The sequence below is a fragment of the Methylobacterium sp. Leaf456 genome, assembly GCF_001425465.1.
GTDB lineage: Bacteria > Pseudomonadota > Alphaproteobacteria > Rhizobiales > Beijerinckiaceae > Methylobacterium.
In genome coordinates this window covers 166774-221653 of sequence record NZ_LMQV01000041.1, presented here as the reverse complement: position 1 = coordinate 221653, position 54880 = coordinate 166774, and the positions used below count along the sequence as shown (strand labels likewise).

Annotated in this window: 56 protein-coding genes and 2 tRNA genes (2 of these 58 running past the window's edge); 35 read left to right on the top strand and 23 right to left on the bottom strand. The window is 69.9% G+C overall.

The genetic code is table 11. The features are described from left to right. Positions 1-287: the 3' portion of an SDR family oxidoreductase gene (locus ASG52_RS19670; protein ID WP_056247086.1), read on the top strand. Its footprint begins 553 nt before the window's first position; only the last 287 of its 840 coding nucleotides appear in the window; the start codon falls outside the window, past its left edge; the stop codon is at positions 285-287. Positions 288-401: 114 nt separating this feature from the next. Here ASG52_RS19670 and thiL read toward each other — a convergent pair whose 3' ends face one another. From thiL to ribH, 3 genes are read right to left on the bottom strand one after another with little or no spacing between them, the layout of a single operon-like run. Next, complete coding sequence (thiL, locus tag ASG52_RS19665; protein WP_056246929.1) at positions 402-1400, bottom strand: thiamine-phosphate kinase; 999 nt, start codon at positions 1398-1400, stop codon at positions 402-404. A 6-nt stretch (positions 1401-1406) separates the two neighbouring features. After that, a complete protein-coding gene (gene nusB, locus ASG52_RS19660) occupies positions 1407-1940 on the bottom strand; it encodes a transcription antitermination factor NusB (protein ID WP_082552653.1) in 534 nt (177 codons plus the stop codon). Further along, complete coding sequence (gene ribH, locus ASG52_RS19655; protein WP_056246927.1) at positions 1937-2446, bottom strand: 6,7-dimethyl-8-ribityllumazine synthase; 510 nt, start codon at positions 2444-2446, stop codon at positions 1937-1939. Before ribH ends, nusB begins: the two co-directional genes overlap by 4 nt. 163 nt (positions 2447-2609) lie before the next feature. On the opposite strand from ribH, the gene ASG52_RS19650 reads away from it, so the two are divergent. The 3 genes from ASG52_RS19650 to ASG52_RS19640 all read left to right on the top strand — a co-directional run bounded on the left by ASG52_RS19650 (position 2610) and on the right by ASG52_RS19640 (position 5210). Next, the gene (locus tag ASG52_RS19650) at positions 2610-2903 is read left to right on the top strand and encodes a hypothetical protein (protein ID WP_056246926.1); all 294 of its coding nucleotides are present in this window, start codon (positions 2610-2612) and stop codon (positions 2901-2903) included. 376 nt (positions 2904-3279) lie between these two features. Further along, entirely contained in the window at positions 3280-4788 is a 1509-nt protein-coding gene (locus ASG52_RS19645) for a UbiA family prenyltransferase (protein WP_056246924.1), read from the top strand. Continuing rightward, the gene (locus ASG52_RS19640) at positions 4788-5210 is read left to right on the top strand and encodes a GtrA family protein (protein WP_056246922.1); all 423 of its coding nucleotides are present in this window, start codon (positions 4788-4790) and stop codon (positions 5208-5210) included. Before ASG52_RS19645 ends, ASG52_RS19640 begins: the two co-directional genes overlap by 1 nt. Here ASG52_RS19640 and ASG52_RS19635 read toward each other — a convergent pair. Further along, positions 5198-6427, bottom strand: a complete 1230-nt coding sequence (locus tag ASG52_RS19635) for a hypothetical protein (protein ID WP_056246920.1) — start codon at positions 6425-6427, stop codon at positions 5198-5200. The genes ASG52_RS19640 and ASG52_RS19635 overlap by 13 nt on opposite strands. A 254-nt stretch (positions 6428-6681) precedes the next feature. Here ASG52_RS19635 and ASG52_RS19630 point away from each other — a divergent pair, with 254 nt between their 5' ends. The 7 genes from ASG52_RS19630 to ASG52_RS19600 all read left to right on the top strand — a co-directional run bounded on the left by ASG52_RS19630 (position 6682) and on the right by ASG52_RS19600 (position 10867). Continuing rightward, positions 6682-7743: an acyl-CoA dehydrogenase family protein gene (locus ASG52_RS19630; RefSeq protein WP_056246918.1), complete on the top strand. Its 1062-nt coding sequence runs from the start codon at positions 6682-6684 to the stop codon at positions 7741-7743. Continuing rightward, on the top strand, positions 7740-8339 hold the full coding sequence (locus tag ASG52_RS19625) for a class I SAM-dependent methyltransferase (RefSeq protein ID WP_056246916.1): 600 nt from the start codon (positions 7740-7742) through the stop codon (positions 8337-8339). The genes ASG52_RS19630 and ASG52_RS19625 overlap by 4 nt, the downstream gene beginning before the upstream one ends. Further along, on the top strand, positions 8326-9012 hold the full coding sequence (locus ASG52_RS19620) for a cytochrome b/b6 domain-containing protein (protein WP_056246914.1): 687 nt from the start codon (positions 8326-8328) through the stop codon (positions 9010-9012). Before ASG52_RS19625 ends, ASG52_RS19620 begins: the two co-directional genes overlap by 14 nt. Beyond that, positions 9012-9755 carry a molybdopterin-dependent oxidoreductase gene (locus ASG52_RS19615; RefSeq protein ID WP_056246912.1) on the top strand — a complete coding sequence of 248 codons (744 nt, stop codon included), beginning with the start codon at positions 9012-9014 and terminating at the stop codon, positions 9753-9755. The genes ASG52_RS19620 and ASG52_RS19615 overlap by 1 nt, the downstream gene beginning before the upstream one ends. A 154-nt stretch (positions 9756-9909) precedes the next feature. Next, positions 9910-9985: transfer RNA gene (locus ASG52_RS19610), tRNA-Ala, on the top strand. Between the two features lie 69 nt (positions 9986-10054). Continuing rightward, positions 10055-10130 (top strand) — tRNA-Ala (locus ASG52_RS19605). Between the two features lie 125 nt (positions 10131-10255). Beyond that, positions 10256-10867, top strand: a complete 612-nt coding sequence (locus ASG52_RS19600; RefSeq protein ID WP_056246910.1) for a hypothetical protein — start codon at positions 10256-10258, stop codon at positions 10865-10867. A gap of 130 nt (positions 10868-10997) precedes the next feature. Here ASG52_RS19600 and ASG52_RS19595 read toward each other — a convergent pair whose 3' ends face one another. Continuing rightward, positions 10998-11765 carry an SHOCT domain-containing protein gene (locus ASG52_RS19595; protein WP_056246908.1) on the bottom strand — a complete coding sequence of 256 codons (768 nt, stop codon included), beginning with the start codon at positions 11763-11765 and terminating at the stop codon, positions 10998-11000. Positions 11766-11979: 214 nt separating this feature from the next. On the opposite strand from ASG52_RS19595, the gene glgX reads away from it, so the two are divergent. The 3 genes from glgX (at position 11980) to ASG52_RS19580 (ending at position 16311) form a co-directional block, all read left to right on the top strand. Further along, positions 11980-14250, top strand: a complete 2271-nt coding sequence (gene glgX, locus ASG52_RS19590; protein WP_056246907.1) for a glycogen debranching protein GlgX — start codon at positions 11980-11982, stop codon at positions 14248-14250. A 119-nt stretch (positions 14251-14369) separates the two neighbouring features. Then, positions 14370-15968 carry a hybrid sensor histidine kinase/response regulator gene (locus tag ASG52_RS19585; RefSeq protein WP_056246905.1) on the top strand — a complete coding sequence of 533 codons (1599 nt, stop codon included), beginning with the start codon at positions 14370-14372 and terminating at the stop codon, positions 15966-15968. A gap of 25 nt (positions 15969-15993) precedes the next feature. Then, positions 15994-16311 (top strand): hypothetical protein, encoded by a 318-nt coding sequence (locus ASG52_RS19580; RefSeq protein WP_056246902.1) that lies wholly within the window; start codon positions 15994-15996, stop codon positions 16309-16311. Between the two features lie 168 nt (positions 16312-16479). On the opposite strand, the gene ASG52_RS19575 is transcribed toward ASG52_RS19580, so the two are convergent. After that, positions 16480-17691 carry an NADP-dependent isocitrate dehydrogenase gene (locus ASG52_RS19575; protein ID WP_056246901.1) on the bottom strand — a complete coding sequence of 404 codons (1212 nt, stop codon included), beginning with the start codon at positions 17689-17691 and terminating at the stop codon, positions 16480-16482. A gap of 327 nt (positions 17692-18018) precedes the next feature. On the opposite strand from ASG52_RS19575, the gene ASG52_RS19570 reads away from it, so the two are divergent. Next, entirely contained in the window at positions 18019-18567 is a 549-nt protein-coding gene (locus tag ASG52_RS19570; protein WP_056246899.1) for a formaldehyde-activating enzyme, read from the top strand. A gap of 279 nt (positions 18568-18846) precedes the next feature. Then, positions 18847-19575, top strand: a complete 729-nt coding sequence (locus ASG52_RS19565; RefSeq protein ID WP_056246897.1) for an RNA methyltransferase — start codon at positions 18847-18849, stop codon at positions 19573-19575. Here ASG52_RS19565 and ASG52_RS19560 read toward each other — a convergent pair. Continuing rightward, a complete protein-coding gene (locus ASG52_RS19560; RefSeq protein WP_056246895.1) occupies positions 19572-20585 on the bottom strand; it encodes a zinc-dependent alcohol dehydrogenase family protein in 1014 nt (337 codons plus the stop codon). The genes ASG52_RS19565 and ASG52_RS19560 overlap by 4 nt on opposite strands. 211 nt (positions 20586-20796) lie before the next feature. On the opposite strand from ASG52_RS19560, the gene ASG52_RS19555 reads away from it, so the two are divergent. After that, the gene (locus tag ASG52_RS19555; RefSeq protein ID WP_056246892.1) at positions 20797-21663 is read left to right on the top strand and encodes a DUF6662 family protein; all 867 of its coding nucleotides are present in this window, start codon (positions 20797-20799) and stop codon (positions 21661-21663) included. A 181-nt stretch (positions 21664-21844) separates the two neighbouring features. On the opposite strand, the gene ASG52_RS19550 is transcribed toward ASG52_RS19555, so the two are convergent. The 5 genes from ASG52_RS19550 to ASG52_RS19530 all read right to left on the bottom strand — a co-directional run bounded on the left by ASG52_RS19550 (position 21845) and on the right by ASG52_RS19530 (position 26473). Beyond that, positions 21845-22384 carry a L,D-transpeptidase family protein gene (locus ASG52_RS19550; protein WP_056246890.1) on the bottom strand — a complete coding sequence of 180 codons (540 nt, stop codon included), beginning with the start codon at positions 22382-22384 and terminating at the stop codon, positions 21845-21847. 3 nt (positions 22385-22387) lie between these two features. Continuing rightward, a complete protein-coding gene (locus tag ASG52_RS19545; protein ID WP_056246888.1) occupies positions 22388-23683 on the bottom strand; it encodes an O-acetylhomoserine aminocarboxypropyltransferase/cysteine synthase family protein in 1296 nt (431 codons plus the stop codon). Positions 23684-23960: 277 nt separating this feature from the next. Next, the gene (locus ASG52_RS19540) at positions 23961-24347 is read right to left on the bottom strand and encodes a response regulator (RefSeq protein WP_056246886.1); all 387 of its coding nucleotides are present in this window, start codon (positions 24345-24347) and stop codon (positions 23961-23963) included. Positions 24348-24462: 115 nt separating this feature from the next. Then, positions 24463-25872, bottom strand: coding sequence for a heterodisulfide reductase-related iron-sulfur binding cluster (locus tag ASG52_RS19535; protein WP_056246883.1), 1410 nt, complete (start codon positions 25870-25872; stop codon positions 24463-24465). Positions 25873-26119: 247 nt separating this feature from the next. Next, on the bottom strand, positions 26120-26473 hold the full coding sequence (locus tag ASG52_RS19530; protein ID WP_056246881.1) for a DUF6460 domain-containing protein: 354 nt from the start codon (positions 26471-26473) through the stop codon (positions 26120-26122). A 181-nt stretch (positions 26474-26654) separates the two neighbouring features. On the opposite strand from ASG52_RS19530, the gene ASG52_RS19525 reads away from it, so the two are divergent. Genes ASG52_RS19525 through pdeM form a run of 3 tightly spaced genes read left to right on the top strand, consistent with a single transcriptional unit; the run spans position 26655 to position 30914 of the window. Continuing rightward, on the top strand, positions 26655-27605 hold the full coding sequence (locus tag ASG52_RS19525; RefSeq protein WP_056246879.1) for an alpha/beta hydrolase: 951 nt from the start codon (positions 26655-26657) through the stop codon (positions 27603-27605). A 40-nt stretch (positions 27606-27645) separates the two neighbouring features. Continuing rightward, positions 27646-30165, top strand: coding sequence for a ligase-associated DNA damage response DEXH box helicase (locus ASG52_RS19520; RefSeq protein ID WP_056246877.1), 2520 nt, complete (start codon positions 27646-27648; stop codon positions 30163-30165). Positions 30166-30200: 35 nt separating this feature from the next. Then, positions 30201-30914 carry a ligase-associated DNA damage response endonuclease PdeM gene (gene pdeM / locus ASG52_RS19515; RefSeq protein WP_056246875.1) on the top strand — a complete coding sequence of 238 codons (714 nt, stop codon included), beginning with the start codon at positions 30201-30203 and terminating at the stop codon, positions 30912-30914. Between the two features lie 2 nt (positions 30915-30916). On the opposite strand, the gene ASG52_RS19510 is transcribed toward pdeM, so the two are convergent. Then, complete coding sequence (locus ASG52_RS19510) at positions 30917-31135, bottom strand: NepR family anti-sigma factor (RefSeq protein WP_056246873.1); 219 nt, start codon at positions 31133-31135, stop codon at positions 30917-30919. 186 nt (positions 31136-31321) lie between these two features. Between ASG52_RS19510 and ASG52_RS19505 the strand changes: the two genes are divergently transcribed. Together ASG52_RS19505 and ASG52_RS19500 are read left to right on the top strand one after the other, a co-directional pair. Beyond that, positions 31322-32125: a response regulator gene (locus ASG52_RS19505; protein WP_056246871.1), complete on the top strand. Its 804-nt coding sequence runs from the start codon at positions 31322-31324 to the stop codon at positions 32123-32125. 553 nt (positions 32126-32678) lie between these two features. Further along, the gene (locus ASG52_RS19500) at positions 32679-33047 is read left to right on the top strand and encodes a hypothetical protein (RefSeq protein WP_056246869.1); all 369 of its coding nucleotides are present in this window, start codon (positions 32679-32681) and stop codon (positions 33045-33047) included. Between the two features lie 58 nt (positions 33048-33105). Here the strand turns inward: ASG52_RS19500 and ASG52_RS19495 are convergent, their stop codons facing one another. Continuing rightward, a complete protein-coding gene (locus ASG52_RS19495; RefSeq protein WP_056246867.1) occupies positions 33106-33639 on the bottom strand; it encodes a hypothetical protein in 534 nt (177 codons plus the stop codon). Positions 33640-33755: 116 nt separating this feature from the next. Here ASG52_RS19495 and ASG52_RS19490 point away from each other — a divergent pair, with 116 nt between their 5' ends. The 4 genes from ASG52_RS19490 (at position 33756) to ASG52_RS19475 (ending at position 37787) form a co-directional block, all read left to right on the top strand. Further along, on the top strand, positions 33756-35147 hold the full coding sequence (locus tag ASG52_RS19490) for an aminotransferase (RefSeq protein WP_056246865.1): 1392 nt from the start codon (positions 33756-33758) through the stop codon (positions 35145-35147). 357 nt (positions 35148-35504) lie between these two features. Then, a complete protein-coding gene (locus tag ASG52_RS19485; RefSeq protein ID WP_056246863.1) occupies positions 35505-35714 on the top strand; it encodes a hypothetical protein in 210 nt (69 codons plus the stop codon). A gap of 44 nt (positions 35715-35758) precedes the next feature. Then, entirely contained in the window at positions 35759-36676 is a 918-nt protein-coding gene (locus ASG52_RS19480; RefSeq protein ID WP_056246861.1) for a metallophosphoesterase, read from the top strand. 586 nt (positions 36677-37262) lie between these two features. Continuing rightward, positions 37263-37787, top strand: coding sequence for a Ros/MucR family transcriptional regulator (locus ASG52_RS19475; RefSeq protein WP_056246859.1), 525 nt, complete (start codon positions 37263-37265; stop codon positions 37785-37787). 3 nt (positions 37788-37790) lie between these two features. On the opposite strand, the gene ASG52_RS19470 is transcribed toward ASG52_RS19475, so the two are convergent. Both ASG52_RS19470 and ASG52_RS19465 read right to left on the bottom strand, forming a co-directional pair. Beyond that, a complete protein-coding gene (locus ASG52_RS19470) occupies positions 37791-38876 on the bottom strand; it encodes an NUDIX hydrolase (RefSeq protein WP_502691091.1) in 1086 nt (361 codons plus the stop codon). 18 nt (positions 38877-38894) lie between these two features. Further along, positions 38895-39458 carry a PAS domain-containing protein gene (locus ASG52_RS19465; RefSeq protein WP_056246857.1) on the bottom strand — a complete coding sequence of 188 codons (564 nt, stop codon included), beginning with the start codon at positions 39456-39458 and terminating at the stop codon, positions 38895-38897. Positions 39459-39773: 315 nt separating this feature from the next. Here ASG52_RS19465 and ASG52_RS19460 point away from each other — a divergent pair, with 315 nt between their 5' ends. The 3 genes from ASG52_RS19460 to ASG52_RS19450 all read left to right on the top strand — a co-directional run bounded on the left by ASG52_RS19460 (position 39774) and on the right by ASG52_RS19450 (position 42416). Next, positions 39774-40445, top strand: a complete 672-nt coding sequence (locus ASG52_RS19460) for a division plane positioning ATPase MipZ (RefSeq protein ID WP_056246855.1) — start codon at positions 39774-39776, stop codon at positions 40443-40445. Beyond that, positions 40429-40743 (top strand): ribbon-helix-helix domain-containing protein, encoded by a 315-nt coding sequence (locus ASG52_RS19455; protein WP_056246853.1) that lies wholly within the window; start codon positions 40429-40431, stop codon positions 40741-40743. Before ASG52_RS19460 ends, ASG52_RS19455 begins: the two co-directional genes overlap by 17 nt. Before the next feature lie 368 nt (positions 40744-41111). Beyond that, on the top strand, positions 41112-42416 hold the full coding sequence (locus ASG52_RS19450; protein ID WP_056246851.1) for a septal ring lytic transglycosylase RlpA family protein: 1305 nt from the start codon (positions 41112-41114) through the stop codon (positions 42414-42416). 131 nt (positions 42417-42547) lie between these two features. Here ASG52_RS19450 and ASG52_RS19445 read toward each other — a convergent pair whose 3' ends face one another. From ASG52_RS19445 to ASG52_RS19425, 5 genes are all read right to left on the bottom strand, one after another. Then, positions 42548-42802 (bottom strand): hypothetical protein, encoded by a 255-nt coding sequence (locus ASG52_RS19445; protein ID WP_056246849.1) that lies wholly within the window; start codon positions 42800-42802, stop codon positions 42548-42550. 136 nt (positions 42803-42938) lie between these two features. Continuing rightward, positions 42939-43943 carry a beta-N-acetylhexosaminidase gene (nagZ, locus tag ASG52_RS19440; RefSeq protein ID WP_056246848.1) on the bottom strand — a complete coding sequence of 335 codons (1005 nt, stop codon included), beginning with the start codon at positions 43941-43943 and terminating at the stop codon, positions 42939-42941. A gap of 249 nt (positions 43944-44192) precedes the next feature. Beyond that, positions 44193-45620: an SPOR domain-containing protein gene (locus ASG52_RS19435; protein ID WP_056246845.1), complete on the bottom strand. Its 1428-nt coding sequence runs from the start codon at positions 45618-45620 to the stop codon at positions 44193-44195. 30 nt (positions 45621-45650) lie between these two features. After that, positions 45651-47411, bottom strand: coding sequence for an arginine--tRNA ligase (argS, locus tag ASG52_RS19430; RefSeq protein ID WP_056246843.1), 1761 nt, complete (start codon positions 47409-47411; stop codon positions 45651-45653). Positions 47412-47507: 96 nt separating this feature from the next. Beyond that, positions 47508-47969 carry an acyl-CoA thioesterase gene (locus ASG52_RS19425; RefSeq protein ID WP_056246841.1) on the bottom strand — a complete coding sequence of 154 codons (462 nt, stop codon included), beginning with the start codon at positions 47967-47969 and terminating at the stop codon, positions 47508-47510. Between the two features lie 116 nt (positions 47970-48085). On the opposite strand from ASG52_RS19425, the gene ASG52_RS19420 reads away from it, so the two are divergent. Continuing rightward, complete coding sequence (locus tag ASG52_RS19420) at positions 48086-48616, top strand: hypothetical protein (protein WP_056246838.1); 531 nt, start codon at positions 48086-48088, stop codon at positions 48614-48616. Between the two features lie 13 nt (positions 48617-48629). On the opposite strand, the gene ASG52_RS19415 is transcribed toward ASG52_RS19420, so the two are convergent. Further along, complete coding sequence (locus ASG52_RS19415) at positions 48630-49877, bottom strand: deoxyguanosinetriphosphate triphosphohydrolase (RefSeq protein WP_056246836.1); 1248 nt, start codon at positions 49875-49877, stop codon at positions 48630-48632. Between the two features lie 121 nt (positions 49878-49998). Between ASG52_RS19415 and ASG52_RS19410 the strand changes: the two genes are divergently transcribed. Continuing rightward, positions 49999-50325 carry a HesB/IscA family protein gene (locus ASG52_RS19410; RefSeq protein WP_056246834.1) on the top strand — a complete coding sequence of 109 codons (327 nt, stop codon included), beginning with the start codon at positions 49999-50001 and terminating at the stop codon, positions 50323-50325. Between the two features lie 49 nt (positions 50326-50374). Next, positions 50375-51019 (top strand): glutathione S-transferase family protein, encoded by a 645-nt coding sequence (locus ASG52_RS19405; RefSeq protein ID WP_056246832.1) that lies wholly within the window; start codon positions 50375-50377, stop codon positions 51017-51019. Positions 51020-51026: 7 nt separating this feature from the next. Here ASG52_RS19405 and ASG52_RS19400 read toward each other — a convergent pair whose 3' ends face one another. Beyond that, complete coding sequence (locus tag ASG52_RS19400) at positions 51027-52412, bottom strand: leucyl aminopeptidase family protein (protein ID WP_056246831.1); 1386 nt, start codon at positions 52410-52412, stop codon at positions 51027-51029. Positions 52413-52511: 99 nt separating this feature from the next. On the opposite strand from ASG52_RS19400, the gene ASG52_RS19395 reads away from it, so the two are divergent. From ASG52_RS19395 to ASG52_RS19385, 3 genes are all read left to right on the top strand, one after another. Next, complete coding sequence (locus ASG52_RS19395) at positions 52512-53330, top strand: tetratricopeptide repeat protein (protein WP_056246828.1); 819 nt, start codon at positions 52512-52514, stop codon at positions 53328-53330. 322 nt (positions 53331-53652) lie between these two features. Continuing rightward, positions 53653-53958, top strand: a complete 306-nt coding sequence (gene rpmB / locus ASG52_RS19390; RefSeq protein WP_056246826.1) for a 50S ribosomal protein L28 — start codon at positions 53653-53655, stop codon at positions 53956-53958. A 360-nt stretch (positions 53959-54318) separates the two neighbouring features. Beyond that, positions 54319-54880 carry the 5' portion of an AEC family transporter gene (locus ASG52_RS19385; RefSeq protein ID WP_056246824.1) on the top strand. It continues 368 nt past the right edge of the window, so the window shows 562 of its 930 coding nt (coding positions 1-562); its start codon is at positions 54319-54321; its stop codon lies off the right edge, out of view.

The window sequence follows — 54880 nt, the reverse complement described above, 5'->3', positions numbered from 1 at the left end:
GGATGACCGCCAACGCGGTCCATCCCGGCGTGGTCGCGACGGGATTTGCGGGCAACACCCACGGCCTGCTGCGCGTGGCGTGGCGGATCATCCGCCCGCTGCTGATCACGCCGGAGAAGGGCGCGCGGACCTCGCTCCATGTCGCGACCTCGCCGGAGGTGGCGGGAGTGAATGGGCGGTATTTTGCCCGCTGCCGTCCGGTCGCTTCGTCGGCGCTGAGCTTGGACGAGGCGTTGCAGGAAAAGGTGTGGACGCTGAGCCGGCGGCAGGTGGGGATCGTGGACTGAAGCAGACCTGCTCGGTCGCTTCGGCGACGACAGGGTCGCCGAAGCCCTCTCCCCGCACAGCGGGGCGAGAGTATGCGCGGCCAACGCGTAACCATGAGAACGAGCAGCTCGGTCTCAGAAGTGGCTGAACGAGCCCGTCCCGAACACCATCGCCTCGCCCGCGGCATCGACCACGAGTGGGGGCGCCTCGCCCGCCTCCACGACTCCGATCTCGGCCATCGGCACGCCCACCCGCTCCGCTTCGGCGAGGAAGGCCGCCAGCGCCGCCTGCGGCACCGCGCAGAGGATCTCGTAGTCGTCCCCCCCGGTCAGCGCCGTGGCGAGGCGAGCCGGATCGCGGGTGATCGCGGCCCGTGCAGCCGGTGACAGCGGCACCCGCGCGGCCTCGATCCGGGCCGTCAGGCCTGTGCCGAAGAGCATCTTGGTCAGGTCGCCGACGAGGCCGTCCGACACGTCCATGGCGGCGTGGGCGTGGGCTCGCACGACAGAAGCGAGGGCGAGGCGCGGGCGGGGATGGAGGTAGCGGTCCTGCAACGCGGCGCCGTGGACGGGGTCGAGCCCGGCATCCGGTGCGTGCCGCAGCGCGAGGCCCACAGCCGCGTCGCCGATGGTGCCGCTGACGCAGAGCCGGTCGCCGGCGCGGGCCGCCTGCCGCCGCACGATGGTGCCGGTCGGCACCTCGCCGATGGCCGTGACGCCGATCAGCGCCGGCCCACCGGAGCGCACCGTGTCGCCGCCGAGAAGCGGGCAGCCATGTTCACGGGATGACGCGCCCAGGCCCTCGGCGAAGGCGGCGAGCCAATCTTCCGTCCAGTCGTCGGGCAGCGCGAGCGTCAGCAGGAAGCCGCGCGGCGTCGCGCCCTTGGCGGCGAGGTCGGAGAGGTTGACGCCGAGCGCCTTGACCGCGATCGAGCCCGGCGGGTCGTCGGGGAAGTAGTGGACGCCCGCCACCACGGCATCCGCCGTCACCACGAGGTCGTGGCCGGGGGAAGGGGTGAGGCTGGCGGCGTCGTCGCGCAGACCGTCGGCGCCGGGGCCGGCGAGCGGGGCGAAGTAGCGCGCGATCAGGGCTTCTTCGCCGGAGCGCGCCGTCTCTTCGCCCGCGTGCGGCAAGTGCCGTCAGGCCTTCTTCGGCGCGGCCGGGATGCCGAACTCGGTCGAGCGCGCCTCGCGTCCCACCCGGTCGAGCACGGCGTTGACCATGCCGGGCTCGTCACCGGCATAGAAGCTGTGGGCGACGTCGACGTATTCGGAGATCGCCGCGCGGGCCGGCACGTCGCGACGGAACAGCAGCTCGTAGGCACCCGCCCGCAGGATCGCGCGCAGCACCACTTCGAGCCGGCGCAGCGGCCAGCCCTTGGAGAGCGCGGCGTCGAGCTTCGGGTCGATGGCTCGCTGCTCCTCGACCGCCCCGCGCAGCACGTCGCGGAAGAAGGCGGTCTCGGCCGGCGGATGGACGACGCCGTCGACCTCCTGGCCGATCCAGTACGCCTCGAACTCGGCGAGCGCCTCGATCACGCCCTTGTCCGAGATTTCCATCTCGTAGAGCGCCTGGACCACGGCCAGCCGCGCGCCCTTGCGCAGGCTCAGCGGGGCGTGCTTCGGTTTGGTGTTCGTCTCCGGCGCGGCCGGAGTCTCGGCGGGCTGGCTCATCGGGTAGGTTCCAGGTTGGCGGCGCGCTTGATCGCGACGAGGCTCAAGGCTGCCTCTGCCGCGCCGCCGCCCTTGTTCATCTGCGAGACCCGGGCGCGCACCAGCGCCTGCTCCATGGTCTCGACGGTGAGGATGCCGTTGCCGAGCGGCAGCCGCTCGGCGACGGACAGGTCCATCAGAGCGCGGGCGCTCTCGCCCGCGACGATGTCGTAATGGCCGGTCTCGCCGCGGATGACGCAGCCGAGCGCCACCGCCGCGTCGTAGGGCTCGCCCCGCCGCTCGCCGGCCTTGAGCAGGATCGCCATCGCGGCCGGGATTTCGAGGGCGCCCGGCACGGTGAAGACATGCGCCTCGGCGCCGACCGCCTGGATCGCCCCGCGGGCGCCGGCCAGCAATTCGTCGGCGATGTCCTCGTAGTAGCGCGCCTCGACCACCAGCACGCGGGTGCCGGCAAGGCTTGCGAGGATGGTTTTCGGCGCGGCCGCGTCGCGGTTCTGGGCTACCATGGGCTCGGACGGGTCCGGGGATGGGGCGATGGGGAGGGCCGGAGGGTTAGCCCAGAAGCCTTCCGCTCCACAAGCGGCGCCGCGAGCCGTGCGGCGATGCGCGGGACGCCGTGCGGGCCATCGACGGTGTAGCCTGTCCGAAACACGAGGAGCGGAAGCCGGCATGAGCGAGGGAATCGAGGCGGCTCTGGCCACGCTCCAGGCGGAGCTGAGCGCGACGCAGCAGCTCGTGAAGATGCTGCTGGTGCAGCATTCTCTCGACCGTTCGCGGGCGGAGCCGACCGGCGCCATCGACGAGCTGGGGCGCGATTTCTCGCGGATTCTCGGTGAGCTGGCGCGGAGCACGAGCAACACGACCGAGCGGCAGCACTTTGCGTTGGTGACCGAGGCGCTGGAGGCGCAGCTCGACAGTGCAAGGCAGCTCGCCCGGTCGTTTGCCGTTCGGGAGGGAGAGTAGGGGGCTTGTTAAGGCCGGCGCCGCTCGGCTGAGCTCACCGGAAAAGCCCGGTCACCGTCGTTCCGGGGCGTTGTAGGCGAACTCGGAATCCACCCGTGATGCGCCGTCAAGCACGGCATCTCCGGCGGATTCCGGATTCCGCTACGCGGCTCCGGAATAACGCTCGTAGTGTTTGTGGTTTCTCAAGGTAAACCGAAGCAAAATCCGTAAAATTCGACGGAAATCCGCTCGCATCGTTCAAGCACGTCTCGCGGAAACCGGGTATCCGCGCCGTCCGTCCCCGCCGATTTAACCGCCGCGAAGTCCCGCCCGCCCGAACACTGCCCGAGACGAGGCGGGGCCACGAGGCCGGCGCCGATCCAGACAGGCGGGCAGCATGGCGGTCGCGAGCGTTAGACGGGCGGAGAGGCCCACCCCCATTCTCGGCCGGCGGCCGGTGCCGCTGGTGATCGACCTCGACGGCACGCTGCTGCGGACCGACCTGTTGCTTGAGGGCGCGGTCTCGCTGCTGCGGCAGAACCTGCTGATGCTGTTCGCGATGCTGCTGTGGCTGCCGCGGGGACGGGCGTATTTCAAGCGCAAGGTCGCCGAGCGGGCCGTGCTCGACATCGCGACGATGCCGGCCAACGCCGCGCTCCTGGCCCATATCGAGGCCGAGCGGGCGCAGGGCCGCGAGATCGTGCTCGCCACCGCCGCCGACGAGCTGATGGCGCTGAAAGTCATGCAGGCCTTCCCGGTGTTCGACCGGGTGGTGGCGAGCGACGGGGTAAAAAACCTCAAGGGCGCGGCCAAGGCGGCGCAACTCGCGACCCTCTATCCGCAGGGCTTCGACTATGCGGGCAACGCTGCGGCGGACCTTCCCGTCTGGGCGCGCGCGCAAAACATCATCGTGGTCGAGGCGCCGCGCGGCGTCGCACGGGCGGCCCGCGCGCTCGGCAAGCCGGTGCAGGAATTTCCGGCGGCCTCGCGGCTGCGCGCCCTGGCGAAGGGCCTGCGGCTGCACCAATGGGCTAAGAACGGCCTCGTCTTCCTGCCGCTCCTGATCGGCGGGAAAGCCGGCGAACCGGCGGCCTGGGGGCTCGCCGCGGCGGCCTTCCTGGCGCTCGGCCTCGTAGCCTCGGCGAGCTACCTCCTCAACGACCTGCTCGACCTGCCGCACGACCGCGCCCACTGGTCGAAGCGCGAGCGCCCGCTGGCGAGCGGGCGGCTGCCGCTGCCGGCCGGCATCGCGGCCACGATCCTCGGCCTCGCGGGCGGCCTCGCGGTGGCCCTGGCGGCGGGGCCGGCGGTGCTCGTCGGCGTCCTCGCCTATCTCGCGCTGACGCTGACCTACTCGGCCTGGCTCAAGCGGGTGCCGATGCTCGATGCGCTGACGCTCGGCAGCCTGTTCACGCTGCGCATTGCGGTGGGCGTCGCGGCGGTCTCGGTCGCGTGGTCGCCCTGGCTGCTGACCTTCTCGATGTTCCTGTTCACCTCGCTCTCCTTCGCCAAGCGCCACACCGAATTGCGGGGCGCGGCCAAGCGCGGGCGCTCGGGTAAGCTGTCGGGGCGGGGCTACCAGAGCGCCGACGAGCCGGTGGTGCTCGCCTTCGGCATCGCGGCGGGGCTCGCCAGCGTCGTCATCTTCATCCTCTACCTCGCCAACGAAGCGTTCCGCCACGCGGTTCTGGCGGCGCCGCTGGCGCTGTGGGTGTTTCCGATGGTGCTGGTGCTGTTCATGGGCCGGGTCTGGCTGCTGGCGGGCCGCGACGAACTGCACGACGATCCCGTCGCCTTCGCGGTGAAGGACCGGCCGAGCCTCGCGCTGGCCGGAATCGCCGGCCTCGCCTTCGGCATCGCTGCCTTCGGCCTGCCGCAGGGGTTCTTGGCCGGATGGGGGCTGTGATGCGAGCAGCAGATAGTGAAGTCATCCGCTTCCTGATCGCGGGCGGCTCGGCGGCGGCGATCAACTGGGGCGCCCGCATCCTGCTCTCGCTGGCGCTCCCGTTCGAGGCGGCGCTGATCGTCGCCTACGCCGTCGGCATGGCCGCGGGCTTCTGGCTCTACCGCCGCTTCGTCTTCCGCGGCGCGGGCGCCGGCTCAGTGCGCGGGCAGCTTCCGCTGTTCCTGGCGGTCAACATGGTCGGAATGGGGGTGGTGCTCGCCGTGAGCGCGGGCTTCGTCGCCGCGCTCGGGGTGCTTCTGCCGGGATTGTCGCTCCCGGTGGCCGAGGCGCTCAGTCACGGCGTCGGCATCGCGGTCGGCGCGGTCGCCAACTATTTCGGCCACCGCCTGCTGACGTTCTCCGCCCAGCCTCAGACTCTGTAAACCGCGAGCACGACGAGCGTCGCGAGGTTGGCCACCACGCCCCAGGTGACGAGGAGCGGCAAAGCCGCGAAGGCCGGCGGTCGCTCGCCCCGTGCCATCAGCACGATCAGGATCGGCAGCCAATCGAGGGTGTAGCGCTGGGTCGCGATCTGCGCCGCGCCGTTCGAGTGGTAGAATAAAGTGATGCCGGCGATGATCGCGATCACCGCAGCACCCGCCGCGAACACCCGGTCGAGCCGCGCGTAGAACGCCAACAGCACCCACGGGCTCGCGACGAGCAGCGCAGTGCCGGCCATGTCGAAGCCGCTGAGCGTGGTGAGCCCCGGTCCGCCGAACTCGAAATGCAGGCCCTGCAGGAACAGGTAGAGGGTGTTGAACAAGAGGTAGTCGCGCGAGAACAGGCCGGTCTCGCGGATGCGGTGCCAGATGAAGCTCGTCTGATCCGGGTTGTGGATGAAGCCGTAACCGGTCTCGGTCGGGCTGCCGAAGCGGGCGTAATTGTAGGCGAAATAGACCGCGAGCGCCGCCGCCACCGGGATGCCGGCGAGCAGCACCGGTTTCACCGCGCCGCGCAGGGTTTCAAGCAAAGGCCGCTCCCGCGGCAGGCAGAGGAACAGCAGGAACAACGGATAAAAGATCGCCATCTGCCGGCACAGGAAGGCGAGGCCGACGAACAGGCCCGCGAGCGGCAGCGAGGCCCGGCAGATCGCCGCCCACAGGCTCAAGCTGATCATCAGGAAGCCGACGGCTTGCGCGAAGAACCACACGCCGTCGGCCCGCTGCGTGACTTGGTAGAGCGGGCTGGCGAAGGCGAGGGCCGCCAGCAGCCACATCGCGTCTACCCGCGCGACGCCGAGCACCCGCAGGATCGCCCGCCACGCGAGGAGGCTCACGGCGCTCAGCGCGAGGCCGAGGAAGACGAAGCCCTTGAAGCCGGGGAACCCGAACAAAGCCACGAACGGCATCGCCACGATGGCCGGCAGCGGCGGGAAGATGACGTAGGTGCGGCCTTCAAACAGCGCGCAGTCGATCTCCGGGCAATTCTCGATCCAGAGCCGCCCGTGCAGGAAGGCGTCGGCCAGCGCCCCGTGCGAGTTGAGCCCGGCATCCTTAAGCCCGCCGCGCAGCATGAGCAGGGCGAGGAGCGCCGCACCCGCGAGCGCCGTCACCCCGGTCAGCACCCGGTCGCGCCGGGCCTCGAATCCATCACCCGCCATCGCCGTCGGCCGCCCCTCGCTCGCGAATCGCGGGCGGCAGCTTTCAGGATGAACGGTTAAGACCTGATTCACCCTGCCGGAATCGCGACTCGGAGCGGTTTCGGGCGGAATTTCCGTGCAAGACGCCGATCTTCACGTCGGTTTGGTTGAACACGCGGCTCGGACACGCGTTTCCCCGACCTGCGGACGGCCGCCTTTGAGCCGGCCCGCCACGCGCGAGTCCCCTCTTGTCCGCCCCAACACCCCTTCATCTCGTGCCGTCCCCGTCCGAGGCCGCGAGCGACGACGCCTTTCCTCTCGTCGCGATCGAGCGGCTGCGCCGGACCGGCCGGCTTTCGGCGCCGCTGCCCATGGCGCTCGGCGGCGAGGGCTTGTGCGAACCCGAACAGATCGGCGCCCTGCGTCGTCTCCTCACCGACATGGGGCGCGACAGTCTGCCCGTGGGCCGGCTCTACGAGGGCCACGTCAACGCGCTCGCTCTGGTGCTGCGCTACGCCGATGCCGAGACCCGCGCGGTGCTCGCCCGCGATGCCCTCGACGGTCACCTGTTCAGCGTGTGGAACACCGAGCCGAAGGGGAACGGCTTGGCGCTCGATGCGGTCGGCCGGCTCTTCGGTGCCAAGAGTTTTGCCTCGGGCGCGGGCTTCGTGACCCGGCCCCTCGTCACCGCGCGGATGCCCGACGGGCGCAGCCGGATGCTGGTGATGCGGCTCAAGGCAGGCGAGCGGGCCGATCTCAGCGAATGGCGCGTCCACGGCATGCGTTCGACCGCGACCGGCACCGTCGATTTCTCCGGCCTGACGCTGAACGACGGGGCCGTGATCGGCGCACCCGACGACTACTTCCGCCAGCCGTTCTTCTTCGCCGGCGCGTGGCGCTTCCTCGCGGTGCAGCTCGGCGGAATGGAAGCCGTGGTCGAGACGTTTCGCACCCACATGCGGACGACGGGCCGCGGCGGCGATCCGCACCAGCAGGCCCGGTTCGGGCGCAGTCTGATCGCCCTCGAATCCTGCCGCCTCCTCGTTGCGCAGGCCGCTGAGATTGCCGCCGCCGAGGCTTTGGCGCCGGAGCGGGTCATAGCCTGCGTCAACCTCGCCCGCGCCGCAGTCGATCAGGCCGGGCTCGACGTGCTGACGCTCGCCCAGCGCTCGGTCGGCCTCGCGGGCTTCCTCGACGATCATCCGCTGGAAGCGCAGATGCGCGATCTCGCAACCTACCTGCGCCAGCCAGCGCCGGATTTTGCGCTCACCGGCATGGCCGCCCACGTGCTGGAGGCGGAGACGCCCCTGCACGAACTCTGGGAAGTTCAGTCATGAACGACCGCCACGCCCACACCCTGCCGGCGCGCTACTTCGTCGATCTCTACGCCTCGAACCCCGATCCGTGGCGCTTCACGTCGAGCGATTACGAGCGAGAGAAGTATGCCGCGACGCTGCACTCCCTTCCGCAGGCGCGCTACGCCCGCGCGCTGGAAGTCGGCTGCTCCATCGGCGTGTTCACCCGCGAACTCGGGGAGCGCTGCGCCGACCTCGTCGCGCTCGACATCGCACCTTCAGCGATCGAGGCGGCCCGCGCGCGCTGCGTCGACCGTCCGCAGATCGATTTCGTCGTCGGCGCCGTGCCGGAGGTCTGGCCGGAAGGTCACTTCGACCTCATCGTCCTGTCGGAAGTGCTCTATTTCCTCGACCGCGACGACCTCGTCCGCCTCGTGAAGCGGGTCGAGCGCAGCCTGATGCCAGGGGGCGATTGCGTGCTGGTGCACTGGACCGGCGAGACCGACTATCCCCTTGCCGGCGACGAGGCCGTGGAGGGTTTCGTCAGTGGTGCCTCATCCTTTTGTCGCCCGCTCGCGCAGTGGCGCCACGAGCAATACCGGCTCGACGTGCTCCGGTCGGGCCATGAGGCCGGCTGAGCCTTTTCGCCATCCGCTCTGGGTGCGCCTGACCCACTGGATCGGCGCGGGCGCCTTCATGACGCTCGCGGTCAGCGGCTTCGCGATCCTGCTGGCGCTGCCGCGGCTGTTCTGGGGCGAGACCGGCTCCAACGATTCCCCCGCCTGGATCGTCCTGCCGCTTCCGGTCAATCTTGAACAGACCGGCTGGGGCCGCAACCTCCACTTCATCTCGGCCTGGGTCTTCGTGCTGAGCGGCGCGCTCTACGGGCTCGCTGCCCTCGTCACCGGCCATCTCTTCCGCCGTCTCGCGCCGGACCGCGACCAGCTCCGCCCCGGCAGCCTCGTCAGCGAAGTCCGCGACCATCTCCACATCCGCCCGCCCGAGCCGGTCTCGGGCGGGGAGCGCTACAACGCCCTGCAAAAGCTCGCCTATCTCGCCGTGCTGCTGGTGCTGGCGCCGGTGATGCTGTTGTCCGGCCTCACCATGTCCCCCGGCGTCACGGCGGCCTACCCCGAGCTGTTCACGCTGTTCGGCGGGCGCCAATCGGCCCGCACGATCCATTTCCTCGCGGCCTTCGGGCTCGTGGCCTTCCTGCTGGTTCATCTCTGGCAGGTCGCCGCCAACCGCCCGCTGCGGCTGCTGCGGGGCATGATCACCGGCCGCCCCGGCGGTAAGGCGGAGGGGGCGTGATGGTCGAGATTTCTCGGCGCGGCCTGTTGCTCGGCTCCTCGGCGCTCGGCCTCGCGCCCTGGCTCGGCGGGTGCGAACTGATCGAGGGCGGCCCGAGCCGGCCCGGCCTGTACGGACTGAGCGATACCCTGACGCTGGCCACCCAACGCTTCCTTTTGCGCGACCAGCCGCTCGCCCGCGAATTCCCGGCGGACGCGATCTCCAAGGTCTTCCCGACAATCAACACCACCGATCCGGACAACCCGGATTACCGTCGGTCGAAAGCGCAGGGATTTTCCGATTGGCGCCTGCCGGTGAGCGGCCTCGTCGAGCGCCCGACCGCGTTCTCCCTCACGGAACTCAAGGCGATGCCGGCGCGCACGCAGGTGACGCTGCATTCCTGCGAGCAGGGCTGGTCGGCCATCGGCGGCTGGACCGGCGTGCCGCTGTCCCACGTGCTGGCCAGCTGCGGCCTCAAGCCGGAGGCCCGCTTCATCGTGATCCGCTCGGTCGACGGCTGGTGGGACAGCTACGACCTGTTCGACGCTCTCCACCCGCAGACGATCCTGGCCTACGGCATGAACGGAGGCGACCTGCCCGTCGCCCACGGCGCGCCCGTGCGGCTGCGGGTCGAGCGGCAGCTCGGCTACAAGTCGCTCAAATACCTCGCGAGCATCGAGGCGACCGACCGCGTCTCCGGCCTCAGCCAAGGCCGCGGCAGCATGGTCTCCGAACTCGGCTTCTCGTGGTACGCCGGCATCTGAGAGCGGCCTTTGGGAGGCGGCAAAAAAGCGGGCGCTCGGGGCCGGAGGGGCTTGAGTCCGCTCCGGCCTGCGCTTATAGAACCGCTCGTCGGCGGCGGGCACCACCCGCGGTCAAGACGTCGCCGAAACCTCCAGCGGTTCGGCGAGAGAGGTTGGGGCCTTAGCTCAGCTGGGAGAGCGCTTCCATGGCATGGAAGAGGTCATCGGTTCGATCCCGTTAGGCTCCACCATTCCTCTACACTGGGTACGTTGACGACAAGACCTTGCCGAGACCTCCAGGGGTCATGGCGAGATGGTGCGGGGCCTTAGCTCAGCTGGGAGAGCGCTTCCATGGCATGGAAGAGGTCATCGGTTCGATCCCGTTAGGCTCCACCAAACTTTTGGTCCGCAGACAGCCGCCTCCGGGCGGCTTCTTCGTTTGCGGCTCTCCCCTGCACCAACCATGATGGACCTTTGCCAGCCGGCGATCTATGCGCTGCACCATGGATGCGGCGGCCAGGATGCTGATGGCGGGACTCGCGACGGCCGGTGCGCTCTCGTTGCCGGCCGAGGCGCAGTCGCAGCAAATCCGACGAGAGGCGCAGGATGAGGCCGGGACGCGCGCGGTGATCGAGACCCTCAGCGCCCGCCTTCTGGCCGCGCCGAGCGCCACTGCCGTGCTGGAGGCGTGGTGCGCCGAGCGCGGGCTCTCCGCCGATCCCCGCCTCGTCGCCGTGCGCGTGCCGGGCATCGACAAGGCGCCGAGCCCGCTCCAGCGCGAGCGTCTGGCGGTCGGGCCGGACGAGACCGTGCGCTACCGCCGGGTCCGGCTTACCTGCGGCGCCCACGTCCTGTCGGAGGCCGACAACTGGTACGTGCCCGGACGGCTGACCCCTGAGATGAACGCGGCGCTCGACGGCACGCAGGTGCCGTTCGGCGCGGTGGTGCGCCCGTTGAAGCCCAGCCGCCGCAACCTCTCCCTGCGCATGCTGTGGCGCCCTGAGGACGGTGCGGTCCCCGGCCCCGACGCGCCGCTGTTTTCGGTCGAGGCGGTGCTCTCCACCGGCGGCGTGCCGTTCTGCGAGGTGGCCGAGACCTATACGGGTGCCGTGCTGGCCCGTGGTGACCGCTGAGGGCGGGCGTCTCAGCAGCCGCTCATCCGAGCGTCCCATCCCCATCCATCCCCCCTCATCCTGAGGTGCCGCGCAGCGGCCTTGAAGGAGGGTCTGGATTGGAGAATCGCCATTCGAGGCGCACAGGCGCTCAGAGCCGCGCCAGCAACTCGGTCTTCTTCTGCGCGAACTCGGCCTCGGTGAGCACGCCCTTGCGATGCAGCTCGGCCAACCGTTCGAGGATGGACAGGATATCGTCGGCTCCGGTCATCGGCGACGCAGGCTTGGCCGGAGCCGGCGTTTCCTGGCGTGGTGCGGGGGACGATTCGGGCTTGGGGGGCGGCTCGGCCTTCGGCGCCGCCTTGGAGCCCTCGGCCTCTTTCGGTTCGGCTTCGACCGGCGTCAGGTCGCTCAGCGCAAAACTGCCGGCCGGGCCGCTGAACCGGAACGACCCCGTACCGCTCTGCTGCTGCGAGACGCCGGTCAGCTCGCGGTCGCCGAGATCGTAGAGCCTGATCCGTCCGCCGGTCTCGACGGCGAGCCGCCGGCTCGTCGGGAAGAAAGCGTAGCGCGTCCCGTCCTGCGCGCCGACGCTGGAGGGCACGCCGAGCCCCTCCGGCCACCAATTGCCTGCGCCGGGCAAGCCGTGCGTCTCCGGCGGCGGCAGGGTGGCGGCGAGTTCGGTGCAGAGGGCATCGACCCGCGCCTTGAGGGCGTGGTCGTTCATCCGCCCCACCATGATCATGCCGCCGCGCGACCACTGGCCGAGGCCGCCGAGGTCCGGATGGTCGAACTGCGCCATGTTGCCGTGGCCGGCCTCCAGCGCCCGCGCGAGATGCTGCACCACATCGACGCTGACCCCGTGCCGTTCGGCGACCGCCGCAAGGTTCGCCCGCCGCTCGGCCGTGTCTTCGCTCATGTCCGACCGCTCCTGTCGTCTTTCCCGGCGGGAAACGCCTTCGCTCCTGCCGAGTTTCGTGTCCGGGTCACAGGCAAGCGTTGCCACATCCGCCCACCCACGGAAATAATTGCTGCGATGCGGCTTCCGCCGGGAGCTTCACCGTTGCGTGAACGTTCACAGACGCGACGGGGCCACCGCGGGGGGGCCCGCCACGCTGACAATTGGAATGACGATGGCCGATCAGGACAGGATTGTGGGCTCGAAGCCGCGCGTCGCGCGCTCGCGCATCCGCGAGGGCTCGCCCCATCCCCGCGGGGCCACCTGGGATGGGCGCGGCGTCAACTTCGCGCTGTTCTCGGCGCACGCCACGAAGGTCGAGCTGTGCCTGTTCGACGACGCGGGCGAGAAGGAGATCGAGCGGATCGAGCTGCCCGAATACACCGACGAGGTCTGGCACGGTTACCTGCCCGATGCCCGCCCCGGCACGATCTACGGCTATCGCGTCTACGGCCCCTACGAGCCCGAGGCCGGCCACCGCTTCAATCACAACAAGCTTCTGATCGACCCCTACGCCAAGGGCCTCGTCGGCACGATCCAGTGGAACCCGGCGCTCTTCGGCTACAAGATGGAGACCGGCGACGACCTCACCTTCGACGAGCGCGACTCCGCCCCCTACACCCGCCGCTCGCGCGTGATCGACCCCGCCTTCACCTGGGGCCGGGACGAGAAGCCCCGCGTGCCGTGGGAGCGCACGATCGTTTACGAGACCCACGTGAAGGGCTTCACCAAGCTGCATCCGGCGGTGCCGGAAAAGCTGCGCGGTACCTATGCGGGCCTCGGCAACCCGGCGGTGCTCGACTACATCAAGAGCCTCGGCATCACCTCGGTCGAGTTGCTGCCGGTGCATTCCTTCGTGCAGGACGACTACCTGCAGCAGAAGGGCCTCATCAACTATTGGGGCTACAACACCATCTCGTTCTTCACGCCGGCCCGGCGCTACGCCGCGGTGCCGGACTTCGCCTTCTCCGAGTTCAAGGAGATGGTCGCGCGCATGCACGGCGCCGGCCTCGAGGTGATCTTGGACGTGGTCTACAACCACACCGCCGAGGGCAACGAGAAGGGCCCGACGCTGTCGTTCAAGGGCGTCGACAACGCCTCCTATTACCGGCTGCTGCCGAACCAGCCGCGCTACTACATCAACGATACGGGCACGGGTAACACCTTCAACCTGTCGCATCCCCGCGTGCTGCAGCTCGTCACAGACTCGTTGCGCTACTGGGCGACCGAGATGCGAGTCGACGGCTTCCGCTTCGATCTCGCGACGATCCTCGGCCGCGAGCCCTACGGGTTCGACGAGGGCGGCGGCTTCCTCGACACCTGCCGCCAGGATCCCGTGCTCAACGACGTGAAGCTCATCGCCGAGCCGTGGGATTGCGGCCCCGGCGGCTATCAGGTCGGCGGCTTCCCCCCCGGCTGGGCCGAGTGGAACGACCGCTTCCGCGACGACGTGCGCGGCTACTGGAAGGGCGACGGCGGCCTGCTGCCGGGGCTCGCCTCGCGCATCACCGCGTCGGCCGACAAGTTCAACAAGCGCGGTCGCCGGCCTTGGGCGTCCGTCAACTTCATCACCGCGCATGACGGCTTCACGTTGAACGATACGGTCTCGTACAACGAGAAGCACAATATGGCCAACGGCGAGGACAATCGCGACGGCCACGGCCACAACCTGTCCTACAATTACGGCGTCGAGGGCCCGACCGACGATCCGGCGATCCGCTCGGTGCGCCTGCGCCAGATGCGCAACCTATTGGCCACCCTGTTCCTGTCCAAGGGCACGCCGATGCTGCTGGCCGGCGACGAGTTCGCCCGCACGCAGAACGGCAACAACAACGCTTATTGCCAGGACAACGAGGTGAGCTGGGTCGATTGGGGCGCCATCGGCGAGGAGGAGCGGGATCTCGCCGAGTTCACCCAGCGCCTGATCCTGCTGCGCAACGCCCTGCCGATGCTCTCGCGCGGTCGCTTCGTGACGGGCGCCTACGACGAGGAGTTCGGAGTCAAGGACGTGACGTGGCTGACGCCCGCCGGCACCGAGATGGCGCCGGAGAACTGGAACGACGGCAATTCCCGCTCGCTCGCGGTGCTGCTCGACGGGCGCGCCCAACCCTCGGGCATCCACCGCCGCGGCGAGGATGCGACGCTGCTCCTGTTCTACAACGCCTATCACGACGTCGTCGGCTTCACCTTCCCGGACACGCCCGGCGGCACCGCCTGGACGCGGCTGCTCGACACCAACCTGCCCGACGACCAGGAGGTCGAGAGCTTCAAGGTGGGCGAGAGCTACGCGGTCACCGGCCGCTCGATGCTGATGTTCGTTCTGAAACCCGACGAGAGCCCGGACGGCGAACACAGCGCCACCGAACGCTCGTACCAGTACGTCATGCAGGCCTTCGAGCGGGCGAACGTCGAGAGCGTCCGCTTCGGCATCGACACGGAGGAATGAGAGCGGCACGGCGGGCGGGGGGGACTCATCATCCTGCGCCCGCCGTGTCATGAGACGCGCAAGAGGGCTGTCGGCGGCGTCCGTCCGCCGGCCGCCCCGTGCCGGAGGGCGGCTTGTCGATGACCGATATTCCCGAAAAGCCGTCCCACAATGTCCATCCGCGGGTCGAGGCGGGGCTGGCCGGCCACGAGTTCGAATCGGGCAGCGGCATCTTCTTCGCGGCCGTCGAGATGACGCGCATGCCGATGACGGTGGTCGATCCGAACCTCCCCGACCAGCCGATCGTCTTCGTCAACCAAGCCTTCCTGACGATGACGGGCTACGACAAGGACGAGGTCGTCGGCCGCAATTGCCGCTTCCTTCAGGGTCCGGACACCGACCCGCAGGCCAAGGCCACTTTACGCGCGGCGATCGCGCGGGAAGAGGACATCGCGATCGAGCTGATCAACCACCGCAAGGACGGTTCGGCCTTCTGGAACGCCCTGTTCGTCAGTCCGGTCTACAACGCGGCCGGCGACCTCATGTACTTCTTCGGCTCGCAGCTCGACATCACCCGCCGCAAGCAGGCCGAGGAATCGCTGAGCCACGCCCAGAAGATGGAGGCGCTCGGCCAGCTCACCGGCGGCATCGCCCACGACTTCAACAACCTGCTCCAGGTCATCCTCGGCTACGCCGATTCGCTGGCGACCAATCTGGATCGCCCGGATGCCGACCGCGCCCGGATGGGCCGGGCCGTCGGCAACATCCGCGACGCCGCCGAGCGCGCCTCGACGCTGACGGCACAGCTCCTCTCCTTCGCCCGCAAGCAGCGGCTGGAGGGGCGCACGCTGAGCCTGAACGTCCTCGTGGAGGAGATGCGCCAGCTCGCCGGGCGCACGCTCGGCGAGACGATCACCATCGAGACCGACCTCGCCCCTGGCCTGTGGTCGTGCCGGATCGACCCGACCCAGGCCGAGGTCGCGCTCCTCAACATCCTCATCAACGCTCGCGACGCCATGCCGGAGGGCGGGCGCGTCACCGTCGCGACCCGCAACCGCGAACCGGGTTCCTCCGGTGGATCGCGCTGCGTCGCCGTGGAGGTGACGGATACCGGCTCGGGCATCCCCTCCGACGTGCTCGCCCGGGTGATGGACCCGTTCTTCACCACCAAGGAGGAGGGCAAGGGCACGGGGCTGGGCCTCTCCATGGTCTATGGCTTCGCCAAGCAGTCCGGCGGCACCGTGCAGATCGAATCGGTGATGGGGGAGGGGACCACGGTGCGCCTGCTCTTCCCGGCGAGCGACGAGGCCGGCGCCGAGGCGTCGTCCGGCTCCGGCTCGTCGGTGTCGCGCGAGCCGCAGCGGGGCAGCGAGACCGTCCTCGTCGTGGACGACCGGGCGGAGGTGGCCGAACTCGCCCGCGCGATCCTGCGGGATTACGGCTACGGCACGCTGCTCGCCCGCCACGGCCGCGAGGCGCTGGAGATCCTCGACGACCATCCCGAGATCGACATCCTGTTCTCCGACCTGATCATGCCCGGCATGGACGGCCTCAGCCTCGCCCGCGAGGCGCGCCGCCGCCGCCCCTCGCTCAAGGTCCTGCTCACCACCGGCTACGCGGAGGCCTCGCTGGAGCGAACCGGATTGCCGCGTCCGGAGTTCGAGATTCTGAACAAGCCCTACCGCCGGGCCGACCTGATCCGGCGGGTGCGGGCGGTCCTCGACGCGCCGGGAGCTTGAGCGGCGCCGATCACGGATGAGTCGGATGGCCCGCGGCGACAAGTCGAAATACACGGACAAGCAGGTCCGCAAGGCCGAGCACATCGCCGAATCCTACGAGGCCCGCGGCGTGCCGGAACCAGAAGCGGAAGCCCGCGCCTGGGCCACAGTCAACAAGGACGACGGCGGCGGCAAGAAGCCTGGCGGCTCCGGCCGGGGCAAGGCGACCGGCCATCCCGCGGCCCACAAGGGCGGCCGGACCGGCGGCACGGCCTCCACCTCGCGCACGCCCGAACAGCGCTCGGCCTCGGCGAAGAAAGCGGCCGAGACGCGCAAGCGCAACGCGGCGAAGACGGCAGGCTGAATGCGCCGTCGCAAAACCCTCCCCCCACTGCGGGGGAGGGTGGCCCTCGCGTCAGAGAGGGGCGGGAGAGGGAAGCGACGCTTCCGGACGATACCGAGCCGGCCCCTCACCCGCCCGCTTCGCGGGCACCCGCTCCCGCAGAGGGGAGAGGGTGCCCACCAGCAGCGCTTACGCCATCGCGGCCTTCAGGTTCTCATCGACCTTGTCGAGGAAGCCGTCGGTGGTGAGCCACTTCTGGTCCGGGCCGACGAGCAGCGCCAGATCCTTCGTCATGTGGCCGGCCTCGACGGTGTCTACACAGACCTTCTCCAGGGTCGCGGAGAACTTCGCCAGATCGCCGTTGTCGTCGAGCTTGGCCCGGTGCGACAGGCCGCGGGTCCAGGCGAAGATCGAGGCGATCGAGTTGGTCGAGGTCGCCTTGCCCTTCTGGTGCTCGCGGTAGTGGCGCGTCACCGTGCCGTGGGCGGCCTCGGCCTCCACGGTCTGGCCGTCCGGCGTCATCAGCACCGAGGTCATCAGGCCGAGCGAGCCGAAGCCCTGCGCCGCCGTGTCCGACTGCACGTCGCCGTCATAGTTCTTGCACGCCCAGACGTAGCCGCCCGACCACTTCAGGCACGAGGCCACCATATCGTCGATCAGGCGGTGCTCGTAGACGAGCCCGAGCGACTGGAACTTCGACTTGAACTCCTCGTCGAACACCTTCTGGAACAGATCCTTGAAGCGCCCGTCGTAGACCTTGAGGATGGTGTTCTTTGTGGACAGGTAGACCGGGTACTTGCGCGCGAGGCCGTAGTTGAACGACGCGCGGGCGAAGTCGATGATCGACTGGTCGAGGTTGTACATCGACATCGCGACGCCGGCGTCCGGGAACTTGAACACCTCCTTCTCGATGACGGTGCCGTCGTCGCCCTCGAACTTGATCGTCAGCCGGCCCTTGCCCGGCACCTTGAAGTCGGTGGCGCGGTACTGGTCGCCGTAGGCGTGGCGGCCGATGACGAAGGGCTGGGTCCAGCCGGGCACGAGGCGCGGCACGTTCGAGCAGATGATTGGCTCGCGGAAGATCACGCCGCCGAGGATGTTGCGGATCGTGCCGTTGGGCGAGCGCCACATCTCACGCAGCTTGAACTCCTCGACGCGGGCCTCGTCCGGCGTGATCGTGGCGCATTTCACGCCGACGCCGTGGCGCTTGATCGCCTCCGCCGCATCGACCGTGACCTTGTCGCCGGTCGCGTCGCGGTGCTCGACGCCGAGATCGTAATAATCGAGATCGAGATCGAGGTAGGGGTGGATGAGCTTGTTCTTGATCTCCGCCCAGATGATCCGGGTCATCTCGTCGCCGTCGAGCTCGACGACCGGATTGGCCACCTTGATCTTCGCCATGTCGGTCCCTCAGTGATCCGGTGCCGCGCGCTCGGCCGGTTGCCGTCCCGCACGTGTCCCGAAACCGCGTCGCCGCCCCTATAACGCAGCGCACCAACACGACAAAGCCGGGCTGCGGGCGCCTGTTTCGGACGCGCGATTCTGTCACCGCCCCGCTTGGCCGGCGACAGAGCCCGCGCAGGCGAGAACCGCGCCAGTTCGGGTGGGACGGGTCAAACGGGTGTCGCTCCCGGACAAGCGCATGGGGCCGCATCGCCTTACCCGGCCTGGACAAACCGGCCCGGCGCTGCGACGAACCGCGCCGGATCAAGACCTTAAGGAGACACCATGAGCGACCGCATCATCCTGCGCGCCGGCGAAGCCCTCGTCGCGGGCGGCCCGCCCAACACCGCCGCCGAGCCCGAGGTCATCATCGGCGAGCTCGACGGGCCGGTCGGCACCGCGCTCGCCACGCTTACCGGCGATCAGGTGGTCGGCCATTCCCGCGTGTTCGCGCTCCTGAACACCGACATCATGGTCCGCCCGGTGACGCTGTGCGTCTCCAAGGTGAGCGTGACCGAGAACAAGTACACCTCGATCCTGATGGGCACGGTGCAGTACGCCATCGCCAACGGCGTGCTCGACGCCGTGCGCGCCGGCTACATCCCCAAGGAGAAGGCCAACGACCTCGGCATCATCTGCTCGGTCTGGCTCAGCCCCGGCATCATCCAGGACCAGAACATCGACCACAAGGCGCTGTTCGACATCCAGCGCCGGGGCATGACCGAGGCGATCCGCAAGGCCATGACCAACGAGCCGTCGATCGACTGGCTTCTGGAGAACCAGGACAAGATCGTCCACAAGTATTACCAGATGGGCCTCGACGGGAAGATCTGATTTTTTTGGGAGTTTGCGCCGCCGGCTTCGCTGGCGGCGCGCTGCCTTCGATACACGCCATCATTCCGGGGCCGCGCAGCGGAACCCGGAATCCACTCGCGTTGCGCCGCTGTACCAACTGATGCGGCCAGTCATGGATTCCGGGTTCGCCTTCGGCGCCTCGGAATGACGACCGTCGTATCGAAGACATTCCGTGACGGCACCGACTGCATGGCCCTCGCCGCGGATTGATGACATCACGCGCGCATCGCCTCCGAACCCGACGCGCCAACGATCCCCATGACCGCCCCCATCGTCATCCTGGTCGAGCCGCAACTGGCCGAGAACATCGGCATGACCGCCCGCGCCATGGCGAATTTCGGGCTGTCCGAGTTGCGGTTGGTCGCGCCCAAAAACGGCTGGCCGAAGAAGGGCGTGCGCGAGGCGGCCTCGGGCGCCACGCACGTGCTCGATGGCGCAAAAGTCTACGCCACGCTCCCCGAGGCGATTGCCGACCTGCACGCCCTGTTCGCCACCACGGCGCGCGAGCGCGGGCAGATGAAGCGCGTCTTCGCGCCCGAGCCCGCCATGGCCGAGGTCGCCGGACGGATCGGGCAAGGTGAACGGATCGGGCTGATGTTCGGGCGCGAGCGGGTCGGGCTCACGAACGACGAGGTGTCGCTGGCCGACGCCATCGTGACCTTTCCGGTGACGGAGGAGTTCCCCTCGCTCAACCTCGCCCAGGCCGTGCTGCTGATGGGCTACGAGTGGCGCCGCTCCGCAGGCCTCGCCACCCTGCGGTTCTCCGGCGAGATGCTGTCGCCCCCCGCGACGCGGGAGGCGTTGCTGTCGCTGTTCGCCAGCCTGGAGGCGACGCTGGGGTGGGCCGGGTTCTACCCGCCGGAAAAGCGCGAGATCATCGCCCGCAACATGCGCGACATGCTTCACCGCATGAGCCTGACCGAGCAGGACGTACGCACGTTCCGCGGGGCCCTGCGTGCGCTGAAACCCCGCGGCGAGACGGATTAGTCGATCCGGATCACGATCTTGCCGACATGGCTGGCCTCGGCGAGCGCCGCTAGAGCGGCGGGCGCCTCCTCGAAGGCGAAGGACGTATCGATCACCGGCTTGATCCCGTGCAGCGCGATCACCCGGTTCATGGCCTCGAACATCTCCCGCGAGCCGACCGCGACGCCACGCACGAGGCAGCTCGCGCCCAGAATCGCCAACGGGTCGATCGCCTCGCCCTCCGCCAACAGGCCGATCAGCCCGATATGGCCGCCGGGGCGGGTCGAGGCGATGGAGCGCGGCAGCGTGCCGGTGCCGCCGACCTCCACCACATGATCGACGCCCGCGCCGTCGGTCAGGCGGCGCACCTCGCGCTCCCATTCGGGATGGCTGCGGTAGTTGACGGTCTCGTGGGCGCCGAGCGCCATCGCCCGCTCCAGCTTGGCGTCGCTTGATGAGGTCGCGATCACCCGCGCGCCTGCGGCCCGCGCGAGCTGGATCGCGAACACCGAGACGCCGCCGGTGCCGAGCGCAAGCACGGTCTCCCCGGCCTTGAGCGGCTTGCAGCCGTACAACGCGTTCCAGGCGGTCACGGCAGCGCAGGGTAGGGTGGCGCCCTCCTCGAAGCTCAAGTGGTCGGGCAGGCGCACGAGGCCGTCGGCGTCGAACACCCCATACTCGGCCAGGACGCCGTCGATCGCGCCGCCGAGCGCCGTGTGCCACATGTCCTCGACCTGCGCGCCGCCGAGCCAGCTCTGCGAGAAGATGCCGGCGACCCGCTCGCCGCCCTGGAACCGACGCACGCCCTCACCGACGGCGACGACCTCGCCGGCCCCGTCCGAGACCGGGATCAGCCGGTCGAGGTTGACCGCGAACGGATAGCGGTTCTGGGCGATCAGAAGGTCTCGGTAGTTGAGCGCGGCGGCGCGCATCCGCACCAGCACCCGCCCGCGCCCCGGCTCGGGCTTTTCGCGCTCGGTGAGGCTCCAGCTGTCGAGCCCCTTGGCGGCGGACATCTCGTAGGCGCGCATCGAGCGTTCTCCGTAGTTGCGTCGCGTCCGCATATGGGGAGAGGCCGCCCCAAAGCGACCTTTTACGCGCTGGTCTCGGCTAACGGGCCCGATTCTCATCCCTTGCCCGGCGTCGCCAGGGGTAAGGGACAGCCAGGATCAGCCTTGACTGTACGTTTGCGCTCAATCTATTAGGTATAGCATCATGCATATTGATCGATGAGAGCCTGCCGTGAAGCGCCTCCTCCCCTGGTTCGCAACGACGCTCGCGGCCTTGCTGCTCGCCGCCACGGCCCTAGCATCGGACCATGGCATCGACACCGAGCACCTGTTCGGCTTCACCGAAGGCTCGGACATCGGCGCGCCGCCGGAGAAGGAGTTGGAATCCGAGACCACGGCCCGGCTGGGCAAGCGCGGCGGCGCGTTCCGCGCGGTCGATTCCGCCCTGGTGCTGAAGGTGCCGCTGAGCGACCGCTTCCGCCTCGCGCCCGGCCTCGCCTTCGCGGGCTACACCATGCGCAACGTGCCGGGCCTCGACGACCGCGAGGTGGCGGCGCTGGCCGGCGGCTTCGTCGAGACGCGGGCGCGGATCTTAACCCGTGACGAGGCGCCGTTCGGGCTGACCCTAAACACGGTCATCGGCGCGAGCCGCCTCGACGCGGCGACGGGGCTCGGCGCCCGCGGCCTCTCGGTCGAGGCCGGCCTGCTGATGGACCGGGAGATCGTGCCGGGCGAAGTCGTGGCCGGGCTCAACGTGGTCTACGCGCTCGGCCGCTCACGGCTCGACGGGATCGCGGGCGACCAGCAAGCGTCGAACCTCGAAGTCTCGGGCGCCGTAGCCAAGCGCTTCGGGCCAGGCCTCTTCCTCGGCCTGGAGGCCCGGTATCTCCGCGCCTATTCCGGCCTGGGTCTCGACCGCTTCGCCGGGCAGGCGGTGTATCTCGGGCCGACCTTCTACAAGGAGCTGACCGAGGAGACCTGGGTGTCGTTCACTTGGGGGACGCAAGTGGGGGGCAGCGAGGCGCGAACGGGCGAGGACCGCGACCTGACGAACTTCGACCGGCATCAGGTGCGGCTACGGATCGGCACGCATTTCTGAGAGCCGGTGACGGGCTCATCCGACCCAACCCCCTCATCCTGGGCCGCCGCATCAGCGGCCTCGAAGGAGGGCTTCAGCGTATCGCGCGATCCCTGGAGCTCCACCTTCGAGGCTCCGCTTCGCTGCGCACCTCAGGAAGGGGGGATGAGTGAGAGGCGCCGGGCTAAGGGGCCCGAACGCTTCATGGCCTGATCTCGATCGGCGTCCCGGCATCCACCCGCGCATAAATTTCTCGCATCTCGGCGTTGGTCACGCCGACGCAGCCCTGCGTCCAATCCATCATCCGGTGCAGCCGGCCGGCCCAGGAGAAGCCGTTCATCAGGCCGTGGATCATGATGTCGCCGCCCGGCGGCTCGCCGCGGGCCTGCGCCGCCGCCGCGTCGGCGGGGGAGGGGTAGGAGACCTTGAGCGAGAGGTGGGCGACGCTCCGCGGGTTGCGATACGCGATCGCGTAGGTGCCTTCCGGCGTGCGCCCGTCCCCCTCGCGGGTCTTGTGGCCCTCGGGCGTGAAGCCGAGCGAGACCGGATAGGTGGCGAGCACGGTCTCGCCGCGCAGGAGCGTCAGGCGGCGGGCCGCCTTTTCCACGAGGATGCGGTCGGCCCGCTCGGGCTCCGGCACCAGCGGCGGCTCGGTGCGGCCGATCTGAAGATAGTCGGCGGCCACGACGCCGCCCGCGCCGAGCCCGAGGAGGGCGAGAACGGCGAGGAGGCGTCGGCGCATGGCTCAGGCGACCTTGGCCAGCGCCTGCTCGATGTCGGCGATCAGATCCTCGGGGTCTTCGAGACCGATCGACAGGCGCACCGTCTCCGGGCCGACGCAAGCCGCCGCGCGCTCCTCGGGGCGCAGCTGGCGATGGGTGGTTGTGGCCGGGTGGATCGCCAGCGTCTTGATCTCGCCGATGTTGACGAGGTGCGAGACCAGTTCGAGCGCGGCGATGAACTTCAGCGCCGCCGGCTCGCCGCCCTTGAGCGCGAAGGTGAAGATCGAGCCCGGCCCCTGCGGGCAGTAGCGGTTGGCGAGCGCCTCGCCGGGCTGACCCGGCAGGGCCGGGTAGCTCACCCATTCCACCGCGGAATGATCGTGGAGATAGGCGGCGATCTGTTTCGCGTTGGCGCAGTGGCGCGCCATGCGCAGCGGCAAGGTCTCGATGCCGGTGAGCGTCAGGAACGCGTTCATCGGCGACAGGCCGGGGCCGAGATCGCGCAGGCCGAACAACCGGCAGGCGACCCCGAAGGAGATGTCCGGAAAGCGCTCGCTGACGATCAGGCCGTCGTAGTCGGGCCAGGGATCGTTGATTAGGTTGTAGCGCGAGCCCTTCGAGGCCCAATCGAAGGTGCCGGCGTCGCAGATCATGCCGCCGATCACCTGCCCCGAGCCGCCCAGGAACTTCGAGGTCGAGTGGACGACGATGTCGGCGCCGTACTCGATCGGGCGGATGAGGGCCGGCGAGGCCAGCGTGTTGTCGATGACGAGCGGCAGGCCGTGCTTCTTCGCGACCGCCGCGATCCCCTCGATGTCCATCACGGTGGCGCAGGGATTGACGATCGACTCGCAGATGATCGCCTTCGTGTCCGGCGTGATCGCGGCCTCGAACGCCTCGGGCGTCAGGTCGGCGGCGAAGTGCGGGGTGAGGTCGTAGCGGCCCTCAAGTCGGCGCATCAGGCCGAGCGAGCCGCCGAACAGGCGCGGCGAGGCGACGTAGGCGTCGCCCGACTGCATCAGCGTCATCATCACGAGGAGCACGGCCGACTGGCCGGACGAGACCGCCACCGCGGCTTTCGCACCCTCCAGCGCGGCGACCCGGCGCTCCAAAGCGGCGACCGTGGGGTTCGAGCCGCGGGAATAGGAGAAGCCGGTCTTACGCATGGCGAAGATGTCGGCGGCCTGCTCCGTCGAATCGAACACGAAGCCGTTGGTGAAGTAGATCGGCTGCGCCCGCGCGCCCGTGGCGGGATCGGGGGCGGCCCCGGCATGGACCGCCTGCGTGGCGAAACGGTAGGACTTGGGCTCCGGGCTCATGGTTCGACCTGACAATCGCGGTGTGGCCGGTCTTCTGCCGTGAAACGCGGTTCGGTGAAACCCCGGTGGTGCGGAGGCAGGGCTGCGGCGATAGCCGTCGCCGCGGGTCTATGTGCCCTTCGATTCACCGCAACGTCATTCCGGGGCGCCGCAGGCGAACCCGGAATCCACGACTGGCCGCGACGGTTCGACTGCGGCCGGGCACCGCGCATCACGGGTGGATTCCGGGTTCCGCTGCGCGGCCCCGGAATGACGGTGATTTGTATCCGTCAGAAAATCAGGCTGCGCGTTTGAGGCAGGCCTTCAGCGTCCGCACCAGCATGTGCGGCGCGTAGGGCTTGGGAATGAACCGCGCACCGTCCGGCATGTCGCCGGGGCCGGGCGTGCCCATGCCGGAGACGATCAGAACCGGAATCTCCGGCCAGCGATGGGCGACGACGCGGGCCAGGGCGAAGCCGTCCATCGAGCCCATCGGCATGTCGACGTCGGTCATCAGGATCTCGACGTCCGGCCGGTCCTTGAGGACGGCCAGCGCCTTGTCGGCGTGGGGCGCCTCCAACACGTCGAAGCCGGCCTCGGCGAGCGTGTCCGAGGCCTCCATCAGCAACAGGCCATCGTCTTCGACGAGGAGGACGACGGGGAGCGCTGCGGATTCTTCTGTCATCAGGGACGCAAACGATTCCGGACCGGGGGAGGTTGCGGCCTAATTCGCACCTGCAGCGAGGTCAAGGAAACCCTGCCCGCCATCCCTGAGTGAATGCGCCGCGCCGCGCGCCGCCTCAGGCGTGCACGGCCAAGGGCTTAGGCGTGGAAACGCCGGCCGGCCGCACCCGGTCGAGCGCCTCGGGGCGGGGGCCGCCGGTCGCCCAATCGAGCAGTTCCACGGTGTGGACGATCGGGATGTCCGTGCCCTTCCCGATCTGCGTGGCGCAGCCGATGTTGCCGGTGGCGATCAGATCGGGCTGCATCCGCTCGATGTTGGCAACCTTGCGCTCACGCAGGCGCCCGGCGATCTCGGGCTGGAGGATGTTGTAGGTGCCCGCCGAGCCGCAGCAGATGTGCCCCTCTGGCACGTCCTTCACGGTGAAGCCGGCCTTCTTGAGCAGCGTCTTCGGCTCGGTGCGGATGGCCTGCCCGTGCTGCATCGAGCAGGCGGAGTGGTAGGCCACCACGAGGTCGGTGTCCTCCACCGGCGGCAGCAGGCCGATCTCGGCCATGTACTCGGTCACGTCCCGGGCGATCGACGACACCCGCTTCGCCTTTTCGGCATAGGCCGGGTCGTCGCGGAACATGAAGCCGTAATCCTTGATCGTCGTGCCGCAGCCCGAGGCCGTCACGATGATCGCGTCGAGGCCGTCTCGATCAATCTCGGCGATCCAGGCGTCGATGGTGCGCTTGGCGAAGGCGTGGGAAGAGTGCTCCTTGCCCATGTGGTGGGTCAGCGCTCCGCAGCAGCTCTCGCCCTTGGGCTGCACCACCTCGACGCCGTGGCGGTTGAGCAGGCGGATCGCCGCCTCGTTGAAGTCCGGCCGCAGCACGCTCTGCGCACAGCCGCGCAGCAGCGCGACCCGGCCGCGGCGTTTTCCGGGGCCGGCATCGCGGCCGGTCTGGAACAGGTCGCTGACCTCCTGCGCCGAGGTGTCGGCGGGGAACACGCCCGGCCGGTCGAAGGGGTTGCGGTTGGGCAGCTCGGCCGGAGCGAGGTCGAGCATCGCCGCGAGCCGGTTGCCGACGCGCGGCACCTTGGCGACCAGCGGACGCAAAGGGGCGCCGATCTTGGCGCCCAGCAGCGCAAGGCGGAAGCGGTTCGGGTAGGGCAGCACGAAGGCCAGCACTGCGCGCAGAAGCCGGTCGCTGAGCGGGCGCTTGTAGGTTTTTTCGATGTGGGTGCGGGCGTGATCGACGAGGTGCATGTAATGCACGCCCGACGGGCAGGTCGTCATGCAGGACAGGCACGACAGGCAGCGGTCGACATGCTTGACTACCTCGCGGGTCGCCGCCTTGCCGCCCTCCAGCATGTCCTTGATCAGGTAGATTCGTCCGCGCGGGGAATCGAGTTCGTCGCCCAGCAGCAGGTAGGTCGGGCAGGTCGCGGTGCAGAAGCCGCAATGCACGCAGGTGCGCAGGATCTTTTCCGAGGCCGCCATGGCGGGATCGGCGAGCTGCTCGGGGGAGAAGCTGGTCTGCACGGCGCGTCCTCGGTCTGATTTTTCTTTGAGGCTGGCGGCTAGTTAGGGCGTCGTTCTTAGAACCGTACCAGATCGCGTTGCAATCGGTTCCGCGTCGCAGGCCAAGCCACACCCTTGGCCATACCCTCCGGCGTCATTCCGGGGCCGCGCAGCGGAACCCGGAATCCACCCATGATGCGTCGCGGCCAGTCGTGGATTCCGGGTTCGCCTACGGCGATCCGGAATGACGGTGAGAGAGGAGAAAAACTCAGCGCTCGCGCGAGGTCGAGAGCAGCCGGGCGATGAGCCAGATCGGCACCACCACCGCGGCGCCCGCCAGCACCCAGCGTCCGAAATCGTGGAAGGTGTCGAAGCCGAGATCGATGAGTTGCCGCACAAGGTCGTAGCCCTGCCAGAACAGCAGGCCCGGCGTCAGCCCGAGCATCGCCATCACGGCACCGACCAGCACCGACAGGAACAAGAGCTTGACCGCCACCGCCATCGGCGAGCCGCCGAGGAAGCGGTTGAGGGCCGAGCGGTGGCGCGGGGCGCCGTAGCGCGGGTCGGCGTAGCCGCTAGGTCCCGGGGGCAGGCCGCGCCGCGTGTCGTGATCGCCGATCATGCCGTTCCGGTCCTTACATCCCACCCGCCGGCCCGTCGCAGCGTTGCTCTGCCGCCACAGCCGTGTGAAACCGCGCGCCCCGATCCGTCGTTGGATGCATTCGCGGCTCCCGCCAGATGGCACCGAGGCGCGTTCCGCTCAAGATGGCGGGCTGCTTCTGACGTAAACCCGAGAAAGGCCCATGATCGACCACGCCCTGTTCGACCCGGCGACGATCGATCCGGAGACCAAGGCGCTCAACGCCGAGATCGTGGCCGCCCATGCCGCGCAGCCCGACCCGTGGTCGCTGCCGATCGCCGACGTGCGCGCCCGCCGCCGCCAGGGCACCCAGGCCTCGCCGGCCATGCCGCGCAGCGCCCGTGCCGAGACCCTGACCATCGACGGGCCCGGCGGCCCGCTGGCGCTGCGCGTCATCCGGCCGAAGGGGAAGGCGCGCGGCGCCTATCTCCATATCCACCGCGGCGGCTGGGTCTGGGGCGCGGCCGACGAGCAGGACCCGTGGCTGGAGCGCATCGCCGACGCCTGCGGCTTCGTCTGCCTCTCGGTCGAGTACCGGCTGGCGCCCGAGCATCCCTATCCGGCCGCTTTGGAGGATTGCGAGGCTGCCGCCGTCTGGCTCGCCGGCCCCGGCCGGGCCGAACTCGGCGTCACCGCGCTGACCATCGGCGGGGAATCGGTCGGCGCGCATCTGGCCGTCATGGTGCTCCTGCGCCTGCGCGACCGGCACGGGCTCACCCGCGCCTTCCGCGGCGCCAACCTCAATGCCGGCTTCTACGATCTCGGCCTGACCCCGAGCGTGCGGCTGTGGGGCGAGGAACGCCTCGTCATCAACGGCACCGACCTCAAGCGCTTCGCCGACGATTACGTCCGCGACGGCATCGACCGGCGCCGGCCCGACGTGTCCCCGCTCTACGCCGAGCTGAAGGGCCTGCCGCCCGCTCTCTTCACCGTGGGCACCGCCGACCCGCTCCTCGACGACACGCTCTACATGTCGGCCCGCTGGGCGGCGGCCGGCAACGGCGGGCACACCGCGGTCTATGCCGGAGGGTGCCACGTCTTCGTGCGCTATCCGGGCCAACTCACCGAGCGGGCGTTGGAGCTGATCGACCGGTTCCTGATGGCGCTGGCGTGACGCGGGTGACGGGCTGGTCACGGCGCCTTACCTGAGCGGCGTGCCCCCTTCCGATCTCCCGCCGCACTTTTCCGCATGGTTCACCGAGCGCGGCTGGCAGCCGCGCCCGCACCAGCTTGAACTTCTGGGCAAGGTGCGGGCCGGGCGCTCGGCGCTGCTCGTTGCGCCGACAGGCGCCGGCAAGACGCTGGCGGGCTTCATGCCGAGTCTCGTCGAGCTGTCCGAGAAGGGCTCAGGCAAGCGCGGGCTGCACACGCTCTACGTCTCGCCGCTCAAGGCGCTCGCCGTCGACATCGCCCGCAACCTCGACGCGCCGATTGCCGGGATGAGCTTGCCCGTGACGGTCGAGACCCGCACCGGCGACACCCCCGCCCACAAGCGCACCCGCCAGATCGCCCGCCCGCCGGATATCCTGCTGACCACGCCAGAGCAGCTTTCGCTGTTGCTGGCGCATCGCGAGGCGGAGGCGTTTTTTGCCGGCTTGCGGACGGTGGTGCTCGATGAGCTGCACGCGCTCGTCACCTCGAAGCGGGGTGATCTGCTGGCGCTGGCGCTGGCCCGGCTTCGGCGGCTGGCGCCGGGGCTGCGGGCGATCGGGTTGTCGGCGACGGTCCGGGAGCCGGACGAACTGCGGAAGTACTTGGTGGCACAGACCACCAACCCTCCCCCCGCAGAGGGGGGAGGGGAGGCGTCGGTGCTCATGGCCGACCTCGTCGTCGCCACCGGCGGCGCCAAGGCCGACCTGCATATGCTCGACATCGGCCGCACGCTTCCGCTCGCCGGCCACACCGCCAAGCACGCCATGCCGGCGATCTACGACCTGATCCGCTCGCACCGCACGGTGCTGGTCTTCGTCAACACGCGGCTCCAGGCCGAATACACCTTTCAGGAACTCTGGCACCTCAACGACGACACGCTGCCGATCGCCCTCCATCACGGTTCGCTGGACGCCTCGCAGCGTCGCCGGGTCGAGGCCGCGATGGCGGCGGGGCAGTTGCGGGCGATCGTCTGCACCGCGACGCTCGATCTCGGCATCGATTGGGGCGATGTCGATCTCGTGGTCAATGTCGGCGCGCCGAAGGGGGCGAGCCGGATCATGCAGCGGATCGGCCGGGCCAACCACCGCATGGACGAGCCGTCCAAGGCCTATCTGGTGCCGGGCAACCGCTTCGAGATGCTGGAATGCCGCGCCGCCCTCGACGCCGTCGAGGAGGCCGCGCAGGACACGCCCGACGCGCGGCTCGGCGCCCCCGACGTACTGGCCCAGCACGTGCTCGGCATGGCCTGCGCCGACGCCTTCGCCCCCCTCGACCTCTACGACGAGATCGTCTCCGCAGCCCCCTACGCCAGCCTGACTTGGGAGGATTTCGAGGCGGTGGTCGATTACGTGGCGACCGGCGGCTACGCGCTGCGCGCCTACGAGCGCTTCGCCAAGATCCTCAAGGGGCCCGACGGGAAGTGGCGGGTGCGGGATGCGCGGGTGGCGCAGCAATACCGCATGAATGTCGGCACCATCGTCGAATCGACCCACGTCAAGGTCCGGCTCGCCCGCCACCTGCGCGGCAAGCCGGGGACTGTTCTGCCGAAGACCGGCAAGGTGCTCGGCGAGATCGAGGAGGATTTTTGCGAGACACTGACGCCAGGTGACACCTTCCTGTTCGCGGGCGAGGTGTTGCGCTTCGAGGGGCTGGCCGAGGACGAGTGCATGGCCACCCGCGCCGGCCCCGGCACCGATCCGGCGATACCGTCTTACGCCGGCTCGAAATTCCCGCTCTCGACCTTCCTGGCCGCGCGGGTGCGGGCGATCATCGCCGACCCGTTCGAGTGGGACCGGCTGCCGCCGCAGCTTGCGACCTACCTCGCGCAGCAGCGCCGCCACTCGGTGCTGCCGGGCGAGCGCGACTTGCTGGTCGAGACCTATCCGCGCTCGGGCCGCTTCTACCTCACCGCCTTCCCGTTCGAGGGCCGGCTTGCCCACCAGACGCTCGGCATGCTGCTGACCCGCCGGCTGGAGCGCGCCCGCCTGCGTCCCCTCGGGTTCGCCGCCAACGATTACGGTATCGCGATCTGGATGACGAAGGACGTGAGCGAGCGCATCGCCCTCTCGCCGGGTTTCATGGAAGCCCTGTTCGACGAGGACATGCTCGGCGACGATCTCGAAGCGTGGCTCGACGAGTCCGCCATGATGAAGCGTACCTTCCGCCAATGCGCAGTGATCGCCGGGCTGATCGAGCGGCGGTTTCCGGGCCAGAAGAAGACCGGCCGGCAGGTCACGATCTCGACCGACCTGATCTACGACGTGCTGCGCCGCCACCAGCCCGACCACCTGCTCCTGCGTGCCGCGCGGCAGGATGCGGCAACCGGACTCCTCGACGTGACCCGCCTCGGCATGATGCTGAGGCGCATCCGGGGGCGAATCATTCACCGATCCCTCGACCGGGTGTCGCCGCTCTCCGTCTCCGTGATGCTCGAAATCGGGCGCGAGCGGGTCTACGGGGAGGGGGCCGACGACATCTTGGCCGAGGCCGAAGCCGCTTTGCTCGAAGAAGCGCTCGGCTGAGGCTCGCCCCTCCAGACACGTTTGAGGATGCGACCTTGGCCCAGAGCCAACGACTCGAGAAGACCGTGAAGGGCACCGACCTGTCGCTCGCCGGAGAGGCGCTGAGCCTCGACCGCAGCGGCGCCCTGTGGCTGCCCGAACACCGTACCCTGGTCGTCTCCGACCTCCATCTGGAAAAAGGTTCGGCGTACGCGTCCCGCTCCGGCCAGTTCCTGCCGCCCTACGACACCCGCGAGACGCTGGGCCAACTGCACGAGGCGGTGCAGCGGCTCGACCCGGCCTGCGTGGTCGCGCTGGGCGATTCCTTCCACGACGCCCGCGGCCCCGAGCGGATGGAGCCCGGCGACCGCGCCATGGTGGCCGCCCTGCAGGAGGGCCGCGACTGGGTCTGGATCGCCGGCAACCACGATGCCGCCGTGAGCGAGGGCGTCGGCGGGCGCTATTGCGAGACCGTGTCGGTCGGCGGCCTGACCCTGCGGCACGAGCCGCTGGCCGGCGCTGCGGCCGGGGAGGTGGCGGGCCATCTCCATCCCTGCGGCAAGGTGTCGATGCGCGGGCGCTCGGTGCGCCGCCGCTGTTTCATCAGTGACGGGCACCGCCTCGTCATGCCGGCCTTCGGCGCCTATGCCGGCGGGCTCAACGTGCGCGACGCTGCCTTCGAGCCGCTGTTTCCGAAGGGCTTCACCGCCTACCTGCTCGGCGACGGGCGGGTCTTCGCCATCGGGAAATCGATGCTCGGGCGCGACTGACCTCAGGCGCTGCCGAAGTCTTTCGGGCTCGGCGCCTCGTCGTCGAGGCGCGCGATCAAATCGCGGAAACGGTCAGGGATCGGTTGTTGGACGACAGAATCGTAGAGGTTGCGCAACTGGTTTCCGATGCGCTGCTGGGTGTGGTCGCTCAGTCCGCTGCTTTGCGCCGCATCCGGCCGATCGCCGGCTCCCGGTCCGCCGGCCGGCTCGTCCTCATTCATCCTCGGTCGATCCCCTTGGGCCGCAGTGACTCGCCGCGATTGTGTTGCGGCTTGACATGAGTCATGGCTTCGGCAGCAACGCCGCCCTACGGGTTCGGTTCCGAGGTGGCTCAGGAACGGACGGGGCAGCGCCGCGTTAGCGGCGCATTGATAACGACAGAAGAGCGCAGAGGCTCAGGGGAATCCATGTCGACAGCACAACTGGTCGTGCAGCACCTGCCTTACCTGCGCCGCTACGCCCGCGCCCTCACCGGCAGCCAAGTGGCGGGCGACGCTTACGTGGCCGCGACCCTGGAGACCTTGGTCAACGAACCCGAGACGCTCGGCCGCTCCTCCAACGTGAAGGCCGATCTCTTCCGCGTCTTCACCCGGATCTGGAACTCGCTCTCGGTCAACGGCCACAGCGAGCAGGTGCAGCACGATCTCCCGGCGGAAGTCCGCCTCGGCCAGATCACGCCGCTGCCGCGCCAGGCCTTCCTGCTCTCCTGTCTCGAAGGCTTCTCCGAGGAGGATGCCGGCGTAATCCTCGACGTGGACGTCGCCAAGGTGCGCGACCTCGTCGATGAGGCCGGCCGCGAGCTCGCGGCCGACATGGCGACCGAAATCCTCATCATCGAGGACGAGCCGCTGATCGCGATGGATCTGGAAGCCCTGGTCGAGGGCCTGGGCCACAACGTCATCGGCGTCGCCCGCACCCGCACCGAGGCGATCAAGATCGCCTCCGAGGGCAAGCGCCCCGGCCTGATCCTCGCCGACATCCAGCTCGCCGACGGATCGTCCGGCCTCGACGCGGTCAACGACCTGCTGAAGACCTTCGAGGTGCCGGTGATCTTCATCACCGCCTATCCCGAGCGCTTCCTCACCGGCGAGCGTCCGGAGCCGGCCTTCCTCATCGCCAAGCCGTTCCAGCCGGCGAACGTCTCGGCGGTGATCAGCCAAGCCCTGTTCTTCCAGCAGAGCGCCCGCCGCCGCGAAGCCCGCAGCGCCTAAGTTCATTCTGCGATCGAACGAGAAAGGCGCCACTCCGGCCGGAGCGGCGCTTTTCCTGCGTTTCGGGGATGCTCGACGGCTCCGATACGACCTTCGTCGTCGTTCCGGGGCGCGAAGCGAACCCGGAATCCACCTGTGACGCGACGCTGTACGAACCGTCGAGGCCGGTCGTAGATTTCGGGTTCCGCTGCGCGGCCCCGGCCTGACCGCGGAGGGTGATGCGATCGGCCACGAAAAAACGGGCCGGACTGCTGTCCGACCCGTTGAGAAGGTTCCGGCCGATGCACAAGGGGAATGCGGGGAGGACCAGATGGCCGGGTTGCTGTCTCAACGGTTCGCCGGGGGGAGGGTTCCGGATCGGTCGCTTTTTTCGCCCACGCGGCATTTCGGCAACGTTTCGGGGCCGCCGAGCCGCCTCCGCTCCCCGCGAATCGCCAGCCGGTTAACGCGCGCAATACTGTCCTGCATCGAAGCGGCACAGTGAAGGAACCGCAGAACGCATCGCCGCGTTGTGCCGACATCCTGTCAAGCTCCCCTTTCGGAGATCGCAAAGATGCTTCGGCCCAGCTTCGTTCTCGGCGTGACTGGTCCTGCTGCGATCCTGACCCTGATGGTCCTGCCGATGGTGCGGCACGGCGCCGACGCGCTCGCCGCGCCGGCCCCCGCGCCCCGCCTGGCGATGGAAGCGCCGGCCGCCGCGCCGCTGCCGGGTCTTCGCCCCTACGACACCGCCATCAGCCCGATCCGTGTCGCCACCGCGCCGCGCCCGCTCGACCGCTTGAAGCCCGGTGCACCGACCCGCGAGGTTCAGGAGCTGCCGGCCAAGCCCAAGCGCCTGACCCGCGAGGGCTGCGAGACGCCGATCAGCTCGCTCGCCGGCCCCGAGGCCCGCCGCATGGTGCCCGGCCGCTGCATGGCCTGAAGCATCGGCCCGCAAACAGGGAGCCGGCTTTCGGGAAAGGCCGATGCAGTTCTAAAACTCAGGCCGACACCTTCTCGACATCCGCCGTCAGCCCGCCCGGCCCCATCCGCTCGCGGGCGACGAGTCGGTCGCCCGGGCCGAACGGCCCGAGCGGTACGTCCCGGTCGGGCAGCACCACGGTGGTCAGGCTGCCGACATGAACGAGCACGTATCGCTGGAGCTGCAGCGATGACGCCGCCCAGCGTCTGAGCTGGTCGTGATACGGCGCCCGCTTCCAGGCGTTGGCCTGCCCCGGATCGACCTGCACGTTCATGAACCGGGTCACGGGGTCGAGACTCAGCACCATCTTGGCCCGGTCGGGCCGCCATTCCGGCCCCATCCAGTTCTCCGTCATCCAGAGGCAGTGGAACGCGCGGCAATGCTCCGGCCGCGTCGCATGGATGCCGCAGCCAGCGCCGGGCTTGAGGTGCCGGCACCAGCGCCCGGCGGGGCTTTCGACGGCTGGCACCTCGTAGACCTTGCAGCACAGCGTGCAGGGGCCGCATTCCCGGCCCGGGGCGGGCGTGGCGACGATGGCGGCGGGGTCGAGCATCTGCGAGAAGTTCCGGGCGGCGTGCGCGGGTGCGGCGCCTTCCTGAGCGGCATTGCCGCCGTTAGTGTGGCGGTCGTGCCGGCCGTTCCCGTCGGCGAAGCCGCCGGTCCGCCGCCATGCTGTCGAACATCGCCGCCCGCGACGTCGAGACCCTGATCCACCCCTACACCAACCTCTCCACCTTCCGGGAGACCGGCTCGCTGGTGCTGGAGCGCGGACACGGCGTCTGGGTCTACGATTCGGACGGGCGCCCCTATCTCGAAGGCATGTCGGGCCTGTGGTGTACAGCGCTCGGCTACAGCAACGAGGAACTGGTCGAGGCCGCCGCCGAGCAGATGGGCAAGCTGCCCTTCGCCCATCTCTTCTCCGGCCGCAGCCACGATCCGGCGATCGAACTCGCCGAGACGCTGAAGGAGCTGATGCCGGTCCCGACCTCGAAGATCTTCTTCACCTCGTCGGGCTCCGAAGCCAACGACGCGCAGATCAAGCTGCTCTGGTACATGAACAATGCGCTGGGTCGCTCGCGCAAGAAGAAGATCATCGGCCGCCGCAAGGGCTATCACGGCGTCACCGTGGCGACCGCCTCGCTGACCGGACTGCCCGCCAATCACACCGACTGGGACCTGCCGATCCCCGGCTTCCTGCACGCCGCCTGCCCGCACCATTACCGCGGCGCAGAGGCTGGCGAGACCGAGGAAGCCTTTTCCGCACGCCTCGCCGCGGAGCTGGAGGCGCAGATCGTCGCCGAGGACCCGGAGACTGTCGCGGCCTTCTTCGTCGAGCCGGTGATGGGCGCGGGCGGGGCCATCGTGCCGCCGGCCGGGTATTTTGAGGCGATTCAGCCGGTGCTGGAGCGCTACGACGTGCGCCTCGTCGCCGACGAGGTGATCTGCGGCTTCGGCCGGCTCGGCACGTGGTTCGGCTCCGAGGCGCTCGGCATCCGGCCCCACACGCTCTCGTTCGCCAAGGCGCTGACCTCCGGCTACCTGCCGCTCGGCGGCATCAGCATCGACGAGCCGCTCTACCGCGCCATGCTCGACGAGAGCGTCAAGCTCGGCGGCTTCGGCCACGGCACCACCTATTCCGGCCATCCGGTCGCCTGCGCGGTGGCCAACCGCGCGCTGCACATCTACCGGCGCGACCGCATCGTCGAGCGTGCCGCCGAGAAGGCGCCGCACTTCCAGGCAAGGCTGTCGTCGCTCGCCGATCATCCGCTGGTCGGCGAGGCCCGCGGCATCGGCCTGATCGGCGGGATCGAACTCGTCGCCGATAAGCGCGACAAGCGCCAATATCCGCCCAAGGCCGGGGTCGCGGCCCGCTGCGTCGCCTTCGCTCAGGACGAGGGGTTGATCGTCCGCTTCCTCATGGGCGACCGCATCGCGGTGTGCCCGCCGCTGGTCATCGAGACCGACGAGATCGACACCCTGTTCGAGCGGCTGCGCCGGGCGCTCGACCGCACCGCCGCCTGGATCGCCCAGGAAGGCCTGGAGCCGATGCCGGCGGTATGATGCGCTGCAATTGAATTTTGAATGCGCTGCGTCTCCGCCCGCACGGCCGAAGCAGCGCCTTCATCCGGTAAAATTCTGCTGAGTGCGTTGCAGGATCGGCGTTGTTGCAAAGCAGTATCAGGCCCGGACAAGAGTGCGGCTTCGCACCTGCTCATTTCCACGGCTTGCCCGAAAATCAGCCTTCGAGGGAACCTTAAGCTTACGTTCAGGTGAACGGGTCGATCCTTCTGTCGCCGACTTCGCAATCTCGCCAAAAACGGGCTGTTGAGTGGGTCTGCGCCCGGCACCGCCGCCGGGTGGATTTCGAGCCGAACCGGCCGCTCCCGGCCGTCCCGCCATCGAACCAGGACAGGACACATGTACGCCCCCAGCCGCACCTCGTCGTTCGCGATACAGCCGGGCAGCGCCCGCTTGTCGGTGACCGGGGACCGCGAGAGCTTCCGCCCCGTCGCCCTGCCGGCGCTCGCTGCCGCCGTGCATGTGAACGCCGCCGCTGTGAAGGCGGCCCGCGTCAAGGCCGCGGGGAAAGTGGTCCGGATCGTCCACGAGGACGAGCCCGTAGACTGAGAAGCGGGGCTTGACGCAGCCGCCGGGCCGGTGGCTCTGGCGGCATGCTGATCCTCCCGACACGACGGCAGGTGTTGACGGGCCTGGGCGCTTCCGCGCTCGGCCTCGGCACGTCGACCGGCGCCTATGCCTTCGTGATCGAGCCGCGCTTCCGGCTCGCCGTCACGCCCTACGCGCTCACGCCGCCGGGCTGGACGCCGGGACTCGCTTTACGCGTCGCGATCATCGCCGACATCCATGTCTGCGAGCCGTGGATGCCCCTCGACCGCGCCGCCGAGATCGTGGATGTGGTGAACGCGCTCGAGCCCGACCTCGTGCTGCTGCTCGGCGATTATCCGGCCTCGCGCAGCGTCACGTGGAAGCGGGTGCCCCTGCCCGATCTGGTGCGCCTGTTCGAGGGTCTGCGCTCTTCGCTCGGCACCTATGCCGTGCTCGGCAACCACGATTGGTGGGATGACCGGGAGGCGATGCTCGCGCGGCGCGGGCCGGTCGAGGTGCGCCGGCTGCTGGAGGCGCGCGGCATTCCGGTTCTGGAGAACGACGCGCTGCGCCTGATCAAGGACCGGCGTCCGCTCTGGCTTGCGGGGCTGGCCGATCAAGAGCCGTTCCTGCTCGCGGGCGATCCGCGCAGCCTCGCCGACATTCCGGCGACCCTCGCAAAGATCACCGACGATGCGCCCGTCCTGCTCATGGCGCACGAGCCCGACATTTTTCCGAAAGTGCCGAAGCGGGTGTCGCTGACGCTGTCCGGGCATACCCATGGCGGCCAGATCCGCCTGTTCGGCGTCTCGCCGATGCTCGCCGGCACGCCGCGCGAGCGCTACGCCTACGGCCATGTCGTAGAGGACGGGCGCCATCTCATCGTCTCCGGCGGCCTCGGGGTCAGCAAGGTGGCGGTGCGCTTCGGCGTGCCGCCGGAGATCGTGCTGCTGACTCTGGGGGAGGCCGCCGCGGCAGCGTAAGCCTGTCGGCGGCCGATCGGTCTGTCGTGTGAAAGGACGGATCGCAGCCGGCGTGATGCGCCAAGCTCCCGTGCCACCTACTCCTTTTCGCGAGGCCGGAGGACGACTTCGAATCGCGGTTCCTGCGGCGCGCCGCGCCCGACCGAGGCAGAGACACAAATCCTCGCTACGGAAATCCACAGAAATTACGTAGGCCCGCGGCGGCCTGCCGCATATCGCTGCGTGTAGGGCGTCGCCGGGCTCAGGCATTCGCGCCGGGCGACGTGCCCCGTCCCCGCGGCCGCGGAGCGACGCGGCAGCGGGTTTTTAAGTGTCTGTAAAATCGTGAGTTTTCCAATTCGCGTCAGCACCCGCTTAACATTTGCAATATTCACTTCAGCTGCCAAACCTTCGACGACAGCTCGGTGAAATGTCATCGACTACACGTTCGCCGCTCTTCATCGGAACGCGGACCATGTCAGATACACCCTTCCGCCTCGATTTCACATGTCATACAACCGTGCCAGCAACGCCGAGCTGACTTGCTCCGCGCCGACGGTGAGCTTACCGTCATCTAAGTAAACCCTCGGACCGAGAAGGCAGCGCCATGGACACCACCGAACAGGATGCGGAAACCGCGCGCCTCATTACACTGGCCGCGGATGTCGTCTCGGCTTATGTCAGCAACAATCATGTCCAGAGCGCCGACCTGCCGCGCCTGATCGGCGACGTGCACGAGGCGATCCGCTCGGTCACGGTCAGCGCCAAGCCCGCCAACAGCGGCCCGCCGAAGGCGACGCCGCAGGAGATCCGCAAGTCGGTCAGCCACGATTTCCTGATCTCGTTCGAGGACGGCAAGCCCTACAAGACCCTGCGCCGCCACCTGACGCTGCGCGGCCTGTCGCCGGAGGCCTATCGGGCCAAGTGGGGCCTGCCGAACGACTACCCGATGACTTCGGCGAGCTATTCCGAGCAGCGTTCCGAGCTGGCCCGCGCGCTCGGCCTCGGCCAGCAGCGCCGCCGCCCCGACGGCGAGACGGTCTCCGAGGCGCCCGCCGTCGAGCCGGAGGCCGAGGCCGAAGCCGCCCCGGCCAAGAAGCCTCGCGCTACGCGGAAGAAGAAGGACGCCTGAGTTTCAGCCCGGCCGGCGCGTCGGCGTGAGCCGTACGCCCGGCGCCGGGCGCTCCAGCAGCACCTCGCGGCGGAATCGCACGAGTCGGGCCGGGCGCCCGGCATTGCCGCTGGTCACGTCCTCGGTCTCCTCGACCAAGCCCTGCTGCGCGACGAGCCGGCGGAAATTCTGCTTGTGCAGCCGCGTGCCCGACAGCGCCTCGACCGTGCGCTGGAGCTGGAGCAGGGTGAAGGCGGGCGGCATCAGCTCGAACACCACCGGGCGATACTTGATCTTGCCGCGCAGGCGGCCGATCGCGGTGGCGAGCACCCGGCGGTGGTCGAGCGCCATCGGCTCGCCGGTCACGCCCGCATCGTCCGGCACCGCCGCGCCGGCCTGCCCGCGAGCCTCCGGGATCAGCCCGGCCTCGAACAGCAGCTCGTAGCGCTCCAGCACGCGCTCCTCGTTCCACGCGCCGCCCAGGCCGAAACTGAGGCCGACCCGGTCCTCGCGCAGGCGCCGCAGCTTGGCGTCCGAGCCCCTGGCGACCCATTCCATCAGTCGCGGCTCGATCGCGGCGAGCGCCGCGGGGCGGCCCTCGCGAAAATCCTCCCAGGGCAGGTAGCGGTACCAGTTGCGCCACGCGGCTTCCGCGAGGCCGGCCGGGCGCAGCTCGCGCACCAGGGCGAGGTAGGCGACCGACAGCAGGTGGACGCCGCGCCCGCCGCCGTCGCGGTCCCGGTCGCCGAAGGTGTAGAGCTGCTCGACATAGCCGAGGCGCTGGTGGGTCTGCTGCTCGACCCAGGCGCGCAGGCCCCGCTCCAGGGTGGTGTGCTCGGGCACGAGCGGACCGGCGGGCAGGGCAGTGCTGCGGCCCGACGCTTGGCCCGCCGCCTGCACGGTCAGCGCCCGCGGCTCGCCGTCGGTGGCCGCGACGATGACGGCCACGAGCCCCACCGTCGAGGCGTTCGCGGCGCGCTCGGTTCCCTCCGCGGCGAGGGCGGCCACACCCGGTTCGGCCGTGCTCATACCCTCGGCCCCGATGCTCCCCGATGGCCCCGGGCACTCCGAGGCGCCCCGCTCATGCCGGATCGGAACGGGTACCGTCAACGGAAGTCCGGAAAGCTTCTAATGAACGCCGCCTCCGGCGCCGCGCAGGCGGCGGGCGACCTCGTGGCCGACTTCCGTCGCGACTTCGTCGACGAGGCGGGCCAGCGGGGGGTTGCGCAGGCCCGCCACGAGACCCTTCATCGCGACGGCATGGTCGGCGAGCCGGTTGGCGCGGCGCTGGTCGCGCCAATCGGCCGGGCCGTCGGCGCGGCCTTCGGTCAGGTCGAAGGCGAGCCCCTGGGTCGCCCGCGCGCCGGAGGCCGGGTCGCGGGCGCAGCGGCCCATCAGCCGGAGCCAACGCGGCCCGCCGGGGCCGGGGCGGGTGCGGAACTCCGCCTCGAACGGGCAACCGTCCCGGCCCGCCGCCCACAGCACGCTCTCCAGCCGCAGCGCGTCCTCCGCCTCGATCCGGGCGAGCGCTACGCCCAACGGGGCGCCGAAGGCCTCCGCCTCGGAGAGCGACAGCAGGCGCGCCAGCGCGGGCGCGAGGGCGAGCCGGTCGGTGTCCGGATCGTGCGCCCAGGCGCCGATGCAGGCGGAATGGACGAACGCCGTCGCGAAATCGGGGTGGAAGTCGGTCATGACGTCACCGGAACGAGACGGACGTGCGGGTACGCCGCGCTGAGACCGAGGCCCCGCTCGCCCGACGAAGAAACTTGAGGTAAATTTTAGCGGTCGATGCCGCTCGCAAAAAACCTTAGCGTCATATGATATCTCGCGTAAAGCGTTCAGTGCGCGGGGGCAGTTGTATCAACTTGAAGTATGGTTCTGCCGGGACCGGCAGCGGCGGGCGCTTTAACGGCCGGTTAACCATGTTGGGCCGAGATCGCGGATCAGGGAATCCCGGCATCACAGGACGCGAAGGTCCGGGCCGGACACCCCTTCAGGGGCCGCACGATGAAAGCGATCACGTTCGTCACGCAGAAAGGCGGCAGCGGCAAAAGCACGCTGTGCATCTCACTGGCGGTCGCCGCCCAGGAGGCGGGCCACAGCGTCTGCATCCTGGAGATGGACCGTCAGGCCACGATCACCGACTGGCTCGACCACCGCACCGCCGAGGGGCCGGAGGTGGCCCAGATCGATGCGACCCAGATCGACGCCGTGATGGAGCGGCTGGCCGAGTCGGCCTACGACTTCGTCTTCATCGACACGCCCGGCGTCGATTCCAACGGCACGCTCTCGGCGATCCGCGCGGCGGACCTGTGCATCATTCCCTGCCGCCCGACGCCTGCGGATCTGCGCGCGTTCAAGCCGACGCTCGCGGCGGTCTACCGGCTGGAGAAGAAGTTCGCCTTCGTGCTGAACCAGACGCCGCCGCGCTCCTACCGTATCCGCGACGCAGCCGATGGGCTCGCGGTGCTCGGCATCCTGCCCGACGTCAACATCGTCGCCCGCACCGACCATCAGGACGCCATCGGCGTCGGTCAGGGGGTGACCGAGTTCAACCCGAAGGGTCAGGCCGCGGGCGAGGTGCGCCGGCTGTGGAGCTGGATCGAGCGGCGGATGAAGGCGGCGCGCCCGCTGACCGGCCGGAACAGGGCAGCGGACGGCCATGTCCAGGCCGCCTAAGCTCAGCCTCGCCTCGATCGTCGCGGAGGCGACCCCGAAGCCGGTCCGCCCACCGAGCGCAGAGATCGTCACCTTCGACCGCGCAGCGGCCCCGCCCGCGGGAAACGTCGGCACGCTCAAGCAGCGCGCCAAGCAGATGTCGGTCTATCTCGAACCGCCGGTCTACGATCAGCTGCGCGACCTGGCTTACGCCGAGCGTACCAAGATGCACGGCCTGATGCTGGAAGCGCTCGATCTGCTGTTCAAGCAGCGCGGTGCGCGCTCGATCGAGCAGATCTTGGGCGAGAAGCCGCGCTGACGGGGGAGGGGAGGCGCATCCTTCCCTCGCTTTCCACCGTCGAGACGGCGCGATCGGCGACAATCCTGCCGGTCACGCGCCGTCATTACGAGGCGGAGGCACGGCGTCGCCGCGCCCATACGGCTCACGACCCCTTGCGAAATTTTGGCGCCGCCCGGCTTTTCTCAGCCGCCTCAATCCGTTGTCCCCACCTTCCCGCAGACCCGATCCGCTTCCGCCCCCTCCGTTCAGCCTTCCTTTACCGCGTCCGGATGATCCTCTGGGGACGGTCGGGCGCGTGATGTCCGGCGGCAAGCGTGATCCCGACGGCCCCGCTTCCTGCGGCCGGAGGGAGCCCTGTGGCGTAAAGCGGGAAGCGGGCGGGCAACATGGCGGGTGTCAGGACGGCCGGATTCCTTCCGGCGCAGCGTTCCCTGCTGGGTTCCTTGCCGGCGACACGCCTGCTCGCAGCCTGCGCGGTGGCGCTGCTGGCGGCCAATTGCGCCAACAAGCCCCCTCAATTCGCCGGCGCGGCCCCGTCCTCGGGCAACGGCATCGATCCGAAATACGGCGTGCGGGCGAGCCGGCGCGTCTACAACGAGGGTGACACGATCCCGAAGGGCGGCGGGCGCCGCTTCTCGGGCAAGCCCTACGTCGTGGCGGGCAAGACCTACGTGCCGCGCGAGGACGCCCGCGGCTATGTCCGCGAGGGGCTGGCCTCGTGGTACGGCAGCGCCTTCCACGGGCGCGTCACCGCCAACGGCGAGGTGTTCGACCGCCAATCCATCGCCGCGGCCCACCCGACCCTGCCGCTGCCGAGCTACGTCCGGGTGACCAACCTCGACAACGGCTACTCGATGATGCTGCGCGTCAACGACCGCGGCCCCTACCATGCCGGCCGCGTTATGGACGTGTCGGAGGAGGCCGCCCGCGCCCTCCAATTCCACCGCCGCGGCACCGCGCGGGTGCGCATCGAGTATGCCGGCAAGGCCTCGATCGCCGGCAGCGACGACCGCAAGCTGCTGGCGACGCTCCGCACCGACGGCAGCCCCGCCTCGATCGGCCGCGCGCCGGTGATGATGGCCGATCTCGGCCCCTCCGATCCCGAGCCCGCACCCGAGCGGTTCGAGCGTCCGTCCCGCGCGCTGGCGTTCAAGCCCGCCGAGGAGCGGGACGACGCGCCCGAGGCCGCACCCGCTCCGCGCCCGGCCCGGCCCGCGCCGATCATGCTGGCGAGCGCGGCGAACGTCGCGGTGCCGGCCGCCTTGCAGCCGACCGCTGCCCGCGCCGCTCCGTTCCGGCCCGTGGCCGCCGCGTCCGCCGTCGCCCCGCCGGCCCGCGAGCCACACAGGGCGCTGGCCGAGGTCGGGGGAAAGAGCGCTGCGCCCGCCGGCCATCGCGACGCCCCGTTGCGCCTCGCCCCGCCGCCGCTGCGGCTGGCCGCCGCTCCGCTCAAGGTGACGCCGGCCCCCGCCCCTATGCGCGTGGGAGCCGTCGCCGGCAAGGCGCCGGCCCGCCCGGCGGCGCCCGAGCCCACCGCGAGGATGGCGGCGATGCCGTCCTCCTCGAAGCTCGCTATCGCCCGCCTCGCCGCGGTCTCCGCCGGACCGGCCAAGCCCGCGGCCCCCACCGCCGCGCCGGCCAAGACTCCGGCCAGAACCTCGGCGCGCTCGAAGGTGGCGGGCGTCTACTGACGGCCCGTCGGACGCGGCCCTTCGCGGCCGCGCTCGTTCGAGTGCTGCGCTTCTCTCTATCCTCCCCTCAGGATGAGGGGATTGGGTGGGATGAGTCGGTCACGCACAGGGCCGGCCGAACTCGAAGCAGGTCAGACCGATGCCGCCCATCGGCGCTGTCGGTGCTCGACGATCGCGCAGACGAAGTGCGCCAGGGCCGAAAGGCTGCGGTGCGGGTCGCGGTCGATGCCCTGCCATACCGCTTCGAGGGCGACGACGCGCTCGCTGGGCTTGCGGTAGGCGCGCTCCAGCTCGTCCAGGGCATGGTCGAGCCGGGCGGCGACGGTGCCGTCGGGCACCGCTGCGAGGCGGTCGACGTGCTGGAGGCAGAGGCTCACGGGCGTCATGCAGCTCTCTTGGGGCTTGCGGCGGCAAAGTCGAGCTTCGCCAACCGGCTCTCCCCACATACTGCACTGAACGATCGGCCGGGCTCACAAGCCCGAGAGGTGGGAGCCCGCAGGGAAGGCGGCGGACGGGCCGCCTTCAGGCCACCGCCAACGCCGCCTCGAACCGGGCGCGGGCCTCGGCGATATCGAAGGGCTCGGGTGCGGTCAGGCGTGCGAGCGCGGCTTGGGCCCGGCGGGCGGCCTCGCCCGAGAGCCACGGTGTCCCTTCGACGACGCCCCGCATCTCGTCCATGCGGCCGTTACAGTGGAGCACGACGTCGATCCCGGCCGCAAACGCCGCCTCGGCCCGCGCGCGGAACGGCCCCTGGAGGGCGTGCATCGACAGGTCGTCGGTCATCAACAGGCCATCGAAGCCGATCCTTTCCCGGACGATCTCGCGGATCACCGTCGGCGACAGGGTGGCGGGGCGCTCCGGGTCGATGGCGGTGAACACCACGTGCGCGCTCATGGCGAGCGGCAGGTCGGCGAGCGCGCGGAAGGGACGGAAATCGCTGTCGGCGAGTTGCGCGCGGTCGGCGGCAACCTCGGGCAGGGCGAGGTGGCTGTCGCAGGTGGCGCGCCCGTGGCCGGGCATGTGCTTGATCACCGGGAGCACGCCGCCGGCCATGAGGCCCTCGGCGACCGCGCGGCCGGTGGCGATCACCGCCTCGGCATCGGTCCCGAACGCCCGGTCGCCGACGATGTCGTCTGAGCCCGCCACCGGCACGTCGAGCATCGGCGCGCAATCGACGTTGATGCCGACCTCGGCGAGATCGTGCGCCATCAGCCGGGCGCCGAGCCGGGCAAGATCGAGGGGGAGCACGCCGACGCGGCGGCCGGAGGGGTATTTCGGCCAGTGCGGCGGGCCCATGCGCTGCACCCGCCCGCCCTCCTGATCGATCAGGATCGGCGCCTCGGAGCGGCCGACGGTCTCGCGGAGGGACGCGGTGAGCGCGCGCACCGCGTCGGGAGTGCCGATGTTGCGCTTGAACAGGATGAAGCCCCAGGGCCGCACGTCGCGGAAGAAGGTGGTTTCCTCCGGGGTCAGGGTCGTTCCGGAGCAGCCGAGGATGACGGCGCGGGCGTCGGAAATTGGGGGCATGGGGCCGGCGTCCTCAAGGCGAACGGAAGGGGACGGCGCCGTCGCGCTCGTGCAGCCCGCGTTCCGGGATCACTTCGCCCACGACGGCAGGCGCTTCTCCTCCCCCTTGTGGGGAGGAGGGAGGATGTGGGGGCCAGGAGGCACCGCAGCGCCTCGTTCTGAACCACCCCCACCCCGACTCCCCCCCCACAAGGGGGGAGGGGACACGCGCTCTGTTCGGCGCTCGTCGTACCGACGAGTGAAAGAAAACTAATTCTTCGCCACGAAGCACTGGCCGCCCGCGCCCTGCAGCTCGGTGCAGAGGCTCGACGCTTCGTTCTTCGCGAGCGGCCCGACGCGGACACGGTAGATCGTCTTGCCGTTGACCTCGGCCTGACGGATCAGCTCGGGCTTGCCGGAGAGCTGGCTGTACTTGGACTGCATCTGCCGGAATGCGGCGCGGGCCTCGCTCTCGCTGCCGCGCACGCCGAGCTGGACCGAGAAGCCGCCGACGCTGGCCTGCGACGTGGCGGGCGCCGCATCGACGATCGGCTCGGCCGGGGTGCTGGCGGTGGTCTCGACCGAGGCGACGCGCTGGGGCGCCTTGCGCGGGGCGGGCGCGGGGGCCGGCTCGGCCTGGGCCGGGGTGGTCGCGTCGGCGACCGTGATCGGCGCGGCGCTGGCGAGCGTGCGCGAGGGCCGGCGCGGGGTCGCGGCGGGGGTCGAGCCGCCCGCGGCCTCGGGCAGGGTCATGGTCGGGATCGGCGAGTTCGGCCCCCCGGTGTCGGCGCCCACGGGCGAAGCGGCCTGGGCGGCGGCTTGCGCCGGAGGCGGCGTGTCGGGCTTGACCGCGACGGTGCGGACCCGGCGCGGCTCGCCCAGGGAATCGATGAGCATGCCGCCCTGGCCCGGCGTCGCGCCGCCCTGGCCGGCGACCGCGGGGGTGCCCTCGTTGCGCGCGGCGGCGGTGCGGGCCGCCTGGTTCACGTCGAGGGGCTGCTCCTCGCGGTTGACGATCTTGATCTGACCGTCCTTGGCGTTGCGGTCGTAGATCTGCTTGTTTTGGTCGGGGATCTCGACGCCGTCGGTCGCGGTCGGCTGAACCTTGAGCGGGGTCTTGTCGGCGAGCACGGTGATCGGGCCGGAGCCGCCGCCGTGGGTGCCCTTCCACGCCAGCGCGCCGCCGACGCAGACCGCCAGCAGCGCGAGGCCGCCGCCGACCTGAACCAGCCGGCCGCGGTGGCGCGGACGCTCGATCGGGCCGGCACGATAGCCTTCGCCGGCCTCGGCGAAGGCCGCCTGCTCCTCGCTCGGGTTGCCGGCGTAGAGGCCCTGCTCGACCGAGGCGAGGTACTGGTCGAAGGCGTCGGCGGGGTTGGCGGGCTGGCCGCCGGATGGGGTCGAAGGGGTCATGGCGGAGCGTCCCTGGGCGGTCGGGTCATCCTGCGCCGGGGCGGGCGCGTCGAGGAAGGTCGGCTCGACCCGGCCCGGCCGGGCCTCCGTGGCGGGGGCGGCGGACTTCTCACGCGCCTCCAGCAGCGCCCGGAACGGGTCGTCCTGCCCGACGATGCGGGCGAGCTCGGCCAGGGGATCGGCCTTGGCTGCCGCCTTGGCCGGTCCGCCGTCGCCCCCGCTCTGACGCAGCTCGCGCTCGAAGGCGTCGAAATCGACCGTCGCGCGCGAAGCGTGTCCCGTCATGGCCTCAACCTCATCAAACGCCTGACGGCGTCACCGCATCTCGTCCGGCGCGGAGACACCCAGAACCGCAAGGCCCGAGGCGAGCACGCCGCCGAGGGCCTCAACGAGGGCCAAGCGGGCCCGGGTGGACTTTCTGTCGGTTGGATTAACAATCCGTAATTGCGGCAAGTCTTTGCCCTTATTCCAGAAACTATGAAGCGAACTCGCGGTCTCATAGAGGTAGAACGCGATTCGGTGGGGTTCGTGGGCGGAGGCCGCCGATTCGAGCACCCGCGGATACTGAGCGATCAGCCGCATCATCTCGATCTCGCCCGGATCGGTCAGCGCCGACAGATCGGCCCCGCGAAGCAGGCCGTCTCGCGAAACGTCCTCGTCCGGCATGGCCTCGCGGGCCTGTCGCAGCACCGAGAAGCGGCGGGCATGCCCGTACTGCACGTAGAAGACCGGGTTGTCCTTCGACTGTTCGACCACCTTGGCGAGGTCGAAATCGAGCGTCGCGTCGTTCTTGCGGTAGAGCATCATGAAACGGATCGCGTCGCGACCGACCTCGTCGATGACGTCGCGTAGGGTCACGAACTCACCCGACCGCTTCGACATCTTCACCGGCTCGCCTGCGCGCAAAAGCCGCACCAGCTGGCAGAGCTTCACGTCGAGCCGGGCTTCGCCCCCGCTCACCGCCTGCACCGCCGCCTGCATCCGCTTGACGTAGCCGCCGTGGTCGGCGCCGAGGACGTCGATGAGTTCGGAGGCGCCGCGCAGCCACTTGTCGCGGTGATAGGCGATGTCGGAGGCGAAGTAGGTGTAGGCGCCGTCGGACTTCAGCAGCGGCCGGTCCACGTCGTCGCCGAATTGCGACGATCGGAACAGGGTCTGCTCGCGGTCCTCCCAATCCTCGGGGAGTTGGCCCTTCGGCGGCGGCAGCCGACCCTCGTAGACGAGGCCCTTTTCGCGCAACGCCTCCAGCAAGGCCGCGACCTTGTTGCCGCCCTCGCCGCCCTGGAGGGTGGCTTCCGAGAAGAACACGTCGTGGCGGATGCCGATCGCGGCGAGGTCTTCGCGGATCGTGTCCATCATCGCGTCGATGGCGAAGCGGCGCACCAGCGGCAGCCATTCGGCTTCCGGCTGGTCGAGCAGCGCGCGCCCGTGCGCCTCGGCGAGTTTTTCGCCCACCGGCTTGAGATAGTCGCCGGGATAGAGCCCTTCGGGAATCGTCACCGTCTCGCCCAGCGCCTCGCGGTAGCGGAGGTACGCGGAGCGGGCCAGCACATCGACCTGCGCGCCGGCATCGTTGATGTAGTATTCCCGCGTCACGTCGCGGCCGGCGGCGACCAGGAGGTTGGCCAGCGCGTCGCCGAACACCGCACCGCGCCCGTGGCCGACATGCATCGGCCCGGTCGGGTTGGCCGAGACGTACTCGATGTTGACCTTGCCGCCCGGCATCGTGCCGCGCCCGAAGTTCTCGCCCTCGGACAGGGCGGCGCGGATCACCTTGTGGAAGATTTCGGGCGCGAGCCGCAGATTGATGAAGCCGGGGCCGGCCACGCTCGCCTCGACGATGCGCGGATCGGTGCGCAGCTCCGCGGCGAGCGCCTCACCCAGCGCCTTCGGGTTCTGTTTCGCTTCCTTCGCCAGCACCAGGGCGGCGTTGGTGGCGAGGTCGCCGTGGCTGGGATCGCGCGGCGGCTCGACCAGCACGCGCGACAGGTCGAGCCCCGCGGGCAGCGTGCCGGAGCGGGTCAGGGCCTCCAAGGCCTCCCGCACGCGGGTCTCGAAGAGGGCGAAGATGTTCATGGGAGTCAGACGCATTCCGCTGGCGCGGCCACGCGGCGAAAGGGTCGGGCGGCCGGGAGTGTCAGGGGCGCGGCATAGCAACGGGCGCGGGGGGTGTCACGGCGCCCTGGCCTCCGGCGACACAAGGCTGGTCAGCACATCACGAAACCCCTCCGGCAGCGCCACCGGCCGGCGCGTCGTCCGATCCACGTAGACATGCACGAAATGCCCCTGCGCGGCGGCCTCGTCCGAATGGGGTGCGAAGATCGCGACCTCGTAGCGGACGCTGGAACGACCGAGATGGGCCACCCGCACCCCCGCTACGAGCGCGTCGGGGAAGGCCACGGGGGCGAAGTAGCGGCAGCCGGTCTCGACCACGAGGCCGATGACCGGCCCGCTCGCGATGTCGAGGACGCCGGATTCGACCAGGATGCCGTTCACCGCCGTATCGAAGAAGGCGTAATAGACGACATTGTTGACGTGCCCGTACACGTCGTTGTCGCCCCAGCGCGTGGCGAGCGGCACGAGGCGGGGATAGCGGCTGCGAGTCTCGCGGGGGGCTTTGGCGGTGTCGCTCACGGCATTCTTCGGCTTTGTCCGGGACGGGGCGCCGCTTCAGTAGAATGCACCGTTGCGCGGGCGCCGTCCGAGGCTGCGTTGTGGGATCCGACACCTACACAGGAGATCGCGATTCCATGAAGTCCCTCGTTCTGACGGGCGCGGCGCTGGCCGCCCTCATCGCCCTCCCGGCCACCGCCCAGGCCGGAGGCTTCGGCCGCCACGGCGGCTTCGGTGGTCATCATGGCGGGTTCGGCCATCACGGTGGGTTCGGCGGTCATCGCGGCGGCTTCGGCGGCCATCGTGGCTTCGGGCATCATGGCGGCTTCGCCGGTCACCGCGGCTTCGGGCATCACGGCGGGTTCGCCGGTCACCGCGGCTATGGCTATGCCGGTAGCGGCTATGGCCGGGGTTACGGCGGCTACGGCCGGGGCGTTGGGCTCGGGCTGGCGGGTGCCGGCGTGGGTCTCGGCCTCGGCCTCGCCGCCGGCGCGCTCTCGGGCGGCAGCTATTATGGATCGGGCTACGGTTACGGTGCGCGTTACGGCTACGCCCCGTCGTACGGTTACGGCGCGGGCTACGCCCCGGCCACCTACGGCACGGGCTACGGCTATGCCACCGGCTATGCCCCGGCCTACAACACCGGCTCGAACTGCGTCTGCTACTGAGATCTGCGGAGCCTCACGGCTCCGTCAGCGGGAGCCCGCGGCTCGGCGGGCTCCAGTGGAGATCGGGCGTCTCGGCGAAGAGGCGCCCGTGCTCCAGCACCGCGTAGGTGTCGGTCATGCCGGCGATGTAGTCGGCCACCCGCCTGGCCAGCCGGGCGTCGCTCGCGCCCGTGAGCCCCTCCGACCATTCCGGCGGCATCCGCGTCGGGTCCGCGCGGAAGGCGGAGAACAGGTCTGCGACGATGACGTTGGCCTTGGCCCGCACGGCCATCACGCCCGGATGCCGGTACATCCGCGCGTAGAGGAAGCGCTTGATCGAGGCGTCGGCCTCGGCGATGCCGGCCGAGAAGGCGATGACGGGCGCCTGCGCCCCGCGGATGTCGGCGACACGCCCCGGCGCCAGGGCCGCGAGCCGGGCCTCGCCCTCGCGGATCACGTCCTCGACGAAACGAGTGATGACCCGCCGCGCCAGCTCGTGGATCTTTCGGGATGCCTCCAGTCCGGGATGGAGCCGCTCGATCTCGTCGAGAAGCTCCTTCAGGAACGGCACTGTGGCGAGATCGGAGAGGTCGAACAGCCCGGCCCGCAACCCGTCGTCGAGGTCGTGCGCGTCGTAGGCGATGTCGTCGGCCAAAGCCGCTGCCTGCGCTTCGGGCCCGGCGAAGCGCGACAATTCGAGATCGTTGAGCGCGTTGTACTCCATCACCGCCGCCGGGATGCCGGTGGCGGCATAGCGCCGGACGGGAGCGCCGCCCGCATCGAGCAGCGGCCCGTTGTGCTTGACCAGCCCTTCCAGCGTCTCCCAGGTGAGGTTCAGCCCGTCGAAGCCGGCATAGCGCCGCTCCAGCCGGGTGACGATGCGCAGCGCCTGGGCGTTGTGGTCGAAGCCGCCATACGCGGCCATGCAGGCGTCGAGAGCGTCCTCGCCGGTATGGCCGAAGCAGGTGTGGCCGAGGTCGTGGGAGAGCGCGAGCGCCTCGGCCAGATCCTCGTCGAGGCCGAGCGCGCGGGCCAGCGCGCGGGCGATCTGGCTGACTTCGAGGGTGTGGGTGAGCCGGGTGCGGTAATGGTCGCCCTCGTGATGCACGAAGACCTGGGTCTTGTGCTTGAGGCGGCGGAAGGCGGTCGAGTGGACGATGCGGTCGCGGTCGCGCTGGAAGTCGCTGCGGGTTGGCGAGCCGGCCTCCGGGATCAGCCGGCCGCGGGTCGCGCCCGGATCGGTCGCGTAGGGCGCCCGCCACCGCTCGCCGTTCTGCCGCACTGTCCCACCTTCCCCGCGTTCGGCCGCGTTGCGGCCCCGGTCGTCGCCTCATATCTTGCGTGGAGCGCGCCCGCGGCAATCGCGGAGGCGCCGTGACACACAGCTTCGAGACGCGACCGCGATGGCCGACATCAATCTGACCGCCCGCGCCGCCAAGCGCATCAACGAGATCATGGGCTCGGAGCCGCCGGGCTCGTCGCTGCGCATCAGCGTGAACGGAGGCGGCTGCTCCGGGTTCTCCTACGCCTTCGACATCACCCATGCCCGCGAGGGCGACGACGTGGTGATCGAGCGCGACGGCGCGACCGTCCTCGTCGATCCGGTCTCGCTCGAATACATGGGCGGCGCGACCATCGATTTCGTCAACGACCTGATCGGCCAGTCCTTCAAGATCGAGAACCCGCTGGCCACCGCGTCGTGCGGTTGCGGCACGTCGTTCGCGATCTGAGGCGGGTCCGCGGGCCCGGCACACCGCCTATCAAGAAAAAAGGCCCGCGATGACCGCCCGCACCCTCTACTACGCCCCCGGCGCCTGCTCGCTGGCGGTCCACATCGCGCTCGAGGAGATCGGCGCGCCGTACGAGACGGCGCGGCTCGATCTCGCCAAGGGCGACCAGCGTGCCCCGGAATTCCTCTCCGTCAACGAGCGCGGCCGGGTGCCGGCGCTCTACGAGGACGGGTGGGTGCTGACCGAGGTCTCCGCCATCCTGCGCCATCTCGCCCGCGCCCATCCGGAGGCCGGGCTGATGCCGGAAGAGCTGCGGCACGTGGCCATCGCCGACGAATGGCTCGGCTGGCTCGCCACCGCGCATGGGGTCGCCTACGCACAGGTCCGCCGGCCCGAGCGCTACGCCGCCGACGAGACCGCCTTCGCGGCGATCCGCGCCAAGGGGGCCGACACGTTCGGCGATCTCTGCACGATGACCGAGGTACGCCTGTCGAACGGCGGCTGGGCCGTCGAGGGGCACTACTCGATCGTCGATCCCTATCTGCTGGTGTTCTGGCTGTGGGCCCGCGGGCCGGCGATCGGATTCGTCATGGACGCGATGTTCCCGGCCTGGACCGCCCATGCCCGCGCCATGGCGGCCCGCCCGGCGGCGCGCGCCGTGCTGGAGCGCGAGGGACTGACGCCGCCGGTCTGAGCCCCGATCAGGCCACCGGGTAGCGCTTCGCCACCAGCGCGTGGACGAGGCGCGCCGTCTGCACCTCGCCGCCCTCGGGCCGGCCGGGTTTCGTCGACGGGTTCCAGCCGTAGAGGTCGAAGTGCAGATGTGCCCGCGTCTTCGGGGCGAAGCGGCGCAGGAACAGGGCGGCGGTAATCGCGCCCGCGAACGGGCCGCCGGAGACGTTGTTGAGGTCGGCCACCTTCGAATCGAGCCCGCTGGCGTAGGGCGCGTGCAGCGGCAGGCGCCAGACCGGATCGTTCGCCGCGGCCCCCGCCTCGGCGACGGACACCGCCAACCCCTCGTCCTCGGTGAAGAAGGCCGGCAGGTCGGGGCCGAGCGCCACGCGGGCGGCGCCCGTCAGGGTCGCGAAATCGATCAGCAGTTCGGGGCCGTCCGCCTCGGCGAGGGTCAGCGCGTCGGCGAGGATCAGGCGCCCTTCCGCATCGGTGTTGCCGATCTCGACGGTGAGGCCGGCCCGCGAGCGGATCACGTCGCCGGGGCGGAAGGCCTCGCCCGCAATCGCGTTCTCGACGCTCGGCACGATCAGCCGCAGCCGCACGGGCAGGCCGTCGCCCATGATCATCTCGGCCGCAGTGAGCGCCGCGGCCGCCCCGCCCATGTCCTTCTTCATCAAGAGCATGCCGGCCGACGGCTTGATGTCGAGCCCGCCGGTGTCGAACACCACGCCCTTGCCGACGAGGGTCACGCGGGGGGCGTCCGCCGGCCCCCAGGTCAGGTCGATGAGGCGCGGCGCCCGCGGCGAGGCGGCGCCGACGGCGTGGACCAGCGGGAATTGCCGTTGCAGTTCCTCGCCTGTGGTGACCGCGACCGTGGCGCCGAAGCACTCGGCCACGCCGCGGACCGCCGCCTCGATCTCGGCGGGGCCGAGATCGTTCGAGGGCGTGTTGACGAGGTCGCGACCATGGGCGACCGCCGCCGCGATCCGCGTGAGACGGGTCCGGTCCACGCCGTCGGGCGCCACGAGGCGGGGCCGCTCGGCGCCCGGCTTGCGGTAGCGCTCGAACCGGTAGCCGCCGAGCAGCCACGCCAGCGCCGCCTCGGCCGGGTCGATCCCCTCCGCCGGCTCCAGGCGGTAATCGCCCGCGGGCAGGGCGCCGGGGAGCTTGCCCGGCAGGAAGCGATCGAACGTCGCCGCCGCCGGATCGCCGAGGCCGAACAGCACGCGGGCGAGCGCGCCGTCCTCGGCGGGCAGGAGCGCGAGGCGCCCCGCCTTCGGCGCGAAGCCGCTCGCCTTGGCGAAGCCCCGCTGAAGCGGCGTCAGCTCCGCCTCCAGGGCCGTCCATCCGGCCTCGGTGACGAGGTGCACGGGAATCGCGTCGGTGCCGGGGGCGAGGAGCGCTGAGGTCATACGGGGCGGGGGCTTAACCGGTGATTAGGGTTAATTCTCTATCACCCCAAGGGTCGGCGAGGCGCAAGCGCGGGCCGGCTGGTGGAGTGGAGACGAGCGATGACACGGACCGTCGGTGCAGCGTGTGCGACCCGGACCGTGCGTGCCCGGCGCCTGATCGCCGCCGCGCTCGTCGGGCTCGCGGCCTCGGCCTGCCAGTCGCGCTCGCCCGAGACCACCGGCTCGATCGGCGCCTCGCTGTTCGGCCCGTCCCGGCCGCAACCAGCGACGCGGGCCGATGTCGAGGCGCTGGCCGCCCGCTACAATTCCGATCCCAACGACGTGCGCGCCGCCATGCGCTACGCCGACGCCCTGCGGGCGACCGACCAGCGCTCGCAGGCCGCCGCCGTGCTGCAGCAGGCGGCGCTCAAGAACCCAAAGGACAAGGCGGTGCTCGCCGCCTACGGCAAGACGCTGGCCGAGGCCGGCCGCTATCAGGAGGCCAACGAGGTTCTCCAGAACGCCCACAGCCCGGCCCAGCCGGATTGGCGTGTGCTCTCGGCGCAGGGGATGGTGGCCGACCAGACCGGCGACCACGCCCGCGCCCAGGGGCTCTACGAGGCGGCGTTGAAGATCGCGCCCGAAGAGCCGCGCATCCTGTCGAATCTCGGCCTGTCCTACGCGCTGTCGCGCCGCCTCGACGTCGCCGAGGAAACCCTGCGCCGCGCCGCCGCCCAGCCGCGGGCCGACGCGCGGGTTCGCCAGAACCTCGCCCTCGTGCTCGGCCTGAAGGGGCGCTACGACGAGGCCGAGACCGTGCTGCGCCAGGATCTCGGCCCCGCGGAAGCTGCGGCCAACGTGCAGTCCCTGCGGGCGATGTCGGGCCGCCCGGCGGGCCTCAAGTCGGCCCGCTCGGCCGGACTCGTGCAAACTCGCTAAGTCTAAAGTCGTTTTCCGTTTGACCGGGCGCGAAGAGCGCCCTGCGTAGCGGCCTCGGCTGCCAGCCGAGGCGTCTAGCGAAGCGATAGCCTAAGCCCGCGGAGGCGGGCGCCGGCGCCTGAGGCCAAACCAAAGATAAAGAGGGCGATAGCCCTCGCCACCTTGACGAATCCGGCGGGCCTCCCCTATAGGCTCGCCACTCCCATAGGACTCCGCCGCAATCGATTGACGCGTGGGTTCGACGCCCGCGGCGCGAGAGCCGTGCGGCTTTGCCGGATACCAGAGCGCCGAGACCCGGCCAAACGTTGACAGGACTGTAACGATGTCGCGTCGCTGCGAACTTACGGGCAAGGCCGTTCAGGTCGGCCACCTCGTGAGCCACTCGAACCACAAGACCAAGTGCCGGTTCCTGCCGAACCTCTGCAACGTCACGCTGCAGTCGGATGCCCTCAACCGCCGCGTCCGCCTGCGGGTGACCGCCCACGCGCTCCGCTCGGTCGAGCACCGCGGCGGCCTCGACGCCTTCCTCGTCAAGGCCCGCGAGATCGAGCTGTCGCAGACCGCACGCCTGCTCAAGCGCGACATCGAGAAGAAGCTCGCCGAGACCGCGACGCCCGCCGCCGCGTAAGCCCGGTGCGCCTCCGGGCGCGCCCCTCGACCAGTTTCAAGGCCACCGCAGGCGTAATTCGCCCCGGTGGCCTTTGACGTTTCGAGGCGCCTTCGATCCTTGCTCCTTGATGTCAGCCGGGCTTCCCCTCTCCCCGCACGCGGGGAGAGGCCTGCATGGACCTCGTCGTCCATGCAGGAAGCGAAGCGGCGGTGAGGGGGCGACTCCGGATGTGTCTCTCCCGTCGAAGCCCCCTCACACCTCGGCTGCCGCCTCGCCGCGCCGACGACGAGGTCGTCGCAGCCCTCTCCCCGCGCAGCGGGGAGAGGGAATACACGGCCAGTCGAGTGATCGTCCTCTAACCTGAATTTCCGGCGGCCGATGACGGCGCTCACCCTCATCCTTCCGATCTTCGGGCTCGTCGTCGTCGGCTGGCTGGCCTCGCTGTCCGGGATCATCTCCGAGCGCGTCGGCGACGGGCTATCCGAATACGTGTTCGCGCTGGCCGTGCCGGCGCTGATCGTCGCGACGCTGACCCGGCCGGGGCTCTCGGGCGAAATCGCATGGGGGTTCTGGGCGAGCTATTTCGGCGGGGCGGCCATCGCCTGGGCCGCGGGCTCTCTGATCGGCCGGCAATACAAGGGCGTCGAGCGCAAGGGCGCGATCCTGCACGGCTTCGCCGCCAGCCAATCGAACACCGTGTTCGTCGGCGTGCCGATGATCTTCCAGGCCTATGGCGAGGCCGGGGCGTTTCCACTGTTCATGCTGCTCGCGGTCCATCTCCCGCTGATGATGGGCGCGGCGACCTTCCTGATCGAATCGGAGGGCGGGCGCCCCCTCGGGCAGCGCCTCAAGGCGCTCGGCCTCGTGCTCGCCAAGAACCCGATTTTCCTGGCGCTGATCGTCGGCGGCGCCATGAAGGCGTTCGGGCTGTCCCTCGCAG

Coding starts and splice junctions, on each gene's coding strand:
- ASG52_RS19490 (WP_056246865.1), top strand. CDS start 33,756: ATGCTGTCGAACATCGCCGCCCGCGACGTCGAGACCCTGATCCACCCC.
- ASG52_RS19530 (WP_056246881.1), bottom strand. CDS start 26,473: ATGATCGGCGATCACGACACGCGGCGCGGCCTGCCCCCGGGACCTAGC.
- ASG52_RS19410 (WP_056246834.1), top strand. CDS start 49,999: ATGGCCGACATCAATCTGACCGCCCGCGCCGCCAAGCGCATCAACGAG.
- nagZ (WP_056246848.1), bottom strand. CDS start 43,943: ATGCCCCCAATTTCCGACGCCCGCGCCGTCATCCTCGGCTGCTCCGGA.
- ASG52_RS19420 (WP_056246838.1), top strand. CDS start 48,086: ATGAAGTCCCTCGTTCTGACGGGCGCGGCGCTGGCCGCCCTCATCGCC.
- ASG52_RS19540 (WP_056246886.1), bottom strand. CDS start 24,347: ATGACAGAAGAATCCGCAGCGCTCCCCGTCGTCCTCCTCGTCGAAGAC.
- glgX (WP_056246907.1), top strand. CDS start 11,980: ATGGCCGATCAGGACAGGATTGTGGGCTCGAAGCCGCGCGTCGCGCGC.
- ASG52_RS19465 (WP_056246857.1), bottom strand. CDS start 39,458: ATGACCGACTTCCACCCCGATTTCGCGACGGCGTTCGTCCATTCCGCC.
- ASG52_RS19635 (WP_056246920.1), bottom strand. CDS start 6,427: ATGGCGGGTGATGGATTCGAGGCCCGGCGCGACCGGGTGCTGACCGGG.
- ASG52_RS19505 (WP_056246871.1), top strand. CDS start 31,322: ATGTCGACAGCACAACTGGTCGTGCAGCACCTGCCTTACCTGCGCCGC.
- ASG52_RS19595 (WP_056246908.1), bottom strand. CDS start 11,765: ATGAGCGAAGACACGGCCGAGCGGCGGGCGAACCTTGCGGCGGTCGCC.
- ASG52_RS19650 (WP_056246926.1), top strand. CDS start 2,610: ATGAGCGAGGGAATCGAGGCGGCTCTGGCCACGCTCCAGGCGGAGCTG.
- ASG52_RS19585 (WP_056246905.1), top strand. CDS start 14,370: ATGACCGATATTCCCGAAAAGCCGTCCCACAATGTCCATCCGCGGGTC.
- ASG52_RS19580 (WP_056246902.1), top strand. CDS start 15,994: ATGGCCCGCGGCGACAAGTCGAAATACACGGACAAGCAGGTCCGCAAG.
- ASG52_RS19455 (WP_056246853.1), top strand. CDS start 40,429: ATGTCCAGGCCGCCTAAGCTCAGCCTCGCCTCGATCGTCGCGGAGGCG.
- rpmB (WP_056246826.1), top strand. CDS start 53,653: ATGTCGCGTCGCTGCGAACTTACGGGCAAGGCCGTTCAGGTCGGCCAC.
- ASG52_RS19550 (WP_056246890.1), bottom strand. CDS start 22,384: ATGCGCCGACGCCTCCTCGCCGTTCTCGCCCTCCTCGGGCTCGGCGCG.
- ASG52_RS19485 (WP_056246863.1), top strand. CDS start 35,505: ATGTACGCCCCCAGCCGCACCTCGTCGTTCGCGATACAGCCGGGCAGC.
- ASG52_RS19460 (WP_056246855.1), top strand. CDS start 39,774: ATGAAAGCGATCACGTTCGTCACGCAGAAAGGCGGCAGCGGCAAAAGC.
- ASG52_RS19445 (WP_056246849.1), bottom strand. CDS start 42,802: ATGACGCCCGTGAGCCTCTGCCTCCAGCACGTCGACCGCCTCGCAGCG.
- ASG52_RS19525 (WP_056246879.1), top strand. CDS start 26,655: ATGATCGACCACGCCCTGTTCGACCCGGCGACGATCGATCCGGAGACC.
- ASG52_RS19475 (WP_056246859.1), top strand. CDS start 37,263: ATGGACACCACCGAACAGGATGCGGAAACCGCGCGCCTCATTACACTG.
- ASG52_RS19565 (WP_056246897.1), top strand. CDS start 18,847: ATGACCGCCCCCATCGTCATCCTGGTCGAGCCGCAACTGGCCGAGAAC.
- nusB (WP_082552653.1), bottom strand. CDS start 1,940: ATGAGCCAGCCCGCCGAGACTCCGGCCGCGCCGGAGACGAACACCAAA.
- ASG52_RS19560 (WP_056246895.1), bottom strand. CDS start 20,585: ATGCGCGCCTACGAGATGTCCGCCGCCAAGGGGCTCGACAGCTGGAGC.
- ASG52_RS19510 (WP_056246873.1), bottom strand. CDS start 31,135: ATGAATGAGGACGAGCCGGCCGGCGGACCGGGAGCCGGCGATCGGCCG.
- ASG52_RS19395 (WP_056246828.1), top strand. CDS start 52,512: ATGACACGGACCGTCGGTGCAGCGTGTGCGACCCGGACCGTGCGTGCC.
- ASG52_RS19625 (WP_056246916.1), top strand. CDS start 7,740: ATGAACGACCGCCACGCCCACACCCTGCCGGCGCGCTACTTCGTCGAT.
- ASG52_RS19450 (WP_056246851.1), top strand. CDS start 41,112: ATGGCGGGTGTCAGGACGGCCGGATTCCTTCCGGCGCAGCGTTCCCTG.
- ASG52_RS19495 (WP_056246867.1), bottom strand. CDS start 33,639: ATGCTCGACCCCGCCGCCATCGTCGCCACGCCCGCCCCGGGCCGGGAA.
- ASG52_RS19435 (WP_056246845.1), bottom strand. CDS start 45,620: ATGACGGGACACGCTTCGCGCGCGACGGTCGATTTCGACGCCTTCGAG.
- ASG52_RS19645 (WP_056246924.1), top strand. CDS start 3,280: ATGGCGGTCGCGAGCGTTAGACGGGCGGAGAGGCCCACCCCCATTCTC.
- argS (WP_056246843.1), bottom strand. CDS start 47,411: ATGAACATCTTCGCCCTCTTCGAGACCCGCGTGCGGGAGGCCTTGGAG.
- ASG52_RS19640 (WP_056246922.1), top strand. CDS start 4,788: ATGCGAGCAGCAGATAGTGAAGTCATCCGCTTCCTGATCGCGGGCGGC.
- ASG52_RS19620 (WP_056246914.1), top strand. CDS start 8,326: ATGAGGCCGGCTGAGCCTTTTCGCCATCCGCTCTGGGTGCGCCTGACC.
- ASG52_RS19400 (WP_056246831.1), bottom strand. CDS start 52,412: ATGACCTCAGCGCTCCTCGCCCCCGGCACCGACGCGATTCCCGTGCAC.
- ASG52_RS19500 (WP_056246869.1), top strand. CDS start 32,679: ATGCTTCGGCCCAGCTTCGTTCTCGGCGTGACTGGTCCTGCTGCGATC.
- ASG52_RS19615 (WP_056246912.1), top strand. CDS start 9,012: ATGGTCGAGATTTCTCGGCGCGGCCTGTTGCTCGGCTCCTCGGCGCTC.
- ribH (WP_056246927.1), bottom strand. CDS start 2,446: ATGGTAGCCCAGAACCGCGACGCGGCCGCGCCGAAAACCATCCTCGCA.
- ASG52_RS19405 (WP_056246832.1), top strand. CDS start 50,375: ATGACCGCCCGCACCCTCTACTACGCCCCCGGCGCCTGCTCGCTGGCG.
- ASG52_RS19600 (WP_056246910.1), top strand. CDS start 10,256: ATGCTGATGGCGGGACTCGCGACGGCCGGTGCGCTCTCGTTGCCGGCC.
- ASG52_RS19575 (WP_056246901.1), bottom strand. CDS start 17,691: ATGGCGAAGATCAAGGTGGCCAATCCGGTCGTCGAGCTCGACGGCGAC.
- ASG52_RS19480 (WP_056246861.1), top strand. CDS start 35,759: ATGCTGATCCTCCCGACACGACGGCAGGTGTTGACGGGCCTGGGCGCT.
- ASG52_RS19570 (WP_056246899.1), top strand. CDS start 18,019: ATGAGCGACCGCATCATCCTGCGCGCCGGCGAAGCCCTCGTCGCGGGC.
- ASG52_RS19545 (WP_056246888.1), bottom strand. CDS start 23,683: ATGAGCCCGGAGCCCAAGTCCTACCGTTTCGCCACGCAGGCGGTCCAT.